The sequence below is a fragment of the Roseibium sp. MMSF_3544 genome (genome assembly GCF_030732845.1).
Taxonomy (GTDB): Bacteria; Pseudomonadota; Alphaproteobacteria; order Rhizobiales; family Stappiaceae; genus Roseibium.
This window is the reverse complement of sequence record NZ_JASHKA010000001.1, coordinates 171760-228769: the sequence shown is the minus strand read 5'-3', so window position 1 is coordinate 228769 and position 57010 is coordinate 171760. Positions and strand designations below refer to the sequence as shown.

Here is a 57010-nt window from a genome sequence, read left to right as displayed (position 1 = left end):
CCTGGGCCAGATGAACGGGTATCCCGTCAATGCCCTGATCGGCATTCGTCCGGAGCACCTTGCACCTGCCGCAGGCGGTCATTTTGGCGCACGCCTGGAAACTGCGGAATTTCTCGGCTCCGAAACGGTGCTCGGCCTGCGCACCGAGCGCGGAAAAGAAATCCTGGCGATTGCGCCGGGCGATTATCCGGTGCCGGCACCCGGAAGCGAAGTCCGCCTTGGTGTTTCACCGGAGCGCCTGCATCTCTTCGACAGGCAATCGGGCAAACGCCTTAATGCGGAGCATGCGCGATGAGACGCCTGCCCCTCGCCGCCCGTGATGCCCTAACGAATACCTGGCTGGTTGGACCGGCAACGCTCGCCATGCTGATGTTCATTTTCCTGCCGGTTCTGATTGTCGCGGTCCTGTCCTTTACCGACTACCAGTTCGGCGCGCGAAGCTTTGGCTGGATCGGCCTGGAAAACTACGAAAAGCTTTTTGGATCCGCATTGGGCCGGCGGGCCATAACTAACACACTGCTTTATGTCGCCATTGTCATTCCTGCCGCCGTTGGCCTGGGCCTTTTGGTCGCTCTCGGTCTGCACAGGATGATGGACTGGGCGCCGCAGCTGTCGAACGTGCTTCGCTCGGTCTATTTCCTGCCGGTCGCTGCCACATTGGTCGCCATGTCCGTTGCCTGGCAGATGGTGCTGCACCCTTCCCTCGGTGTGGTCAATCAGACGCTGGTCGGCCTTGGCGGCGAGCCGAGAAACTGGCTCAGCGATCGCAGCATCGTGCTTTATACGCTCGCCGTGATCGGCATCTGGCAGACCGTCGGTTACAACATGGTGCTGTTTCTGGCAGGCCTCGTTGCCATTCCGCCGGAACTTTACGACGCCGCAGAAGTTGACGGTGCCGGTGGAAACTGGTCGCGCTTCTGGACCGTGACCTGGCCGATGCTTGGCCCGACCACGCTTTTTGTTCTCGTGATCACGGCCACCAACGCTTTTCGGGTGTTCGAGACAGTCGCAACGCTGACCCAGGGCGGTCCGGCTTTTGCGTCGGATACGCTGGTCTATGCGCTCTATCGCGAGGGCTTCGTCTATTTCAAGGCAGGATATGCCAGCGCGATCACCATGGTGTTCTTTGCCGTCCTGCTGACGCTGACCCTGATGCAGTTCCGGATTGTCGAGCGGAGGGTGCATTACCGATGACCCCGGGACGACTGTTCGGCAGATCACTCTCGCTTGCGTTGCTTCTCATTGGCGCGCTCGCCATTCTGTTGCCCTTCATCTGGATGGTGTCCCTCGCCTTCAAGCCGCAGGACGAGATCTTCACCGCAACGATCCAGCTGCTGCCCTCGCGCATTGAATGGAGCAATTTCACCAAGGCGCTGACCGAAACGGACGTCCCCAGATACCTCCTGAACGGCGTCATCGTCGTTGTTGGCATTCTTGCGTTTCAGATCCTGTTCGCCGTTCCATGCGCCTTTGCCCTCGCGCATCGCCGTTTCGCGGGCCGGACACTGATTTTTGGTCTGGTCCTTGCGGCTCTGCTCGTGCCGTTCCACGTCACCGCCATTCCGATTTTCCTCGGTTTTGCGCAGATCGGTATCCTCAATACCTACTGGGCTCTCATTCTGCCCTTTGTGCCGACAGCCTTCGGAATTTTCCTGTTCCGTCAGTTCCTCGCGCAGGTGCCTTCCGAACTCTTCGATGCGGCCCGAGTCGACGGGCTCAGCGAAACCGCAATTGTCTGGCGCATCGCCTTTCCGCTGGCAATGCCGGCAGCGACCGCCTTCGCCATCTTCTCAATTACGGCGCACTGGAACGACCTGTTCTGGCCTTTGATCGCCACGACGGATTCAGATCTGGCAACGCCGCCGCGCGGCATCCTGTTTTTCCGGGACGAGGAGTCGGGCGACGATGTCGGGCCACTCATGGCCGCGGCCGCCCTGATCACGGCCCCGCTGGTAATCGCCTTTTTGCTCGCGCAACGCAAATTCACCCGAGGTCTCGCAGCCGGAGGCCTGAAGGGATGACCGTCATAACGCACCTTGAGGAGCGCGGATCCAACCGTGCCGAGTTCGATCCATTAGGAGGCATTGAGACTATGAAGACATTGTTTATAGCAGCAGCCTTCGGCCTTGCAGCGACTGCCGCAAGTGCCGAGCAAACCGAAATCCGCGTCCACTATGCCATTCCAACCATCTGGGCGGAAACCCAGGACAAGCTGGCCGCAGCGTTCATGGAGAAGCATCCGGACATCAAGATCGTCATCGACGGCCCCGCCGAGGGCTACGCTGACGGTGTTCAGCGCCTGCTGCGCGAAGCAGTCGCCGGCACAGCCCCGGATGTCGCTTATGTCGGCCTCAATCGCTGGCGTATCCTGGAAGACCGCGGCCTGACCAAGCCGGTTGACGATTTCATCGGCGACAAGGCGGGTGAGATGGGATACACGCCGGCACTCCTGTCGCTCGGCTCTTACGAAGGCAAACAGCACGCACTCGGCACATCGGCCTCGACACTGGTCATGTACGTTAACCCGACCCTGGTCGAGCAGGCCGGCGGCTCCATGGACGACTTCCCCACCACATATGACGGAATTATCGAGCTGGCGGCCAAGATCAATGCCCTCGGTGACAACATCGACGGTGTGTGGATCGGTCGTCATGACTGGCGGTTCCAGTCCCTCCTCGGCGCTCACGGCGGCCGCCCGATGACCGAAGACGAAAGTGACATCACATTCGACAGCGAAGCAGGTCTGAAGGCTGCCGGCCTCTACCAGCGCTTCGTCAAGGAAGCCGGTATGAAGCCCTATGGCCAGAACGAAGCACGCCAGGCGCTTCCGGCCGGAACGCTCGGCATCATGTTTGAGAGCTCTTCCCTGCAGAAGCGTTTCGAGGAAGGTGCCGGCGATGCGTTTGAGCTGACGGTCAAGCCAACCCCGATCGTCGCGGAAGACAAGGAAACCGTCTACTTTCCAACCGGCGGCTCCGCCATCGTCCTGATGACAGACGACGAAGCGAAGCAGAAGGCCGCCTGGGAATACATCGCCTTCGTCACCGGTCCGGACGGTCAGAAAATCATCGTCGAGAACACCGGCTATGCACCCGCCAATGCCAAGGTGATCGAGGACAAGGCCTATCTCGGTGCCTTCTATGACGCCAATCCAAACTCGCTGGTTGCGCATACACAGGTTGCCAATCACGCTGGTCCCTGGTTCGCCTATCCGGGCGCTGAAGGCGTCGCGGTCACCGACCTGATCGCTGCAGCAATGGTCGAAATCGCCGAAGGCGCCGACACTGACGCCACGGTCAAGGACCTTGCCGAGACACTGCGTTTGCAGCTCGGCATGAAGTAATTCAATGACTTTCAAGTCATCGTTGGACGCCCCCGGACTCCGGGGGCGTTTTCGTTTACCCAGATTGTAGTTTTGCGGTGGGGCTCCGTTAAGGAAGTTTCCAGAATCCGGTGGTTCCAGCCGCTCCTTCAGGACTCTCAGGTTGCAATTCCGTGGCACATCGCGTAACTAAATTTATTAAATTGAGAATAAAAATTACGGATTACGCAACATGGGAGCACCTGCGGGTGAAACGAGCTTCGACGTCGCAACTTGGGCAAACAGCGCGATTGAAGCCAGCGGCATGAAAAACACGGAGGTCGCCGACCTCCTGAGTTTGACGCCGGCCTCCGTGTCAAGGATCCGAAAAGGAAAACAGTCGCTCAGCGCTGAACACATGCTGCTTTTGTCCCGGGAACTTAAGACACCGCTTCCCGGCGAGTTGCAGGAAAGCGCAAAGCGAGACCGCAGGAGCCTGGACAAGGACCTTTACTTGAAGGCGCTGGAAAGCGTCGTGGAACAAAATGAGCGCAAGCCGGAAAACGAGCGCATGAACCAGTTCGAAATCCTGGACAGTGTGTTCTTCGTCTATGAAGCTCTCGTCAAACTGAAAAAGTAACAGCAAGTGGCAAAAAACATGAGTGTGCAGGACTTTACGAAGATACAACTTGAGTTTCTTGAGCTGTTTGAAATCGCTGCAAGGTATGACTGCCTGTATCTGCTCGATTTTCACTGCTTCAACATGTTCAACCACGATCAGACAAGTCTTCTGACCGACGCGGAAAGAGCTCAACTTGCCGCGGAAGCGCGCAGCGACATATTCGCTGAAGCGATCCAACGCGGATTTGTGCCGAACCCGGGACCGTTTGGACGGATTGATGAGCAAGAATACCTTTGTTGAGCCGCTTCCGATCTCAAATGTAGAGAGCGGGCTGGCCGGGGAACGAGCACAGTTTTTGCTCGATACCTGGAAGGAAAATCGCGGCGTCATGATCCGGGACAGCCGCATGACCAAGCTCAGCCCCTGGCTGCTGCTGACGCTGCCGGATGCTGAGCCCGGAGACGTGCCCAAGATCACCTTCGCCGGTAACCAGACCACGTTCCGTCGCTTCTTCCCCCATGCTCTCGATCCGGATGCACCGAAGCCGGCCACAAGCTTTTTACCTGAGGCGTACCGTACCGGCGTTGCCGACGGCTATCATTCCGTTTTCAAGGGTGAACCCTGGCTCGACATCCAGCGCACCGGCAACCGTTTAGGAGCCGGCGTTCCCGACATGACCCTTCAGCGGCTTCTGGTCAGGTTCGAGACCCGGGCGGGCATTGTACGGATTTTCTGTCTGATGGAATTGCTCGAGATTCACGAGCAACGCGATCTATCAGATCACACACGTCATCCACACTATTGCCCGCAAAAATCAGATTGGCATCCAGCGTACCAGGCAACGGCTCTTCCCAGGCAAGAGCATTATGGCTGCAGCGGGTAAAACCGCACTCCCGCCAGAACCCGTCCAGAAACGTGTGCCCTTGAATCCAGCCGTAATAAAATCCGGCTCCCCAGTCATGGAGAGCCTCGATCTGTGCAAGCTGGTTCAAGAGCCCGCCGAGCTTGTGCCTGCGCCACGGGCGCGCGACATATGTTCCGCCAAGATAGACTACGTCTCCGGTAATCCGGCGGCCGACGCGCGGTTGCTCCGCTGCCAGCCGCACCTGCCCTCCCTCGGCATTCGGATAACAGCGGTGAAAGTATTTCCGCCAGAAATCCGTCAGGGTCATCGGGTATTCCATTTTGTCGAAGCGGGCACATACCCGCCCCGCCATCTTGCCGTCGCTATCGGTGAGCGCCAGCCAAAAGGCCTGTGACGGGGTGTAGGTGTTGAGCGTCGGTGTGAAATGCCCTTCCAGCGGCGGGAATCCGCTTTCCGCTGCCATTTTCTCCACGACATCGAAATCGGAACCGCGGCGCAAGACGAGATCAAGGTTTTGGAATTCGCGGTCGATCACGCCCCAGGCACGCTTGACCTGCGCCTTGTCCAACTCAAAATCCAGTCTCTGCATGGATCATCCAGCCCGATTACACCAGCCGCAATTTCGAATTGCGCATCACCCAACAACCAATGCAATCGCATAAGTTGCAGAAATGATTGAAAATGTTATCAGAGTCGGACCGGTATTTGACGCACCCTGCACGACGTTAAACAGGATTTTTGATCGAAATTGCAAATTCTGAAAGAAAATCGCCCGCCGACACCAATCCATGAAATTAGTCTTGCCAGGTGTTTGCGAAAATGAACGAGTTAGAACACCACCTGACGAGGCGATTTGGCGTTGGCAAAGAAAGAATGGACCGTTCCATGAAGACACTGTCAGAGCAACTGAGGTTCAGATACGGCGAAGACGTGGACACGACCGGCGTTGAAAACGCTTCAGAATTCCTGGCTTCCTTTATCTCGCGCGGTTCCTGCCGGTCGTTCACAAGTGAACAAGTCGACCCTCAGCTCTGCAGACTGCTGTGCGCCGCCGCCCTGGCCTCACCAACCAAGAGTGACCTTCAACAAAGGGACATCATAATCGTCCGGAACAACGCCAAAAAAGCGAGGTTACTCGAATTGGCAGGTCCCCTGCCGTGGGTTCGTAACGCTCCGAACATCGCCGTTTTCTGCGGAAACAATCGTCGTCAGAGACAACTGCACGAGCTTCGTGGATTGCCTTTTGCCAACGATCACCTCGATGCTTTCTTCAACGCAGCCGTCGATGCGGCGATTGCCTTGTCCGCATTCGTCACCGCTGCCGAAGCGATTGGTCTCGGCTGCTGTCCGATAAGCTCCATCCGCAATGAAGCAACCCTCGTCAGTGATCTTCTGGACTTGCCGGACCATGTGTTTCCTGTTGCGGCGCTGGCATTCGGCTACCCGGTCGCCGAAGCGCCGACCATCAGCATGCGCTTGCCCCTTTCGGTGACCGTCCATGAAGACACTTATTCTGAAGGAGAGCCCTCCGGCACGATTTCCGCTTACGACAAACGCAGGCAAGCGCAGCAGCCTTATTCCACGCAACGCGCAACAGACCGATACGGGAAAGCGGACTTCTACGGCTGGTCAGAAGACAAGTGCCGCCAATATTCCGTGCCCGAACGCGACCAATTCGGCGCCTTCATCCGCGCAAAGGGCTTTAACCTCACTTAGGGAGGTGCACTGCCTTACGTTCGAGAAACAGGCACGCAAAGTTCAAAGATTGGCCTGAAGCACGAACTCGGCGCAGCGAGACCCAAGCATCATGGCCGGCGCGTTGGTGTTTCCGGCGTTGATGTCGGGAACGGCAGACATGTCGCACACGCGAAGACCTTCGATCCCGCGGACACGCAGTCTTCCGTCGAGGACTGCCATCTTGTCACCATCAGCGCCCATGCGGGCAGTTCCTGCCGGATGGTAGTTGGTCTTCACGAACCGTTTGCAATGACTGCGGAGTGCGTCGTCCGAAGTGTCCCCCGGATCGGGTATCGCAACGGTCTTGAGATTCGAGGCGAGCGGGTCGGAGTGGAAGGCGTCAAGAAAGAAACGCTGACCCGCAATCATTTCGTTCATGTCCTCCTCTTCCTTCAGGAGGTTCGGGCAGACAATCGGCATGCTTGACGGGTCTGCGGAGGCAAGCCTGACTTCGCCACGGGACTTTGGCTTCACCACGACGGTCGTGACTGTGACCCCGTACCCGTCCTTCAATTCTGTCTGTGCGTCCCTGTCGAGATAAACGATCGGAACACAAAAGGCCTGGATCGTCGGCGCTGCATTGCGATTGCTCGGGTTGACGAATGCCCCTGCTTCCACGCCTGCAGATGTAACGCGGCCACTGCCGAAGATCTTGAACTGGATGCCGTTCCAGATCATGCGCCAACCCTCGCCCTGCCGGTAATACCCGTGCGCACCGTTTGCATAGGCGGTGATCGGAACTTCCGGGTGATCGATCAGGTTCTGTCCGACACCGGGAAGGTCGTTTTCGACCTTGATGTCGAACTCGCCCAGATGCTTTGCCGGCCCGACACCGGACAGCATCAGGATCTTCGGCGTAACCAGAGCCCCGGCGGCGAGAATGACCTCACCGCTGGCTCGGGCTTCGTGTGTTCCCTCGCGATCCGTATAACGGACGCCAACCGCGTGACCGTTCTCGATGACTACCTTGTCAACCGAAGCTTCAAGCTTGATGGTCAGGCGCGGATCATCCTTGAGCGGCTCCAGGAAGGCATAGGCCGTCGAGCTTCGACGCCCATTCCTGTTGGTGAACTGGTAAAACCCGACGCCGCGCTGCGACGGTCCGTTGAAATCTGCGTTGTAAGGTTCGCCAAGCGCCTGAACGGACTGCACGAACCAGCGGGACATTGTGTCGATGTAGCCGGGGTCGGAGACCTTGACTTCACCATGCGTGCCGTGCAGCTCACCGGCCAGGCGGTTGTTTGCCTCCATGCCCGTAAAATGCGGCAGAACATCCGACCAGCCCCAACCGGGGTTGTCGTTGTTTCCGGAGAGAATTTGGTTCCAGGCATCGTAGTCGTCGGGTCGCCCGCGCATATAGACCTGCGCATTGACGGAAGACCCACCGCCCAGAACATTGCCCTGCGGAATATCGTGCACGCGGCCATCCAGATGCGGCTGGGGGGTCGTCTTGTGATAGCGCATGTATTTCGACCCGTTGATCATCTTGAAAATGCCTGGCGGCATGTCGAGCAACGGATGCCGGTGCGAGTACCCCGCTTCAAGGAGAAGGACGCGCGCGCCGCCTTGCGAAACCAGCCGTGAGGCTGCAACAGCGCCGCCGGATCCGCCGCCGACGACGATATAGTCGAATTCGGTGGTCATTCGTCGCCCCAGTCGAATGTGACCCGGACGAATTCCCAAGCTGCTTTCAGGTGATTTGTGAGCGCCTCCTCCGCAGCGCCCGGATCCCGTTCCAAGATGGCATCCAAAATGGCCTTGTGAGCGATATAGTTCACCTCGTTCCGTTCCGGCGAGCGCAACATGCGGTCCCACTGCGGGGCCAGCCAGGATGTGTAACCTTCGTGTATCGCAGGGAAAATCGGGTTTTTCGGAATGCGGTAAAGCACTCCATGGAAGGCGACATCCGTGCGATAGAATTCCAACGAATCCGGGATCGCCTTCCGGTTTTCCTCCAGCGCTGACTTGAGGTCGACAATGTCGTCCTTGCGTGCAGACGACGCTGCTTCGCGAACCAGCGCGCGCTCGATGAAAACGCGGCTGTCATAGAGGTTCTTGATACCGGACTTTTCCGTCAGCAGATGCTGCACGACATTCCCGCAGGCGTGCAGGACGGTCGCATAGTCCGGCTTGCGCACGATGGGACGAAACCGGGGCCGCGTCTCAACAAGCCCCCGGCTTGACAGCTTTGAGATCGCTTCCCGGATAACAGTCCGGCTGGTCCCAAACTGTTCCATCAACTCACGCTCGGCGGGAAGCGGAGACTCATTCTCCAGCTCGCCCGAGACGATCTTTGCTTCCAGTGCGGCGACGACATTGTCTGCCGCCCGCCCCGTTTCATTGCCGATTTCCATGGAAGGTGCGTTCTCCATCAGCGTTCACAGTTTCATTATTTGGTACGACATAAATAGATACTTGGTAAAGCAAAATTTTCACCTAAATTTTTTCGAAAGAATTTTTTCTGATATTTTTCAATAATTTATCCATCTTCTTGCTACATCAAGTCAGATTCCTATTGACTTTGCGCGTCATTCGCATCTTCATACATCAAAGTTTGGTCATACCAAAAGGCGCTTTCATTCGTGTTTGATTTCACTCTCTCCGACGGCAAGCCTGTCAAGGCCGGGATGTTCATCAACGGCCAATGGGTCATGCGTGAGACCGGTGCGACGATTCAGGTCGAGAACCCGGCGAACGAGGACGTGATAGCTGAAATCGTGGACGGAACTGCAGACGATGCGCTCGAGGCGCTCGCCGTCGCGTCAAAAGCCCAATCTGCCTGGGCAGAACTGCCGGCAATCCAGCGCGGTAATCTGGTCTCGAGGCTCGCAAGTGAAATCGCGGCGAACAAACAGCAACTTGCACGCCTGATCACACTGGAACAGGGCAAACCTGTCAGCCACGCAGCCGACGAGATCGAAGCCAGCATCACGTTTTTGAATTATGCCGCTGAAAATGCGCGGCGGATCGAAGGCGATATCGTCGCGTCCGACAATCCCTCGGAGGAAATCCATATCAGGCGGCATCCCTATGGTGTCGTGGTCGGGCTGACCGCATGGAATTACCCATTTGCCCTTGCCGCCAGAAAGCTCGGCCCTGCCCTTGTCGCCGGCAACGTCTTTGTACTTCTGTCGCACGAAGCAACGCCGCTCTCAGGACTGGCCATCGCCGCGCTTAGCCAGCGGGCCGGGTTCCCGGCAGGTGTTTTCAACGTTCTGACGGGTCGCGGGCGCATCGTTGGAGAGGCATTGGTGAAGAGCCCTCTTTCGCAGCTTGTGACCATGACCGGAAGCACCCGGGCAGGTCGCGAGATCTATGCGTCCGCAGCCGAACACATCAAGGTCGTGCGTCTGGAGCTCGGCGGCAAGGCGCCCTTCATCGTGATGGATGACGCAGACATTGGAACAGCGGTCAAGGCAGCGGTTGCGGCTCGCTACACAAATTGCGGTCAGATCTGCACCTGTAACGAGCGCATGTATCTGCATCGGGCAATCGCTGACGAGTTTCTGGAGAAGTTTGTGGAGGCGTCCTCTTCTCTGACAATCGGTGACCCGCTGCGCGACGTGGACATGGGCCCGAAGGTCAGCCGCATTGAACGGGACAAAGTTGCAGGCGCCATCAGCCGCAGCGTTGATGCCGGTGCAGACGTGCTGTTGAAGGGCGGCATCATGGAAGACGGGCCTTACAGCAAGGGACACTGGCTCGCTCCAACTGTCCTGGAAGTGTCTGACAACGCCAATCCTGTCATACAGGAAGAAATTTTCGGACCGGTCGCAGCAGCCATGCGCGTCGACAGTTTCGAAATGGCGGCAGCCCACGCAAACGACACTTCCTACGGCCTGTCGGCGTATCTTTTTACCAAGAATTACAAACGCTTGGCGCAGGCACCTTATCTCTTGAAATTCGGTGAACTTTATCTGAACCGGTCGAACGGCGAAGCGGTTCAGGGCTTTCACACCGGTTGGGGACTGTCCGGCCTTGGCGGTGAAGACGGCCGCTACGGCTTCGACGGCTACCTACGCAAACAAACAAGTTACCTGAACTGGGGTTAGGACCTCATAATCCGCGGTCTGGAGGAGTTTGGCCGCACCAAAGTGGAGGAAGACATGAAACGCACTCTCTTGCTGGCAACCGCAATTGCAATCGGCGCAATGGCAACAGCTGCGACGGCCGCAGGTTTGCCGCCACTGGAGCAGAAGGACCGCTACAAGGTCGGCTTTGCCCAGATGGAATCCAACAACCCCTGGCGGATCGCGGAAACCAAGTCTTTCCATGACACGGCGGAAAGCTGTGGCTGGGATCTGATTGCAACTGACGCCGCTGGCTCCGCTGCCAAGCAGGTCGCCGATGTCGACAGCATGATCGCCCAGGGAATTGACGTTCTGTTCCTGCCCCCGCGCGAGGAAAAGCCTCTTATTCCGGCAGTGAAGAAAGCAAAGGCGGCCGGCATCCCGACATTCCTTGTCGACCGTTCGGTCGATCCCAATGCGGCGAAGGCCGGTGAAGACTTCGTGGCCTTCCTTGGCTCCGACTTCATTGACCAGGGCAAGCGCGTTGCCGAGTGGACAATCGAAAACTTCAAGGGTGACAAGGGCGTCATCGTTCAACTGGAAGGGACAACCGGCTCGTCTCCGGCCAACGACCGCAAGAAAGGCTTTGACGACCGCATTGCTGAGGACGGCCGTTTTGAAATCGTCGCCTCACAGTCCGGCGACTTCGCCCGCGACCTTGGCCGCCAGGTCATGGAAACGCTCCTGCAGGCCCATCCTGACGTCAATATCGTCTACGCCCACAATGACGAAATGGCCATTGGCGCCATCCAGGCCCTCGAGCTGGCCGGCCGCAAACCTGGTGATGACGTGCTCGTCGTCTCGATCGACGGTACGCGCGATGCGCTTCAGGCCATCATCGACGGCAAGATGGGCGTGACCGTGGAAAGTTCTCCGTTCTTCGGTCCCCTCGCCTGCGAAACCATGAAGCGGTACGCAGCCGGTGAAACCATCGAACCCTGGGTTCAGGTCAAGGACCGTATTTTCACCGCCGACAATGCTGCGGCGCATGTGGACGAAGCCTACTGAACCCCGACTGCCGGAAGGGATCTCCCTACCCTTCCGGCACTTTCCCAACCCGTTCGACAGGAGTGGATATGGCACCGTTGCTCGCCATGTCTGGAATCAAGAAACACTTCGGTGGCGTCCCTGCCTTGCGAAGTGCCTCCCTTGAGGTTGCCCCCGGAGAAGTTCACGCGCTGATCGGCCAGAACGGTGCGGGGAAATCGACCCTCATCAAGATCCTGACCGGTCTCTACCGAAGGGACGAGGGCGACATTCAATTCGCCGGTCAACCGAGCTTCCTGTCCTCACCCGGTGAGGCCCAGAGCGCCGGGATCGCCACGATCTACCAGGAGCTGAACCTGGTTCCACTTCGATCGGTCAGCGAAAACGTCGTCATGGGCCAGGAACCGAGGTCGTTCGGCTTCATGATCAACTGGCCGGAAGCGCACAAACGCACCCGCGACATCCTGTCCCGCTTCGGCATCGAGATTGATGTGACTGCCCCTCTCGGCAGCTACTCGACAGCCATCCAGCAGCTGGTCGCAATCGCACGCGCTGTGTCCATGGACGCCAAACTCGTCATCATGGACGAGCCGACTTCGTCGCTGGACAGCTCTGAAGTCGAAATCCTGTTCGGGGTTGTCCGGGAACTGAAATCCTCCGGCGTCTCCGTTCTTTATGTCTCTCATTTCCTCGACGAACTGTTTCAGATCTGCGACCGGGTCACGATCATGCGAGACGGCCAGACAGTTGGCTGCCGCGAGATCGCCGATACGTCGAAACTCGATCTGATCGCCGCCATGCTCGGCCGCGATGCCGATGAAATTGCCGCGGAGGGTCTCACCGAGCTTGCCGGTGGCAAGAAGGCATACGACGAGATTGTTCTCGATGTCGACAAGGTGGCAACCGGCCCGCGTCTGACGGATTTTTCAATGACCCTTCACAGGGGCGAAATCGTCGGGCTTGGCGGGTTGCTCGGCTCCGGCCGGACGGAAGCTGCCCGCAGCATTTTCGGGCTCGATCACACGACCACCGGCTCGATGCATCTCAACGGCAAGGCATTCAAGCCGTCTGAACCTTCCGAAGCGATCCGCGCAAGGATCGGTTTCCTGACCGAAGACAGAAAGGCCGAAGGCATCGTCCCACACATGTCTGTGCGGGAGAACCTGACCCTCGCCCTGCTGCCCAGTCTTCGCAAGAATGGCCAGATCGACCTTGAGCGTGAAAAGAAACTCGTTTCGGAATTCATCCAAAAACTCGGCATCAAGACATCCCACATGGACCAACCGATCCGCGAGCTTTCCGGGGGAAACCAGCAGAAAGTCCTGCTTGCGCGCTGGTTGGCGACCAGGCCGGATATCCTGATTCTGGACGAACCGACGCGCGGGGTCGACGTCGGCGCGAAACGCGAAATCCAGGCGATCATCCGGAACTTCGTCGACGAGGGCCATGCCGTCATCCTGATCAGCTCCGAATTCGAGGAGCTCGTGGAAGGTGCCAACCGCATCGTCGTGATGCACGAAGGCAAAGCGGTTTCAGAACTGACAAACCCGGGAATTACCGAAAACGCCCTGGTCAAGGCGCTTGCTCACCATGAGGACGCCGCGACATGACCAGCCTCACATCAGAAGGGCCCATGCGCACTGACATCACCACACGCCTGAAGCACCACGGGGGTCTTGTCGCGCTGGCGATTATCCTCCTCTTCAACATCGTTGTGACACCGAATTTCCTGCAGGCTCAGACGCTTGCGGTGAACATTTCACAAGTTGCCACAATCGCAATCGTCGCAATGGGCATGACACTTGTGATCGCAACCGGGGGCATCGATCTGTCCGTCGGCGCAGTCATGGCGCTTTCAGGGGCGCTCGCACCCCTAATCTTCCTATCGGATTTCGGCACCGCCTACCCGGCGCTCGGTCTGATCGCCGCGCTCTTGTTTCCTCTCGTGGCAGCGCTTGTCTGTGGGCTCTTCAACGGGGTGATCGTCGCGGTTTTGAGAGTGCAGCCCATTATCGCGACGCTCATCCTGTTCATTTCCGGACGCGGTATTGCGCAGGTTCTGACCAACGGAAATCTGCAGACCTTTTCAAACCCCGAGTTCAGCTACCTCGGCACGGGCAAGATCCTTGGATTCCCCTTCCAGGGCTGGCTGGCGATTGCCATCGCCTGCCTCCTGTTCTGGCTTGTCAACAGAACGGTTTTCGGCAGGTACCTGCTTGCGATCGGCGGTAACGAAAGGGCAGCCAAACTCGCCGGCGGCCCGGTTCGCAGCGTCAAGATCGGCGCTTATGTGATCTGTTCTGTCCTGTCCGGACTGGCTGGCTTGATCGTCGTCGCCATCAACTCGGCATCGGACGCTGCCCGCAACGGCAACCTGATGGAGCTTGACGCGATCGCCGCCGCTGTCGTCGGGGGCGCTCTCCTGCAAGGCGGCAAGGCTCCAATATTCGGCGCCATTCTCGGTGCGGTCATCATTCAGCTCGTGAAGTACACGCTGCTTGCAAACGGGGTCGAGGACGAAGTCGCCCTCATTGCCAAGGCCGCAATCATCCTGGCTGCCGTTTACATCCAGCAGGCGCGAAAGGAATAACGACGTGCTTGACCAGAACGCCTTTGACCTTCGCAAATACATCTCGCGCAATCCGCAATCCGTTGCGGTGTGGATTGCCCTGTTCGTGCTGATCGGTTTCGGTCTGCTGCGTTACGACAATTTCGGCAGCGCCTACAACATCACCTCGTTCCTGAATTACAACGCCATGTTCATCGCGATTTCGGTCGGCATGTGCTTTGTCATCCTGACTGGTGGGATCGACCTTTCTGTCGGCTCTGTCGCGGCCTTCACGTCTGTCGTCGCGGCCTATCTCAGCCCTTACGGCATCGAGGTGGCAATGCCGCTCGCCATCCTGTCCGGCGTCGGCTTCGGGCTTTTCAATGCGATCTGCATTGTTTACGGCCGGATCCCGCCTTTCATCACAACGCTGGCCACGATGCTCGGCGCCAAGGGCGGCTCGCTGGTGATTTCCGGTGCCCAGACAATCGCAGTCGACTGGGGCTCCAACTTCACTCAGCTCGGCATGGAAAAGGCATTCGGTGTCGTTCCGTGGACCATCGTGATTGTCGGCATCCTGATCGTCGGCCTATGGATCGTTCTGGAAATGACCAGCCTTGGCCGGACGATCCTGGCGGTGGGTGGCGGTGAAGACGCTTCCGTCATGATGGGACTGAAGGTCAATCGGGCGAAGATCTTCGTCTACGCACTATCGGGCGGCTGTGCAGGTCTTGCAGGCGTCTTCCTGGCATCCGGCTTCGGCGCTGGTCAGCCGCTGGAAGGCGTTGGCTGGGAATTGTCAGCAATTGCCTCGGTGGTTGTCGGCGGGACGCTTCTGACCGGCGGAATGGGATCAATCCCCGCCACCGTTGCCGGAGCCCTGCTGCTCGGGCTCGTCTTCAACATCCTCAATTTCGAAAACGGCAAGGGCTGGATCAGCTTCAGCGCCTACTGGCAAATGGTCATCCGTGGGGCCTTCCTCTTTGCTGTGATCCTCTTCCAGACGCGCGTCATGAACCGCCGGTCCACGGTGGAGTTTGCCAAATGACCGCAATCCGGGAGATCCGAACGCAGTTGTTTCAAGTTCCCCTTGCCGAGGTGCTGGTGGACGCGAAGCACGGCGATCACACCCAGTTTGAACTCGTTACCGCGACTATTATCCTGAGCGACGGAACGCAGGGAACGGGCTACACCTACACCGGAGGGAAAGGCGGCCACGCGATTGCCGCCATGATCCACCACGACCTTGCGCCGTTTCTGCTGGGCCAGGACGCAGGTCCGGTCGAGAACCTCTACGAAGGCATGCAGTGGCATATCCACTATGTAGGCCGCGGCGGCATCGCCTCCTTCGCAATTTCAGCACTGGACATCGCGCTGTGGGATATCCGCTGCAAGACGCGCGGATGGCCGCTCTGGAAACTGGCCGGTGGTGCGGACAACCGATGCAAGGCCTATTGCGGCGGTATCGATCTGAATTTTCCGCTGCCGAAGCTTCTGGACAGCGTTCAGGGATACCTCGATCGCGGCTACAACGCCGTGAAGATCAAGATCGGCCAGCCGACGCTCAATGAAGACATCTCCCGGGTCGCGGCCGTCAGGGAACTCATCGGACCTGACGTCACATTCATGGTCGACGCCAACTATTCCCTGTCCGTTGACGAGGCGATCACTGCGGCAAAGGCGTTCGAACCCTTCAATCTTACCTGGTTCGAGGAGCCGACGATCCCGGACAATTACAAAGGCTATGGCGAAATTGCCGATGCGACCGGTTTTCCGCTTGCGATGGGCGAAAACCTGCACACGATCCACGAATTCGAATATGCACTGGACCAGGCCAAGCTCAGCTTCATTCAGCCGGACTCGTCCAATTGCGGCGGGATAACCGGCTTTCTGCAAGTGGCGGAACTGTCGCGGCAACACGGCATCCCGATTTGCAGCCACGGGATGCAGGAACTCCACGTCAGCCTTGTTTCCGCACAGGAGAATGCTGGCTGGATCGAGGTTCATTCCTTCCCGATCGACCAGTACACACAAAGGCCATTGCAGGTGGAGGACCACCTGGCCGTGGCACCGGACACGCCGGGCACAGGCGTTGCCTTCGACTGGGCACGGCTCGAGCCCCACAAAATCCTGACATACTAGAGGCGCAGATGATCAGCCAGGCAGCCGTCTATCGCGGCGACAAAACCTTTACCCTTGAGCAAAAGGACGTGCCGGACCCCGGACCCGGCGAAGTGCAGATAAAGGTCGCCTATTGCGGCATATGCGGCACTGATCTGCATATCTACCTTGGGCATATGGACAAGCGGGTCGGCTTCGAGCGCACCATCGGGCACGAAATGTCGGGAACGATTTCTGCCCTCGGAAGCGGCGTGGACGCTCTGGCGGTCGGTCAGCGGATCGTTGTTCGCCCGCTCGACCATTGTGGCGTGTGCCCTGCCTGCCGCGCGGGCCACGAGCACATCTGTCACAACCTGACATTCATCGGCATCGATTCAGAAGGTGCGTTTCAGGAATACTGGAATGTTCCGGCTCATACGGTTCACGTGCTGCCCGAGGAGCTGGATCTTGCGCATGCAGCACTGATCGAACCGCTTGCCGTCGCCTGCCACGACGTCGAACGCGCCAAGGTCGCACCGGGCGAAGACGTGCTCGTCATTGGCGGTGGGCCGATTGGCCTGCTTGTGGCCCTCGTCGCACGTTATGCAGGCGGCAATGTCACGATCAGCGAGATCAGTGAAAACCGCCTCGCCTATGCCGAACGTCTCGGCTTTTCAACAATCAATCCGAAAACGTCTGACGCTGTCGCGCGGGTCAATCACCTGACCGGGTCCAAGGGTGCTGACGTTGTCTTCGAAGTCTCCGGCAGTCAGCCCGGCGTCGATCTGATGACCGCAGCTGCGGCGACGCGGGGACGCATCGTCATGGTGGCAATCCATGCAAGCAAACCGAATGTGGACATGTTCCAGTTCTTCTGGCGCGAACTGGAACTCTTCGGCGCACGGGTCTATCGCCCTGAAGACTACGATCAGGCCATGCGTCTGCTTGCCGAAGGCGTCGTTGACTGCGGTTCCTTCATCACAGACGTACAACCGCTCAGCGACATTCAGTCGGCGTTCGAGGCACTGACGCAAAATCCGAGCGCAATCAAATCGATGATCAAGATAGCCGGGAACGAAGAATGAGCGTTTTGGACAGCTTCAGCCTTGTGGGAAAATCGGCTCTTGTCACCGGCGCAAAACGCGGTATCGGCAAGGCCATGGCCGTAGCGCTCGCCGAAGCCGGGGCCGATATCATTGCAGTCAGCGCAAGTTTGGAGGCCTCCGGCAGCGACGTCGAAAGAGAGGTGACGGCGCTTGGACGGAATTTCCATGCCTACCGCTGCGATTTCGCCGACCGAGCCGCATTGACGACCTTCGTCAACACCGTGAAGGACAATCACCCCGTCATTGACATCCTGGTCAACAATGCCGGCACCATCAAACGCGCGCCGATACCGGAACATGGCGACGATATCTGGGACGAGGTCATTGAGGTCAATCTGTCTTCTCAATTCGTCCTGACCCGCGAAATCGGCGCCCGCATGGCGGAGAACGGCTCCGGCAAAATCATCTTCACCGCGTCGCTGCTTACGTTCCAGGGCGGAATAACGGTCCCCGGCTACGCCGCATCCAAGGGAGCAATTGGCCAGCTGACGAAGGCGTTTGCGAACGAATGGGCGGCCAAAGGCATCAACGTCAATGCGATCGCGCCAGGTTACATTGCGACCGACAACACAGAGGCGCTGCGGAACGATCCGGTGCGCTCCAAGGCAATTCTTGAACGCATTCCGGCCGCGCGCTGGGGAAAAGCCGAGGATTTCGCAGGCCCGGTCGTTTTCCTTGCCTCAGCTGCCTCGGACTATATGAATGGCTCCATAGTGACGGTCGACGGCGGCTGGATGGGACGATAGCTCCAGTTTTGTTTTGAAGGTCTGCGCGCCGCGTTTCAACCAGGAAGCCGGACGCTGTCCGCTCACTTGACCCCATTCACGTTCAAGAACACCGAATAAAGCGAACTCGTGCCTGCGATGAAAAGGCGATTGAGTTTCGGACCGCCGAAGCAGACATTGCCGACAAATTCCGGAATACGGACCTTGCCGATCAACGCACCGTGCCGGTTGAGGCAGTGCACGCCGTCGGCGGCCGAACTCCAGATGCGGCCGTCCCGGTCAAGGCGGAAGCCGTCGAAAAGTCCATTTGTGCAGACCGCAAAGATACCCCGGTCTTCCAGCGTTTTGCCGTCGCTTCCGACCTTGAACTTTTCGATATGCGCGGGTCCGTCTTCATGATGGGTGATGCCGGTATCGGAAACGAAGAGCCACTCCTCGTCCTCTGAAAACGCCAGCCCGTTGGGCTTGTAGAAGTCACTGGCAACCATCTCTACGGCGCCGGTTTCGGGATCGGCGCGGTAGACATGGCACGCCCCGATTTCGCTTTCAGCGCGGTCGCCCTCGTAGTCCATCAGGATGCCGTAAGAGGGATCGGTAAACCACACGGATCCGTCCGATTTCACTACCACATCGTTCGGAGAATTCAACCGCTTGCCGTTCCAGTGGGACGCAATGACGGAAACCGACCCGTCATGCTCTGTTCTTGTGACGCGGCGGGCGAGATGCTCGCAGGTGACGAGACGACCCTGGTTGTCGACCGTGTTGCCATTGGCGTTGTTCGATCCCACACGAAACTCCGACACGGACCCGTCCGTCTCGTCCCAGCGCATCATGCGATTGTTGGGAATATCCGACCACACGAGATAGCGGCCCGCAGGGAACCAGGCCGGTCCTTCAGACCAGCGCGCGCCCGTCCACAGCCGTTCGACGCGTGCATGGCCGACAAAACAGGCTTCAAACTCCGGTTCAATAACTTCGAACCCGGTTCCTTCCAAAACGCCAAACATCACAATTCCCGCTGTTTTTCGTAAGATCGACCATGGAACTCAGGCCGCTTCATGCCCCAGCCCTGCTGTTCCATCCTGTTGCCCGGATGGGCCGGATCCGGACCCCAGATCGCCTGGTAAGTGTCCACTGCCCGCCCCTGCCGTTGGAGATAGACCGATATTGCCGCCAGAACGGCCCACCACGCAAGCAGCATGAGCCACATCCAGTTGGGTGCATTCGCCGTCCAGATCCCCGTTGTGATGGCACCGACCATAAGTGCAAGGGCCAGATAACCACAGCCTTTGTGCACCCGTTCGAAAAGCAGTCTGTGAGGTGTCATGTCATAGTGATCGCCACGCAGTGAGCCGTCTGCACGCGGGTCGGTCGGACCACCTTTCGACCCTCTGAATAGACCCGACAGCGCCTGGACGGCGGCCAGGACTAGGATGGCGTATCCGAGCATCCGGTGCACGATTGCTTCGCCGGTGTTTTGAGGCGATGCCAGGATCAGGGCGAGTCCTATGGCCGTTAGAAAAAGAACCAGTGTCTGCGTCATCCAGTGGCTTCGCCACCAGAATTTGTTGTCTAGCTCCCGCGGCCAGTCCTGTCCGGGAAGCACCTTGAAGTACCGTGCAATGATGATGGCAAGTGGCGTGAGAATACCCCAACCGAGCACCATGAAGCGGGCGTGCCATGACAGCGCAATACCCACCTCATGTGGCCTGGCCGGATCGAGCGGCGCTATCAGCCACTCCAGGATCATCCCTTGACGGCCCCCGCCGTCATGCCGGTGATGATCTGCTTCGACGCGACAAAGGTGAACAGGATCGGCGGGATCGCCAGAAGCATGCCCGTCGCCATGATGACACCCCAGTTGATGTCATATTCCGTGATCGAGTTGACGATGGTGACGGGCACAGTTCGTGTTGACCGGCCAGATAGGGCATTCGCCAGGAGAAACTCGTTCCAGGCGATGCGGAAGGTGAAAATCGCAGCGGCGGCAAGGCCCGGCTGGATAATCGGCAAGACGACGAGAAAGAAGACCTGAAACGGATTTGCACCGTCCATGCGCGCAGCTTCCTCCAGCTGTATCGGCACCTGCACGATGAAACTTTGAAGGATCCAGATCACAAAGGGCAGGTTCATCGCCGTGTAGATCAGGATGATCCCGGCGTAGGTCTGGTCGAGGCCGTATTGGAAGGTCCAGATCCCGAAGACAGGCACCAGAAGAACCGCCGGCGGAACCATGCGCATCAACAGCGTCGTCATGGAAACGGTACCCCGGCCCATGAATTTGAAGCGGACAAGGGCATAGGCAGCCATGCAGCCGATTGTCAGCGTCAGCCCGGTTGAGACGAGACCGACGATCAGGGAGTTGATAAGCGCGCGGCCGAAGGTCGGGTCGCAATAATCGACGTGGTCGGCCTCGTACCAGAGGAAATTACACAGAACCGTCTCGTAGTTCTTGATGGTCGGCGAGAAGAAGAACGCCGGCACGGACGCATCGTAGACGTCGACATTGGTCTTGAAGGACGTTGCCAGCATCAGGGCGATCGGTCCGACGCTCATCACCACCAGCGCGGCAATCAGGGCGTAGAAGGCCGGGTTCTGTTTTTCGGTTTGTGTGGCCATCAGTCGTCGTCCTTTTCGGCGGCTGCGCGTTGCCGGGCGACGCGTGCTTCCTGCACGCGGCTATAGGCAAACATTCCGATGGTAATGGCCATCAGCATCATCAGGAGAAGGTTGGACATGGCAGCCGCCTCGCCAAGTTCCTGGAATTCCTGCGCCGTACGGAAGATGCGCAGTGCCAGGATTTCCGTGGAGAGGCCGGGGCCGCCATTGGTGAGCACCAGGATCACCTCAAGCACCTTGAAGGCGTCGATCAGCCGAAGCAGAAGCGTCACGATCAAAACCGGCATCATCAGCGGCAGTTTGATCAGGATGATTTTCTGCCATTCACTCGCCCCGTCGATTTCAGCAGCTTCCAGTGCCGAACGCGGCAGGGACTGCATGGCGGCAAGCGCAAGAATGAAAATGAACGGCGTCCACTGCCAGACATCGGCAATCACAATCGCGATGAACGACCAGGTGCTGTCGGAAAGCCAGGGAATGCCCTCGAACCCGAAGCTTTTGAGCGTGCGGTTAAAGATGCCGACGGTCGGGTGATACATGTAGCGCCACATCAGACCGACCACGATGGGTGCAATCATCATCGGCAGGATGAACACCGTCCGCAGCACCGCCATACCCTTGATGTTCCGGTCAAGCAGCAGCGCCAGACCGACACCCAGGAACATTTCCAGCGTCACCACGATTGCGGCAAAGCGGATGGTGACCCAGAAGCTTTCGCGGAAGGCTTCGTCACCCCACAGATTTACATAGTTCCGAAAGCCGATGAACTCGGCCTGACCGATCCGCTGGCTCGGGCTCCAGTCCAGAAAACTCGCGTAAATCATGTATCCGATCGGATAGAGCAACGCGAAGATCAGGATAATTCCGGCCGGTGCCAGAAACATGTATGGGGTCAGCCGGTTGGCCTTGATCGCAACACTCATTGCAGATCGCTTTCGGTCGTGTTGGAAAGAGCCCCGCAGCGGTCGTGCCGCGGGGCAAAGTCAGGCTTACTGGGTCCAGGTGTAGTACCCGGCCTCATCCATGAGCGCCTGGGTGCGCTCGGCAACACCGTCCAGCGACTCCTGAACAGGAGCGTCCTCGGTGATGATCTTGGACAAGGTTGTGCCGAGATCCGCATTGATCTTGCCCCAGACCGGGATGATCGGACGCCAGTCCGGGTCAGCATTCTTGAGTGCTTCACCGAAGGTCGCCATATGCGGGAACTTCTCGTTCACGTCCTCATCGGCATGGGTCGAATAACGGGACGGATTGCCGCCCGCCATGGCGATCAGCTTGTCGGCCTTTTTCGACGTCAGCCACTGCATCAACAGGAACGCAGCATCCTTGTTCTGGGCGTTTTTCGGAATGCCGATCCCGAAGCCGCCGGTTTGGGAACCGGCTCTGACGCCAACCGGATGGGGTGCCCATTCAACAAGTCCGACCACTTTGGACTTGTCAGGATTGTTGACCTGACCGGCAAAGACGGTGGAATCGAGGAACATGGCGGAGTTGCCCTGCAGGAAAGAAGCCCCTGCTTCCGCGAAACCGAAGGTCTTGGAGCCTTCCGCGCCGCAATTGACGATTTTCTTCAGCGCCTCTGCGGCCTGCACACCTTCTGCGTTGTTGACGATCGGTTTCCATTCGTCGTCAAAGATGCGGCCGCCGAGCGGCGCAAGATGCAAAAGGAACGCATGGCTGGCGTGGTGACCGGAGGCCGCCCGTGACGCCAGACCACCCATGCCGGGTTCCAGTTCAGGAATCTGACATGCGAGTTCAAGGAGCTCGTCATAGGACTCCGGCACCTTCAATCCGTGCTTGTCGAAAATATCTTTCCGATAGCCGAGGATGGAGGTCTCGGAGCCGAACGGCAATCCGAAGAGCGAGCCGGTCGGGCCCGGCAGATAGCCCTTTTTGCCACCGGCAACGCCGATATTTGCAACATATCCGTCAATCAGATCCTCAGCATCGTAATTGGGATCCGCCAGTTTCGGGTTCATGAAGAACCGGGCCAGGTTTTCAAGCTGGTCCGCATAAACATAGTCGGCCTTGGAGAAGACCACATAGGCGATCAGATCATAGTCGCCACGGTTCTTGGTCAGTTCAAGGGTCTGGCGTTCGCGCATCTTGAGATACTGAAGCTGGTCAACCTCAACGTTGATACCGGTTTCCTTGGTGAATTCCGGCAGCACTTTCATCACCGCATCAAAGTGCGGATGCGCCGGGAAATTGACGACCAGCGTCTCGCCCGCGAATTCTTCGTACGGATTGGCAAGCGCAGCCGTGGCGCCAAGCGCGAGACCTGCGACAGCACACACCGTCGATTTCAGATAGTTCAGCATTCATTCCTCCCTTAACAGCAAGGTTCAGATCACCTGATGGCAACCTCTGTTTCACGGTCGAACATGTGAATGCCCTCCCTGTTGACCGCAAATCTCAGTGTTTCGCCCAACGCGATGGGCGTTTCAGACTTCAGTTCGACCTCGACCTTCTGGCCGCCGCAGTCGCACAGCAGTACCGACTGCGCACCGATGTATTCAGAGACGATCACCTGGAGATCGATCGACTCATGCTCAGGCGCATCCGGGCTGTAATGGAGATCCGACGGGCGGATCCCGAGCGTCACCCCTTTCGAGGACGCAGACGAAACCGCCGCGGCCTTTTCATCGGGCAACACCAGTTCGAAGCCGTTGCCGCTCACGAACGCCCTGCCGGAAAGATCCTGCACCTCGGCTTCCAGAAAATTCATGGGCGGAGATCCCAGAAATCCGGCAACGAACTTGTTGGCCGGACGCTTGAACAGCTCTTCGGGTGTGCCCTGCTGCTGGATATAGCCGCCATGCATGACCACGATCCGGTCCCCAAGCGTCATCGCCTCGATCTGGTCGTGGGTGACGTAGATCATGTTCTTGCGCACTTTCTGGCGCATCAGCGCGAGTTCGGCGCGCATCTGACCTCGGAGCTTGGCGTCAAGGTTGGACAGGGGTTCATCGAACAAAAACGTGCCCGCGTCCCGCGTCAGGGCACGGCCCATGGCAACACGTTGCCGCTGACCGCCGGAAAGCTCGCCTGGCTTCCGGTGCAGAAAGTTCGTGAGGCCGAGCATGTCGGCAACCTTGCCGACCTTCTCGTCGATTTCCTTTTTCGGCCGGCGCTGCAGGCGCAGCGCAAACGACATGTTTCGGGCAACGTTCATATGCGGATAAAGCGCATAGTCCTGGAACACCATCGCCAGGTCCCTGGCCTTCGGTTCCAGATTGCTCACGGGCCGGTCATCAATGAAGATCTCTCCGTCGCTGACCGACTCCAGACCGGCGATCATGCGCAGCGTCGTGGATTTGCCGCAGCCGGATGGCCCGACGAGAACCGTAAACTCGTTCTCTTCCATTTCCAGATTGATGCCGTGCAGGACTTCAAAGTCACCGTATCGCTTCACCAGATTTTCAAGTCGGATACGCGGCATAGTTCCCCCCGGGCCGTCAAAACTTCATATGTGACCGGTCACAGTTTATATGTTACCGGTCACAATAGCACAAGTGTTATCGATAACAAGTCTTAAATCCCGGATTAATCGACTTGGATATTTTTGGGTGGGTTTGTCAGGTGCTCTGACGGAATTCGACTTCAGAGGGAACGTGAATATGCTGGGGCTGATCGGAGTTGGATGCTCCGGAAAGAAACAGTTGTTTCAGCAGCTTGCCGGTTTCGCATCCGATACGGATGGGATCGACGACCACCGTTGAGAGCTTCGGCACTGCATAACGCGACACTTCAAAATTACCAAAACCGGCGACGGCGATGTCGCCGGGAACATTGTACCCTTCCGAAATCAACCGGCTTTGAACACCGAATGCAGCCACGTCGGAAACACAAAAGACACAATCCGTGTCCGGAAAGTCAGACAGAAGCTGTGTGACCGCTTCCGAGCCGTTGTCGATGGTCAATGGCGGGATGCCGTAGCGGATCATGCGGTGAGCGGACAGTCCCGCGTCGCGCATTGCCTGCAGGAACCCGTTGCGCCGCGAAGCGCCACGTGTCCAGTCGTCCTGCCCTTCCCCAAGAAAGGCAATCCGGCTGTACCCTTTCGCAACGAGCTGCTCCGTCATGCGACGCGCCGCATCGAAATTCGAGAAACCCACCGTGTGTTCGATCGGGTTTTCGGGTGTTTCCCAGATCTCGATGACTGGCACATTTGCCTCCCGCATAAGCCGAACCGTGCGATCGGTGTGGCCGTCATAGGAGAGCACGATCGCCTCGGGACGGCGCCGCAGCATCGTTTCCAGGATCTCCTCTTCGCGCTCTGCCGAATAATCGGTGTGACCAAGAAGAATTTGCAATCCTATTTCTTCGAGTTCCTCGGTAAGCGCCTGAACTGTCAGCGCAAAGTGAAGATTGTTGAGAGACGGAAGCAGTGTTGCCACGAAGCCGGATTTGCGGGTTGTCAGACTGCCCGCCATCTGGTCCGGAACGTAGTTCATCTCGCGAACGACCCGGAGAATATGTTCCCGGGTTTTCAGCGAAACCGGACTGTCCTTTCGCAGGGCCCTTGAAACGGTCATTCGGGAAACGCCGGCTGCCCTGGCGACATCCCGCATGGTAACCGGTCCCCGTTTTGCACCGCTCTTGGTCAATTCCGAACCCTTTGCTCGACAGCCCGTGTAAAATGGCGAAAGCGCCACCGGCGAGGAGTATACCGGCAGCGCCTCCTTTTGCACGCTAGGGTCGGATCACCAGACAATTTCTGCGATCCACCCCGGCGTCCTTACCGCTCAAGGGCACCAACGCCGGAGAAACGGAAAGCTTCCGTCTGCAAGGCATCAAGGTCTTCAGCGCTCAGTTGATCATGGGCAACCGTGATCCGGCCCAGGAAGACCAGCGGCAGCTCATCGCCCCTGTTTTCCAGATCCGCCTTGATCGCTTCAGCGGTCGCCGCTCCGACGTCATCGCCCATGCGCATCGGCGTGGCGTTAAGCTCGCCACGGCGGATGGCGTCGAGTTCCAGCCCCGTGCCACCCCAGCCGGTCGAAAAGACGTCCTTTTCCTTACCTACGGCGACCTGTGCTTCCACGCTGCCCATGGCCATGGCGGTGTTGGCGTTGTGAATGATCGTCGCTTCCGGATAGGCCTGCAGGATCAGACTGGTGCCTTCGTATCCGCCTTCACGCTGGTATTCGCCATAGTGCTCGTAAGCAACTTTCCAGTTGCCCTTTTCCATGACGCAGTCCTTGAAGTCGCCGGATCGTTGATTGTCGGTGATGCCCGGAATACCCCGGTTCATCGCCATGGTGACATCATTGCCGAGCCGCTCCAGCATGTAGTCGCACATCACCAATGCGCCTGCCGCAGACGAAAAGTCGAACCAGACATCCGGCTGGTTTTCCAGATCCTTGAGCGGCGTATGGAAGGCCCAGACGTAAGTCTTGAATTCGTCATTGCCGGCCAGCTTGTCGATGTTGTCGGCCTGAATGGCGAGCTCGGAGGGTCCAAAAATGACGTAGTCATAGATGTCGCCGTCCTGCAGAACCTGGTTGGCATAGGTCGATTGCAGCGAATGCTCGATCTGCCGGCTGGCGAACTCGGTCGTGTTGTACTTGATCCCGAGTTCCTCAAGACGCTTGGTCATAGCCAGATAGTTGCGCGCCCAGAAGTCAGAGGTGTCAGCCGAAGGATAGATCAGTGCGATCTCCACCGGTTTCTCCTGGCTTCCGGAGAACGGCACGCCTTCCGCACCGACAACCGCCTGAAGCGCTTCAAGCTTGCCTTCGGCATTGACCTCGCCCGGCACCCAGTAGTCGCGATCGGCATGACCAGGCAATTCCTTCAGGGGCAGATTGCCCTGAGCCATGGCGCTGGTGCCGGTCAAGAGTAGAAGGCACAACGTCGATTTCAGCAGTTTCATCACAAATTCCTCCCTTTAGATGAAGTCCGCGGTTCGGAAACTCAGCCGCTGGCAACGGGTGCACCGGCAAACAGAGTTCCAATGAGAAGCAGGAGTGCAAGCGCTGCGACCAGGCCGCCTGACAGGCGCAACAGCCGGATGCTTTCCGGTGTCTTCAAGCCCGCAAGGAAGCCCTTGGCACCGTCGCGGTCTTTCTTCTGCAGCCAGGTGTAGAGCGCAACTGACGCCACGATCACCACACCGGAAGCCACCGACTGCCAGAAGAATTCGATCCTGAGCGTCACGAGCGCATTGATCATCATGGACAGCAGCAAAACGCCTGCAAGCGACCCGAGCATCGAGGCCCGTCCACCAAACAACGAGGTTCCACCGACCACGACAGCCGCGATCACATGCAGATTGAAGTAAGGCGCTGACGTTGCCTGAATGGCATTGAGCTTGCCCGTCAGCATGATGCCCGCGAGAGCCGCCGAAGCGCCCATCAGCACATAAGCGTAGATCTTGTAGCGGTCGACCGCGATCCCGGTCATTTCAGCCGCCTCCGGATTGGAGCCGATCGCGACCGTGTAGCGGCCGAAATAGGTCTTCTTCAACAGCCAGTAGCCGAGCGCCATCGTCAGAAGACCGATGACCACCGGAACCGGGATGAAGCCGGGGATCTGGCCTCTGCCGATATCCGTCATGATTTCAGGAAAGCGCGCCAGCACGAGTCCCTTGGCAATCACCAGGGCGAACCCTCGGTAAACCAGGTCCATGGCCAGCGTTCCGATCAGGTCGGGCACCTTGAACTTGGTAATCACCAGACCGTTGATCAGGCCGAACAAGGCACCCAGAACCAGCGCGACCGCGATCGCGACCGGTGCCGAGAAGCCGTATTGCTTGATCAGGAAAGCCATGATGATGGAAGTCAGGGCTGCGACTGACCCGATGGACAGGTCTATGCCACGCTGGGTTATGACGAAAGTCATCGCCATGGCCATGGGCATGTAGAGCGCCGCGTCCAGTAGAATGAGGTTCAGGTTCGACAGGCGGAAATAGCGTGCCGGTTCGGCGACCCCCATGAAGAGCAGGATCGCCAAGATCATGACCATCGGGCCAACGATCGCCAGAAACGGTTCGATCCGGTCTGAAAACTTGGTTGGTCCGTCTGTTTGTGTTGCCGTTGCCATCCCAGCCTCCTATGCCGCTTCTTCCGCGCCCACGATCAGGGCGAGAACGTCCTGCTGCGTGCATTGCGAGATGTGAACCACACCGGCGCACCGGCCGCGCCGCTGCACGTGAACCCGGTCGGCGACCTCGAACACATCGTCCAGGGAATGGGAGATCAGAATGACCGCCAGCCCCTGCTCCTTCAGTGCCTTGATGAGTTTCAGGGTCCGTGCCGTTTCCTGAGGACCGAGCGCTGCGGTCGGCTCGTCCATCACGAGGACCCGGAGGCCCTCGTGATAGACCGCCCGCGCGATGGCCACTGCCTGCCGTTGGCCTCCCGACAGGCTGGAGGTCGGCACATCAAGCGAACGCAGCCGCACACCGAGGCGCTCAAACAGGACGCGCTCGGTTTCCGACCGCATCTTTTTATTGTCGAGCATGGTGATGCCGAGGAAAGAGCGGGTCAGCTCGTTCCCGAGAAACATGTTGGATGCAGGGTCGAGGTGATCGGCGAGCGCAAGCGTCTGGTAGACCGCATCAATGCCCTCGTCGATCGCATCGGAATGGCTGTTCATGACCAGCTTTTTACCGGCAACGAAAATCTCGCCTTCTGTCGGCTGATAAACGCCGGTCAGGATCTTGATCAGCGTCGACTTTCCCGCGCCATTGTCGCCGACGATTGCCAGCACTTCTCCGGCATAGGCATCAAGGTCCACTTGCGTAAGTGCTTTGACGCCACCGAAACGCTTGGAGATGTTGCGCATCGTGACCAGTGGACCGGACTTGTTCTCGTCCAAAGACATGTCGTTTCCCTGAATTTTGGACAAACCTTCCCTGTCCGCGGCGATGCCGCGGCAAAAAGATCTGCAGCTGCCTGAGTTGGTTCTGTCAGCAGGCCGCCCGCGGCTGCGTCAGGCGGCCCGCTCTACGCAATCCTATTTGCCCCAGATGGCGGAATAGGCTTCGCGGTAAGGCGTATCCGGGTCGAACGAATTGCTGTCGCCCATCTTTTCAAGACCTGTCTGCGTGACCAGCGCCGGAGACGTGATGTAACCAGAGCAGGGTTCGCCCTGAACGGCCCGGTTCAGTTCGTCAACGAGCTGCCATCCCTGCAGGTTCAGCGGCTCAGCCACCGTAATGGTCTGGTATCCGCCCGTGCGGATCCGCTGGAAGGCGGCTTCCGAACCGTCCCCTGCCGAGCCCGCCTGCGGGCCGTCGGCCGCGGAAATGCCCGCCGAGGCCAGCGCCGGTCCCATGAAGTCGAAATAAAGGTCGTTGATCGCCAGTGCGTGGGTCCAGCTGTCGCCGTACTTCTGAAGTAGACTCGTGGTCAGCGGCCCCATACGGGTCGAGGTGTCTGCAATCGGCGTGTCGACATATTCGAGCACCTTGCCGCCTGCAGCTTCAACGGTTTCCTTCAGCCGATCAGCTTTGTCGATAGCGATCTGGTAGGTTGAATCGGTGAAGATGATGACACCGATATCCTGCCCGCCGTCCTCGATCGCCCAGTTGGCGGCAACCTCGGAAACCGTCATCGCATCGGTTGAGATGTTTGCGAAAATACCGCCGGGTGCATCACATCCGATTTTCGGGCCGGAATGCCAGGCCACCATTGGAATGTTCGCAGAGACCACACCTTCCAGCGCTGCCTGCTGCTCAACGGCATCAAAGCCGTTGATGACGATCCCGTCCGGCTGCAGCGCAAGCGCCTGTCCGATGGCGCCCGTACGCCCCTGAATGGAGCCGGCGCCGTCCAGGACACGCACTTCCCAGCCGATCTTTTCGGCGGCTTCCTCGACACCGTTGGTCACGCCGAGAATGCCACCATTTTTCAGATCAGCGGCCACCACCACGATGGTCTTGCCATCCGCCGCGGTGGGCCCGGTCGTCGGGCCATCCCAGGCGGTCTCTGCAGAGGCCGGCAGAGCAATGCCTGCGAGCATCGTGGTGGCCAGAACGGCCTTCAGGAAATCACGTTTTTGCATAGTATCCTCCCTTTGCAAAAATCTTACTTTTTCGCAGCGCCTTTGCGGCGTTGCGCATAGCCTGCAATGCCGATTGCAATCAGCAGCGTGACACCGTTGAAGAGCGGCTCGACCCAGAACGAGCCACCGAATTGCTGAATGCCCGAGATACCGACTGCCAGGATGGCCACGCCCACGACGGTGCCCCAGACATTGACCCGTCCGGGCTTGATTGTGGTGGAGCCCAGGAACGCGCCGACCAATGCGGGCAGCAGGAATTCCAGCCCGACACTTGCCTGTCCGATCCTGAGTTTCGAGGCCAGCAGCACGCCTGCGAGCGCGGTCATGGTCCCGGACGCCATGAAAGCGCCGATAACGTATTTGCGTGTCGGAATACCGTTGAGCTGCGCCGCCCTCTGGTTGGCGCCGATCGCATAGAGATAGCGCCCCACTGGCGTGTACTCGAGAATGAGCCACATGCAGACCGTGATCGCGATCAGGTAGTAACCGGTGATCGGAAGCCCGAATACGAAAGTCGTGCTCAGAGCGTAGAAACCATCCGGCAAGACACCGACCATCTGACGGCCGCCTGTGTGCCACAAGGCGATCGCGTAAAGAACCGTGCCGGTGCCGAGCGTTGCAATGAAACTGTCGATCTTGGCAACTTCCACCAGCAGGCCGTTGAAAAAGCCGGTCATGGCGCCGAGCATCAGGACAATCATCACCGCCATCGGCCAGGGGATGCCGAGCAAGGTCTGCAGACTGATCGCCAGGATGTGCCAAAGCACAATGCCGTAGCCGACCGTCAGGTCAATCCGGCCCGCCGCCATCGGGATCATTGCGCCAAGAGACAGCAAGGCGATGATGGCCTTGTCCGAAATGATCGCCCTCAGGTTCAACAGCGTCGGAAACGTCGTCGGCAACAGCACCGAAAACAGGATGATTAGCAAAATGGTCAGGATCACAAGGCCATAGACCGGAAGCAGCCGAAACAGCTTACTGCGGATCGACAGGCCTTCCATTTCCGACTTGGTCGGCTCCAGAGCATTGGATTCAAGTGACTGCATCAGTGTTTCCTCAGGCGGCCGCGACGTTGCTGGCCGACGCGGCCTGGATCAGGTTTTCGGTCGACAATTTCGTTCCCGACAATTCTCCGACAATTTTCCCCTGGCTGAAAACAATTGCCCGGTGGCAAATGGTTGCGACTTCCTCAAAATCCGTCGACACCAGCAAGATGCCGACGCCTTCCAAAAGTGCCTTGTTGAGGAGCGCATAGATTTCCGCCTTGGCACCGACATCGACGCCTGCGGTCGGGTCCTCGCAGATCAGCAGCTTCCGTTTCGTCGCCAGCCATCGCGCGATCACGACCTTCTGCTGATTGCCGCCCGAAAGCGCTTCGATTGCCATGCTCTGGTCGTTGGGGCTCAATGCAACTTCGCGGCCGATCGTTTCCGCCATTTTTGTTTCTGCGTCCGGAGACAGGATCGAGAACAGGCCGCGACCTGTCGCTTCGGGGTTGAGAAACGTGTTTTCACGGATCGTCAGTGGCAATGCGACGGACTCTTCTGTCCGGTCACGCGCCACAAGACCAACGCCGGAATCGAGCGCCGTTTTTGGAGATCTGAGATCCGGCTCGCCAAGACCGGCAAGCTCGACTTTTCCTTCATGCGGCTCAAGACCGTAAAGGGCCCTGGCCAACTCTTCATGTCCTGCCCCGCGCAGGCCGACCAGACCAACCAGCTCATTCCGCCGCAGCGTGAAGTCGACCGGACCAGCCGTCCTCGTCTTCAGATCGGTGACGGTAAGGACCGGCTCTCCGGCCGCTTCGGTCAGCTTGCTGACTTGCCGGGTCTTACGCCCGACGATCATGTGCACGAGCTCTTCAGTGGTGGTGTGCTGGATCGACCGGACACCAACCAGTTCGCCGTCCCGCAGAACCGCGACCCGGTCGGCAATCTGAAAGATTTCATCGAGACGGTGCGAAACATAGATCATGCCGACACCACGATCACGCAACGGCCTGAGGGCTTCGAACAGGCGGGACACTTCGTCCGTCGGCAGCGAAGCCGTCGGCTCGTCCAGCACCAGAAAATCGCAATCAACGGCAAGCGCACGCGCAATGGCAACGAGGGATTTTTCTGTCCGCGACAGGTCTTGAACTCTTGTCGACGGGCTGAAGTCGCATCCGACCTTGGCGAGCGCCTCAAGAGCGAACGTGTCGGCGTCTGGCCATCTGATAAGCCCGAACTTTTTGGAGAAGCCCAGCGCCAATGCCATGTTTTCGGCAACGGTCATCCACTCGATCATGCCCAGGTCCTGGTGGATGAAGGCAACGGCCTGCCGCTGCCCGAAGCCACCGGGCCGGTGCTCATAAGGTTCGCCGTCGATCAGGACACGGCCCGCATCCGGCTTGTGAATGCCACCAAGGATCTTGATCAGGGTGGATTTGCCGGCGCCGTTCTCGCCCAGAAGGGCAACGATCTCTCCCCTGTCGATCGACAGAGAGACGTCGCGCACGGCGTAAGTGCCGCCGAAATGTTTTTGAATGCCGTCAAAGAAAAGACGGTTCTTCAAACTGCCTGGCACGATGATCCTCCCAATCGCCACCTTCTCCGACTTTCCGCCTCGTCCTCAAGACAGAAGTTGAGTTACCGGTAACGTAGGTTTATCATCCGCCTGTCACATTCCGAAGTCAATAAAAAAGTTATCGATAACGTTAAATTTGACGAGACAGAAAATATCTAGCAAAAACAACAAGATAAGCCTATCAGAGGTTGCCCAGGCAGCTGGCGTGTCGAAAATGACCGCGAGCCGGGTTCTGCGTGACGAAGGCGGATACTCCGAAAAGACCCGAGTCAAGGTCATGGCCGAGGTCGAGCGCCTTGGATATCTGCCGAACCGGATTGCAACGGTCTTTGCCGGCGACAAGCGCACGACATTTGTCGGCGTCAGTATCCCTGATCTCGGCAACGAGGTCTTCACGCATGTGCTGGAGGGCATCGACCGCAAACTCGTCAGCTACAACCACCAGACAGTGCTGGGTATGACCCAGCATGCACAGACAGAAGAAGAAACCTGGATCGAAACGGTTCTGTCCTGGAAGCCGGCAGGACTGATCCTGACAGGCCGCGCGCACACGCCGCGCGCCGTTCAACTGCTCAAGAGCGCACACATTCCGCTCGTCGAGATCTGGGACCTGAACTCGAGCCCGATCGACATGTGCGTCGGCCTTAATCACTTTGACAGCGGTTACGATATGGGCCGGTTTTTGGTCTCGAAGGGATACAAGCGTTTCGGCTATGTCGGCACGTCGCACGATGCCGCCAACGCGGCAAACTCGCGTCTCAACGGCTACGCAAAGGCAATCGACGATGGCGGCGGGCGGCTCAGCAAACAGCTTTGCCTGAATGATATTCCAGGATTTTATCCTGGCTACTATGGAACCGAACAGCTTCTATCCTCGGACCCGAGCGTGGAAGTCATCTTTTTTCAGAACGACAACATGGCCGTCGGTGCAGTCCAGTTCTGCGAAGCGCAGAAGATTTCCATCCCCGGGGACATCGGCATTGCAGGCTGGGGCGAATTGCCGATCGCCTCTGTTCTGCCCTACCGGCTCACAACGGTTCAGGTGAACCATTTGCGGATCGGTCAGCTCGCGGCTGAGAACCTGCTTCTGAGGATCACGGGCGACACAGCCAGCCCGGTCAGCGACGTCGGTTTCAATCTCGTTCCAGGAGACACCGTCTGACACATCAGTGTGGGGCGAGGAACCAGATCCAATAGCTGACTTCTTCCAAAACGCCGGTCGTTCGGGCAGTATGTTCAACCACAGAAAATCTAGGTCGTGTTGCCAAGGTCGAGAGTCAGGGGACAGAGCTGGCGGAATTCCGCAAGCTCGCCATTGTCACTTTCCAAGATAGCCTTTGCGACAGCCTCTCCGAGGCGGCGCCCGTCCGTGCTGATCGTCGTCAAACGGGTGTTAATTGTCTGCTCTCGCGACGTGCCGTTAAAACCCATGACCCGGACGTCTTCCGGAACCCGATAGCCTGCGTTCAACAGTGTTCTGAGCCCCCCGATCGCCATGGCATCGTTGAGATAAAAGATACCCTCGACGGACAGTCCGCCTTCGAGCAATTGCCGCGTGAGAATTTCGCCGCTCTCCGCCTGACGCGGCAAGTGCGGCTCCGTAATGACACTCACCTCGACGCCTGCTGCGTTCATGTCCGCCATAAAACTCTCCATCCGTCGCGAGGCGCAGATATCGAGCTGTGTTTCCGCGCCAACATAGGCGACCCTGTTCAACCCGAGCCCCAGGAAGTGAGCTGCGGCAAGCTTCCCGGCCTCGATATGTGACGGACCGACATTCACTTGACCTTGCGGGTCATCGCCGTCCCAGATCTGGATATGAGGCACCTTAAATCGCTTGAGCAGTGCCTGTGTGCGTTTCGTTGAATCGATACCGCCGCTTCGAATGAGAAATGCCGGCCGCAAACTGAGTAGTTCCTGCACCTGGCGTTCCTCTATCTGTGGATCCATCCGGCTTTCGGCAATGAAGATCGAAAGCGATGCCTGATCCAGGAGGCCATGCAGGCTACTTATGATCTCGGCATAGATCGTGTCTGCAATGGAAGGAATCAGAACCGCGACCAGCATGCTCTTTCTTGTGCTGAGCGAACCGGCAAGCCGGTTCGGAACATAGCCAAGCTGGTCGGCTGCCTCGAAAACACGTGTTTTTGTCTCGTCGGAAATTGCGCCGGTTCCGCGCAGGACTTTCGAAACAGTCATCGTGCTGACTTTCGCTAACCTGGCGACGTCCGCAAGCGTGACCATTTCAGTTCCCCCATTTCCCGCCCAAAACAAACGACTTCCAAATAACTGGTGCCGCGCCGTTGACAATCTATCTTGTTATCGATAACACATAAACAAGGTTATCGATAACCTTTTGTTGTTTTCGTGCTTGAACGATCAACTTTCGGGAGGAAACGTTGGTTTTTTGGCGGTGGTTATGGCGCGTCATTGACTGGGCGATGGCGGCATTGCTTCTGGCGATGATCGTGTTGGTCTTCACCAATGTGGTTCTGCGTTATGGATTTTCGTCCGGCCTGAGGCCTTCGGTTGAACTTTCCCGTCTCGGGCTGGTTTGGGTCGTCATGCTTGGAGCCGCCGTCGTTCTGCGCCGCGAAGAGCATCTGGCGGTGACTGAAGTTGCAGAGGCATTTCTGCCACGGCTCGTGCCGTTTCTCCGCCGCCTCGCCTATCTCGTCATTCTGGTATCGGTCCTGATGCTGTTTTGGGGAGCGTTTCGTCAGATGAACGCCAACTGGAACAATATTTCCCAGCTAACAGGCTTGCCGTCCGCGCTTTTTTACCTGGCCGGTGTCGTTTCCGCCGTCCTAATGACGATCATCGCAGCCGTGCGCATTGTCTCGCCTGATGCAATGAAACTTGATGAAGAACAGGAGGAAACCCAGTGACCCTCCTGCTTTTCCTCGGAGTTTTGATCGGCGCGATCCTGCTTGGGCTGCCGGTGGCCTTCGCCCTGCTCCTGGCAGCCATCGCACTGATGCTGCAGCTGAACCTGTTCAGCGCCGATATCCTTGCGCAAGCCTTGATAAACGGCGTCGACAGCTTCCCGCTGCTTGCAATTCCCTTCTTTCTGGTTGCCGGAGAGGTCATGTCGTCGGGCGGCCTGTCCCAACGCATTGTGCGCATGGCGGTGTCCATGATCGGACACAAGAAGGGCGGGCTCGGCTATGTCGCGATCCTGACCGCGATCCTGCTTGCCGGCCTCTCGGGGTCGGCGGTCGCCGATGCAGCCGCACTGGTCGCGATACTTTATCCAATGATGCAAAAGGCAGGTTATCCCGGCGGCCGGTCCGTTGGCCTCCTTGCCTCAGGCGGCATCATTGCACCCGTGATACCGCCATCACTGCCGCTGATCCTGATCGGTGTCGCCGGAAACATCTCAATCAAGAACCTGTTCCTTGGCGGTATCGTTCCCGGCCTCATGATGGGCGGTGCGCTGATGCTTGTCTGGTACCTGCTGATGCGCAACGAAAACCTCGAAACGCTCGAACGCGCGACGGCCGCTGAGCGCATCGCAGCCGTAAAGGACGGCGTGTGGGCCCTTTTGCTGCCGGTCATCATTATCGGCGGCATCAGATTTGGCGTCTTTACCCCCACAGAGGCGGCGGTTGTCGCTGCCGTTTACGCGATTTTCGTCTCGACGGTCATCTACAGGGAAATGACCTTCCAGCGTTTCCTGAAAATTCTTGTCAACGCAGGCCGTTCGACGGCAATGGTGATGTTCCTGGTCGGGTGCGCGATGGTGGCGGCCTGGCTGATCACGGTCGCTCAATTGCCGCAACAACTCGCCGCGCTGCTCGGACCGCTCGTGGAAAATCCGCGCTTGCTGATGGCAGTGATCATGGTGCTCGTCCTGTGTGTCGGCATGGTGATGGACCTCTCGCCAACCATTCTGATCCTGGTTCCCCTGCTCATGCCCGTGGTGAAGCTGGCGAATATCGATCCGGTCTATTTCGGCCTGATGTTCGTCATCAACTGCTCTATCGGGCTGATCACCCCACCGGTTGGAACCGTCCTGAATGTCGTCTGCGGTGTCGGCCGCGTGCCCATGTCTTCGGCGGTGAAAGGCTCCTGGCCATTCATCGCGGCCTACCTGGTGCTTCTGGCGCTCTTCGTCGCGTTCCCGAGCATCATCACAGTTCCGATGAAATGGTTCATCGGTTGAGAAGGGAGGAATTCTCAATGAAATATCAATTGAAGCAGATTGGTCTGGCAACACTTGTCACCCTGGGCATGGCGACGTCATCAATCGCGGAAGTCACGCTGAAGTTCGCCCACGCGGCGCCTGAGACCGATCTCCAGCAGGATTTCGCGAAATTCTTCCAGGAGCAGGTCGATGCGCGAACCAACGGCGAGGTCAAGGTTCAGATATTTCCGCAAGGCCAGCTTGGCAACGATGCAACGATGATCGACGGCGCTCGGTCCGGCATCATCGATGTCGTTATGGTCGGTCTCAACAACTTTTCAGGCCTGATGCCGGAATCGGCCGCCTTCACGCTTCCCTTCATGTTTCCAACACGCGAGACGGCCTATTCGGTTCTGGATGGGGAAGTCGGTCAGGGCGTCCTGACACAATTCGAGGATCACGGTCTGAAGGGACTCGGCTTTCCGGAAAACGGCTACCGTAACATGACCAACAACAACGGTCCGATCCGCACTCCGGACGACGTCAAAGGTCTGCGAATGCGCGTCAACAATTCCAAAGCCCTCAATGACATGTTCAACGCACTGGATGCCAATCCGCAGCAGATCCCGGTGGCAGAACTCTATACGGCCCTTGAAACTGGGGTCGTCGACAGCCAGGACCACCCGATCGGTGTTACTCTGTCCTTCAAATTCTACGAAGTGCAGGATTACCTGAGCATGACGCAGCATGCTTACTCGCCACTGGCGGTCGCAATGAACCTCAACAAATTCAATAATCTGACAGAAGACCAGCAAAAGACCGTGCTTGAAGTCGCCGCCGAAGCGGTTGCCATGCAGCGCGAGTTGAGCATCGCCAAGGAAGACGAAATGATCGCGTCTCTCGAAGAGTCCGGCATGAAGGTCAATCGCGATGTCGACGGAGCAGCGTTCCAGGAAAAGGTCAAACCAGTCTGGGAGGCATTCATCGCGCAGAATGGCGACACCCTGGTGAAAGCCATTCTTGAAGCTTCGCAAAACTAAAGCAAAGCACTAGTTACTGGAGGCTCCAACGCTCAGTTGCGGCCCAATCTTCAAGCGGATTGGGCCGTTTTCCTTGCCCCGGTCGCTCCTGAGAAGCGAAACGATCAGTTCACCGGTCTTGCGGCCGATTTCGGCTGGATGCGGATCGATTGTCGTGAGCGTCGGCACGCAAACGGACGAAATGTCATAAGCGCCGAAACCCGCAACGGCGATGTCGTCCGGAACCTTGACCCCTTTGCGTGCGCATTCCGTGAGCGCTCCGAATGCCGACAGGTCCGAAACACAAATCACGGCCTGGGTGTCCGGATAGTCGCCCAGCAGCCGGGACATGGCATCCGCGCCTTCGCGCATCGAAATGGGCGGTTCACCGGCACCGATCAGGCGTTCCGGTGAGAGGCCCTCTTCTTCCATCGCCCGGATGAACCCGCGGCGACGGTCCGCGCCCCGCGTGTCACCATCCGTGTCGCCGCCAATGAAGGCAATGCGCTTTCGGCCGGACCCCACCAGATGGCGCACAAGATCGTGCATGGTTTCGGCGTTGGAAAAGCCGACGACATGATCAATCGGGTCTTCAGGCAGATCCCAGGTCTCGACGACCGGGATATTGGCGCGCTCCAGAAGTTGCCGGGTCCTTTGTGTATGACGGCCCCCCGTCAGGACGATTGCTTCCGGGCGCCGCCTCAGAAACTGCTCAACGATGCCTTCTTCTTCATGAATGTCGTAGTTGCTATAGCCGAGCAGGACCTGCAGATCCGCATCCTTGAGCACTTCCGACAAGGCACCAACCGTGTCGGCGAAGTTGGCATTGTTCAGGGATGGAATGGCGACCGCGACGAATCCGGTCCGCTGGGACCGAAACGTTGCCGCGTTGCTGTCAAAAACATACCCGAGATCTTCGGCAATCTTCAGGATTCGTTTCCTGGTCTCTTCGCCGACCGAGGCATGCTGCTTGAACGCGCGGCTGACGGTCATGACGGAAACGCCCGCCTTCTGCGCAACATCCTTCATCGTCACTGTGCGCTGCATTCATCCTCCGCCCGGGTTTCCTGCCTATTGATAGGCAAAATGAACCCGTTACTGCAATCGCATCGGCTGGCTCAGGGAAAAGAGACACAGGTTTCAACAAAAATGGCCAGCCAACCCCGCATCACGCCTTTCCGGCGTACGCATTCGCCTCCGTCACATGGTGATGGATCTTTCCATCAAAATACTCTGTGACGATCTCGCCGGTGACTTCCCGGGATCTGTTTCGCGCATCGCTTTTGAGCGCACCCGTCATGGTTTCGCGATCGGGATAACTGATTGCGAGAATAAGCGGGTATTCCGGCGCGCCCTCGTCCCGTTCCTCGCCAAACATGACGCGGACATCGCTGTTGCCGGGAAACTGGCGCCACAACGGCACCAGCCGCTCCGTAACAGCAGCGCGAAACGCACCGGTCTTGCCTGCTTTGACACTGCCTTCGAACAGAGCGAAACGCGTGATCATTTGAATTGCTCCTTGTTCGGGCCCTTGAAAAACTCCATCAGGGCCGCTTCATCCTCGCCGCCGAGTCCAGCCGCTGTCAGCATGCGGTGGACCTCCGCGCAAAGCGCAGTGAGCGGCATCGCGGTGTTACTGCGCCTTGCCAGATCCAAGGCTCCGTTGAGATCCTTCACCATGTTGTCGATCCGCCCGGTGCGCCGGTAATCTCGCGCGACGTAGCGCGGCATGTATTCCTGAAGAAGCGCACTGTCTGCACGCCCTCCCTTCAACGCCGTTGGGATCTTGGCGGCATCGACGCCTGCATCCAGCGCAAGCTGTGTCGCCTCGGCAACCGCCAGAAACCCAAGTCCGCACAAAACCTGGTTGATCAGCTTTGTTGTCTGCCCAGCCCCCACCGGACCCATATGGGTGTAATTGGAACTCACGTGTTTCAGCACATTGTGGGCGTCCGCAACGTCGCCGGCAGCACCGCCGGCCATCAGCGTCAACTCACCGATCAGGGCTTTGGGGGCTCCGCCTGAAAGCGGGCTATCAACCCAGCGCAGTCCGGCATCTTCTGCCTTTTTCGCAAGGTCCTTGGTCGCATCCGGGTCGATGGACGACATGTCGATGATCAGGGTTCCAGGTCTTGCTCCCGCGGCGACCCCGTTCTCCCCAAAGACGGCAAGCTCAACGATCCTGGGTGAATTCAGGCTGGTGATGACATAGTCCGATCGGCCTGCTGCTTCGGCGGCTGAAGCTGCGGCCTCCGCCCCCTTTTTGACAAGGGCGTCAACTTTTTCGGTATCCAGGTCGAACACACAAAGCTGATTGCCGGTTTCCGCAAGGCGGGTCCCGATGGCGCCGCCCATGGCCCCTGCTCCGATAAGGGCTACTTTTTCACTCATTGCTGCTTCCTTCGAATTCCGGCGATCAATGCTTCAACCACCTCGTCGGGTGTTTGATCGATCGAGGCTTTGACGGACAATTCATCGGGTCCGGGCGGCTCGAGCGTGTCCAACTGGCTGTCGAGAAGCGCGACCGGCATGAAGTGTCCGTCACGATGTTTCATGCGTTCGCTCAAAAGCTCGCGCGTTCCCTCAAGATAAAGGAAGGTCACGGGCCTCCCGGCCATTTCCGTGATTTTTTGCCTGTAGGCGCGCTTAAGCGCGGAACACGCGATCACGGTCGGACCGTCTGATTGCCCAAGCTGTCTGCCGACCTTGTCGAGCCAGGGGGCACGATCGTTGTCGTCGAGCGGTTCGCCGCGGCTCATCTTGGCAATGTTCTCAGCCGGATGCAGATCGTCACCGTCAAAAAACCGGCCCCCGATCGCCCTCGCGAACCCTTTTCCGATCTCGCTTTTCCCGCACCCGGAAACCCCCATGACGATATAGGCAACCATCACAGGCACGCCGAAATGCCGCCGTCCACAAAGACGGTGGTTCCGTTCACGAAGGACGAGGCATCGGAGGAAAGAAAAATGCAGGTTCCGACGAGTTCCTCAACGTTGCCCCACCGGCCCGCCGGGGTGCGTTTTTCAAGCCAGGCGCTGAACTCAGGATCATTGACGAGAGCGGCATTGAGCGGCGTGTCGAAGTAACCCGGCGCAAGGCCGTTGCACTGAAGGCCGTGTTTCGCCCAGTCGGTCGCCATGCCTTTCGTGAGGTTTGCCACGGCCCCTTTGGTCATCGTGTAGGGCGCAATTCCTGGCCGCGCGAGCGCTGTCTGAACGGAGCAGATGTTGACGATCTTGCCACGACCGCGCCCGATCATATGCCGCGCCACTGCCTGACCGACATGGAACACGGACGCTATGTTGGTCTGAAGCAATCGTTCGAAGGCATCTGCCGGAAAATCCTCAAGCGGCGTGCGATGCTGCATGCCGGCGTTGTTCACAAGAATGTCGATTGCGCCGGTTTCTGTCTCGAACCCATCAACCGCAAGCCGGGCGCCGTCGTGGTTGGTTACGTCGAAGGCCAACTCGTGAATGCTATGGCCCTCAGAGCGCAGTTTGGCGGCCGCCTCGCCCAGCTTTGCCTGATCGCGGCCGTTCAAAATGATCTCCGCACCCGCCTGCGCCAAACCGCGAGCGAGTGCAAACCCGATCCCCTGGGAAGACCCGGTGATCAGGGCCCGTCTGCCGGACAGGTCGAACAAAGCAAGGCTCATCGGAAATCCTTTTCAACGAAACATTTGACACTTTCATCTGTTATGTTATCGATAACATAACTTGTCAACCCGAGAGATCCAAAATGACCAAACCCGACATTCTCCAGGTCGGTCCCTACCCTGATTGGGATCAGCTGCCGTTGGAAGAAGCCTTCCACATGCATAAGTGTTTTGAGGCGCCGGATCAGTCAGAATTTCTCCGCGCTGTCGGAAAAACAATCAAAGGCATCGCGACACGGGGCGAACTCGGAGCCACAAGGTCGATGATCGAGGCCTGTCCGAACCTTGAGATCATCTCCGTCTACGGTGTCGGTTTCGACGCGGTTGATCTTGACGCCTGCCGGGACCACGGTGTGCGTGTCACAAACACGCCCGACGTTCTGACAAACGACGTGGCGGACCTCGGCGTTGCAATGATGCTGGTACAGTCCCGAGGGATGATCGGCGGCGAAAGCTGGGTGCGGGATGGCAGCTGGCAGGCACAGGGCCTTTATCCCCTCAAAAGCAGGGTCTGGGGCAAAAAGGCCGGCGTGCTTGGCCTCGGCCGGATCGGGTTTGAAGTTGCCAAGCGTCTTGCAGGCTTCGACCTGGACATCTCCTACACGGATGTTTCGCCTAAAGACTACGCACCCGACTGGAATTACGTCGCTGATCCGGTCGAACTGGCTCGGCAGTCTGATTTCCTCTTTGTCACGCTGGCGGCTTCGGCCGCCACCCGGCATATCGTCAACAGGCAAGTGATCGAGGCCGTCGGCCCGGGGGGCATGATCATCAACATCAGCCGCGCGTCGAACATTGACGAAGAGGCTCTGCTGGACGCGCTTGAAAGCAAGCGCCTGGGATCAGCTGCCCTCGACGTCTTCGAGGGCGAGCCCGCGCTCAACCAACGCTTTCTTGAACTCGACAACGTGCTGCTGCAACCCCATCACGCGTCGGGCACTGTGGAAACACGAAAAGCCATGGGCAAGCTCGTCCGGGACAATCTGACAGCCCATTTTGCAGGCAAGGACCTGCTCACTCCCGTCTTGTGAGGCCAACATGAAGTCCATCGTTATTCACGCCGCCAAGGATCTGCGCATTGAGGACCGTGACGTGGCAGAGCCGGGTCCGGGTGAGGTTCAGATCAAACTGGCAACCGGCGGCATCTGCGGATCCGACCTTCACTATTTCAATCATGGTGGCTTTGGTCCGGTAAGGCTCAAGGAACCGATGATTTTGGGCCATGAAGTGTCCGGCCACATCACCGCGCTCGGCGAAGGCGTAACCGGTCTCTCGATCGGCCAACTCGTTGCCGTTTCACCGTCGCGGCCCTGTGGGAACTGCCGCTATTGCCATGAGGGCCGCTACAACCAGTGCCTCAACATGCGATTTTACGGAAGCGCAATGCCTTTTCCGCACATCCAGGGAGCCTTCCGGCAAGTTCTGGTCGCCGATGCCGCACAATGCGCACCGGCAGACGGGCTGACGCCCGGCGAAGCCGCCATGGCTGAACCGCTGGCCGTCTGCCTGCACGCAACCCGTCGCGCCGGCGGAATGATGGGTAAATCGGTTCTGGTCACAGGCTGCGGTCCGATCGGTATCCTTTGTATCCTGGCGGCACGCAGAGCCGGTGCGGACCTGGTTGTCGCAACCGACCTGAGCGAGTTTACGCTGTCAAAGGCCCGCGAAGCTGGAGCGGACGTGACGTTGAATATGTCGAAAGATGCAGAGGCACTTGATCGCTTCACGCCGGAAAAAGGGACCTTCGATATCCTTTACGAATGTTCCGGCGCAGCGCCGGCGCTGTCTGCCGGGATCTCGGCCATGCGTCCGGGAGGGACAATCCTCCAGCTTGGCCTCGGCGGCGACATGAACCTGCCGATGATGGCAATCACAGCCAAGGAACTCTCCCTCAAAGGATCATTCCGGTTTCATGCTGAGTTTTTCACGGCCGTAAGCCTGATGCAAAAGGGCCTCGTCGACGTAAAACCATTCATCACCCAGACGTTTCCATTGAAGGAGTCCCTTGCCGCATTTGAGATGGCCGGTAACCGCAATCAGGCAGTGAAAGCCCAGATCGAATTCGCGTGACGACAACGGAAGTTCGCAAGCAGGTCTCAGCCGCCTTCCCCAAGCGCGGCGAGCCCTGCCTTCGCGACCTCGATATCCTGGTCTCCGGATCCTGAGCCAACCCCGATGCCGCCCAGGAGGACACCTTCATGAACGATTGGAAGACCGCCTGGCAGCCCGGTGACCTTGCCGTCGGAAGCAAAACCGATGGGCGTTCGCACCGCCTCCGGGATGGCCGTCGTCTCAACCCCGGTGGATGCGGCGGTGAGCGCTTTTGCAAGCGCGCTTTTCCGGCTTAGAAACTTGGCACCGGTCATGCGTATTTCGGCAACAACGTCACCTCCTGCATCAACAATGACGATGCACTGAGGTTGCCCTATTTCTTCCGCCCGCGAAACTGCGGCCGTCAGCATGAACAGTGCACCACGATGCGTCAGCCGTTTGGTATCTTGTACAAATTGCATATGGAACACCCGTAAACGCTAATTGTTATCGATAACGTATCGTCTTGAAGCATACCCTGCAAGGGCTTGAGACCGTCAATTCGCAGCCGGTTCCCCTGCCAGCGAGATCTGTCTCTTGCGCGTGAACGCAATGCGACCGCTGCCAATCAGAAACAGCGAGCAACACTCGTTTCGACAAAACAACCGGAGTAGAAGCCCGGCAAAACTTAGGCTGCCAGATAGAGCATTCCTGGTACCCAAAAACATAACAGTGTGAAAGCACCGGCAGTGTTGAAGTTTGGCTTGAAAGAAGAATTCGCAACTGATTTTATTGCGTGTGCGGGGACCTTCCAAATCTTGGAGACGATAGTGAGACTTGTCTGGTACCCTGCCCTCTTTGTGACTGCATTGCTGTTGACGGGAACGCTCTACACGGTCAATCAGCACGCCTCTCGGCTTGACAGGCTAGAGGCGATCAATGCGAGCCAATCCGATGCGTTTGTCAAAGCAGCAGCAAAGCTATGTGGACAGCAGATCGACGATATCGATTTGCTCGACGTCCGTGCCAATCTTGACCCGGAACTATATATTGCCCGTCTGCGCGGGATCTTCCTTCTGTTCACATTGAAGAACCACGGCCTGGATGCCGGAGGATCATTTTGTGAGAAAGAGTTGGAGATCCTGGCCGGTGCTTTAGGGCAGTAGTTGCCTCTCTAATACCCCTCTGCATGACGCTCGTACAGGACAGGGCATCGGCAAACAAGCTGCATAAGCCCCGCCCTTATGCGTTTTCTGTACTTCGCGCGGGCCCTGATCAGCTGGGCCAGCGCGACCTGTTTGCAGATGGCAGATCTTGGCGAAGATGGCACACTATGCGAGGTTAGTGCGCTTTCTCCACAGTAACAGAAGCGGTCCTTTGGACCGTATTGCCGGTCTTGGGTTTCAGATGGAGCCAGGCAACTTCTCCACTGGCAAACTGCAGCCTTCCCCGGCGGGACAGGACAGGAGGATGATGATCGCCGACGACCAGGATCTGTGTATCTTCAAGGTCAGGATTCGATGCGATTTCCCTGACCCGATGCATGACGTCTATCCACATTTCAGTCATGGTGCACACATCCCAGTTGTCGAATGGCCCGCCGGCTTCACAGTCCAGGCGTGGTGTCGCAAGATTTCTTTCAAGTGGCAAATGCGTATTCAGGGTCAGCCAATAGGCAAATCTTGGGCTCTCTTCGCGATTGGTCAGCCAGTTCTCCACCACATTTGCGACTTCCAAATCGCATAACCCGTCGAACGTCAGTCCACAGGTCTTTCCGGACGTAATCGTTGGATCTTCCTTCAGCTGTTCTGCAAAGAAGAGGTTTTGGAACCCAATGTGAGGAAACCAGTCGTCCCGATCAAAAAACTCGCCGGTAAACGCATGAAACGCCGCGGTTTCATAGCCCATCGCAGCAAACCTGGCTGGCAGACAATCATAGTTGGTATCCTTGAGGTAATCCGTGTAGTCACCCCAGCGGCCACACAGTTCTCGGGATTCTGCTGATGTCGTGGAACCGAAATATGGGCTTGTTCCTGTCCTGATTTCAAAGCCGGCTTCAACTTCAGGTGTTTTGAAAACATCCCAAAGCAGGGATTGATGTTCTGGATCCGCGAACGCTCCCATGCCCTCAACCATGACCACCAAAACGTTCTCTCCCGGTTCAGACCGTGCAGATGGTGAAAGATCCGTTTGGTTGATCGCGGACGAAAACTCGGTCTGGTCCCACTGGTACCTCACCAGAACTTTCTGCGATGACATGCTGAGGAGATACACATCCAGTCCAAGAACCACACCACATAGGAGGGTAACAGGAAGAAGACTTACTTTCTTGAAGGTCTGCCTGTTTCGAGCCAATTCAAAAACGTAAAGCCCGACACAAACAAGAACAGAGACGGCCAGCAAAATGTAACTGGCAAATGAAAACACATCGAGACTGGTGGAGTATTTGATCGAATCTATGACCAGTGCAGGTGAGAGACGATATATCTCTGAGACTACCAACACGACATCCAGAAACGCGATCAACCCTGCCAGTAGGACAAGAACAAAGACGTTTATGTGCATGCTTATGACAGCAAGCAAAAAGTAGAGCAAAATGACCAGTAACCTCGGCACACATACGTAGTACGCAAGCACAAAAAACGGGATACTCGGAAGGACGTTTGCGACAAAGGCGAAATAGAGCGCGTCTTTTGAGAAAACTCTCCTTACGCTATTTTGCGCCAATGCAAATGAATACCTAGTTTTAGAATCTGTCGTTAGACGGTGCTGATCAATCGAATTAAACATTCCCGGACACCCTATCCTTGTGGATGTCCCCCACACATGCTTAAAGTTACATAGAAAAATTGCTGAAGTTTTAAGAGTGAGACGTCTCGGGAGATAAGTTCACCGGCCCTACAGACAAATACTCTCTATCACTATTTCCAAATATGCTCTTCTAGGGAGCTCTAAGCATGGAATCCTGTAACCAAGTCAATTCAGATACTCTTCTTCTCCGAGCATTGACTTATGTGCTCAAACTTAAAGCACCGAGACACTCAATGCGAGGCACTATGTGAATATTCGATATGAAAAATGCGGTCAGCAGGTTCACACAAAACCATGCTGACCGCAGTTGTCTCGGCTGCCGAGTGTGCACTTGCCGAGCAAATTTGCTAAGGGTCCAAATCAAGTTTTAGGAGCGAAGCCTCGCTGTGTTTCGCTCAGTTGTGTGCCCAGGGGAGAACAGCGTCACGCTAAGAAACAATATCCGCATTACAACTGCTTCAGGCCCACCGCCACCCCAGCGGAACGACGTCTCGTTTGTACCGGAAAAAGGAAAGTTGGTGTTAGGCACATAGCGAAGACCGTTCGGCTTCACTTTCATCGGTTTTAGCCGGAAACAGCAGGATTTTGCGATCCAATACGCAATGCGCGCAATTGAAGGCAGCGTCAGAAACACCACATTCATCATTCCCATTCCGCCGCATCTGACCAAAACGTTGACCGCATTGAAAGAAGTGCGTTCAAACCAGAGCTTTCTCTGGCCGGAACCGGCGGTTCTAATAAAACTAGAGAGTAATTCTCAGCAGCGTGTCAACGACAAGAGCGTTGAGTGGAGAAGCCAGCGAGCTTTATGCTTTCACACGCTTGCCTCTGAAGAGTGAAAAATCTACGCCGGTGAATTTAGGCACTGCATGTTCTCAGCACTTGGAGGCATCACTTGTGCAGCCAACTTCACTCACGAAACGTGGACGCCGTACCTGGTCCGCACTCAAGGTAAAGCTACCCATGATGCGATTTGTGAGAAAGGGTGTGTACTTAGCTCGTGTCGACACAAAAATCACGGATTCACCCTCGCCTATATCGGGCAGATCGAGGCTGTCCACGTCCGATTGCGTGATGACCGCGTCATCATCGTTACTGCGGCTCCAGACCAGCTCCGGATCATCATCCCCATCGGCGTCGAACACGTTGCGTATGCTCGATATGACAACCGTAAATTCCGAGTCTACCGCGTACTTGCCTGCGATCGCTTCACCAATTGCGACGAGTTCGTCGAAGTCGGCGTCATCGATGGCTTCCCTGTCCCGGGTCGCCAGATCAACAAGCACGGAATTGACTTTCGTCATCGCTTTGTCGCCGCGAAAGCCGTCGTAAAACGAAACCACGTTGATGAAGATCAGAACAAGAAACGGAAGCACCACGGCGAATTCAACAGCAGCAACCGCCTCATTGTCCGTGACCAGCTTGCTTAGCAGAATGTTTCCGGGTTTTTTCATATCAGAAGGGCTCGTTCAGGAAGGCCGTTGAGGAAACCAGCTGATAGCGGCGCGTACCGGTTTTCGTCAGGTTCAGGCCCAGGCCAAGCCCGGGCGTGATCAGATTGACCGTTACGCAGACGCGCATGAAGACAATGCTGTTCGCTGCACCCGGGTTGAATGTGACTGCCGGACTGAGCGCCAAAGAGGAATCCCTGCAAGCCGCATCGCCCTCCGGCAGCGACGACAGCGAACTGATTTCTGTCAGTTCGACGGTGATCTCATTTTCGCAATTCCGAATGACCGAACCCGTTTCTGCGCAGACGGCTTTTTCGATATCCTCTTGCGAGTAGGTTCCATCCTCAACACCTTTCGAAACGGTCCCCGTATACACCTCTTTCGAAATCACGCTGACCGCGTTGTCGACCATTGCCATGCGTGTGAACAGGAGCCCGGCCTCGAAAAGTGAAAAAATCATCGCGAAAAAAACCGGTGCAATGAACGCGAACTCAATCGCTGTCACACCGTTTCTGTCTCGCAGCAGCCGTTTCAGGCCGCAGCCGCTGAGGAGTGTTTTCATCGCGCGCCTCATCAACCCGAAATCCGGAGATTGTTGATCGATGCCGCGATACCGTTGAACGCGCTGGAGAGATCAAACCCCTCGACGTGGTAATAGTCGCTGAGAGACTTGGCGCAATATTTCATGAGGGTATCCTCACTCGATCCGCTCGTGATCTGGTACCCGACGGTGTAGACGTAAATGCTCTGGGTCTTCATCACATCGCACAGGCTTTTGAAATACGCAGTCGCATTCGTCTTGCTGACAATTGTCTGTCGCGTGGAGGAATTGCTTATGTGCGGCTTTTCGCTGCTGGTTGGATCTCTCGGCCGGGTCTGATCCGTAATGCCGCCGTCGGTCATGATCACCGCGATTTTCATGATGTCCTCATCATCAAAGGCTGCCGGCCGGTCCGCGAAGTCGCCGCCCAGCACACCTCTCATGTTTGGAGACAACGCTTTGGCGCCCCACAGGGTGCCGATATCCATTCCCGTCCCGTCCGAAAGCGTCATTTCGTCAATCCGGGCCTTCAGGACATCCGCCTTGTTGGAATTGAAAATCGATTCGGTGTTCGACCTCGGGCACCAGTCGTTCATTGCGCCATATCGCGTGAAGTTGGGGACTTGCGGCCGCGATTTTTCCGGAATGTCGTCAAGGTCGAAATCGTCATCGATGTATTCGATGCAAGTGTTTCCGTGCGTGAACAGGAAGGACTTGGAGGGCACTTCCGCACCGACCGTGTATGTTGCTGAATCTGGATCAGTCACCGCCGAGCTCGCTTCAACCGCATAGCGTTTGTAAAGCGTGTCGCCCAAATTCACTGTCCCACCGAAAAGGACCAGATTGATGGACGTGTGACTGTCCCGTCCGTCACCGAGCATCAGGTCGATAAACTCCTTGGAGGCAGTTATGAGGTCGGCAAGTTTGGCACCCCTCATCGAAGACGAGATGTCCAGGACCAGGGAGATCTCGATTTCGGTCTGCGACTGGACGGCGGTCGATATGGCCGTCACGGTCTGCGTGTCCCGACCGATCAACGACAGGAACGGTGTCTTGAGAGTTACCTCGGCCGTGATCTCGACTTCCTTTGAATTCAGGGCGTTGGTGACTTCGACGGTCGTGTAGCTGAGCGTGTTCCAGGCCGCCCCGTCGGGTTTGTTGGCCGCCATATAGTCGTCGACGACGTCTGACATGTCGCCGCTGTTTGACAGCGATGCGGCGGCCAGGGTCGCGGAATCCAGCATGACCTGCAGGCGTTCCTGCGTTGACGTCATTCGAATGACGTCGACGCTGCCGCAGGCCACAACAATAAGCGGTACTGCGCACAGCGCGGTAAAGATTGCGAAGTTACCGGAATCGTCGTTTCGCAACCGCGCGAATTGCGGGAGCAACCAGGATAGCAGGGGCATCTCACCTCACCAAAGCAAGTTGATCAAGTGCAGAAGAAGACCCCATTCAACGTCTGCGAGCTTACGCTATAATCAAATAACGCAGCAGGAAGTAATAATGAAACAGAAAGACAGATTCTAATTAATAAAAAATGAAGTATCAAAAATAAATATTCAAATATACAACAAAAATAGCGGCGATACCTTTAAAAGATATCACCGCATACTTTTGGAAGCCAAGAAATTTACATGATCTCGAAGACGATAGCACCATTCAGGTGTGACCGTTATGCATTTTGCGCAACTTTTTTAGCGGATGCTGCGTTGCATCGGTTCCTGTTACGGCAAAGTCTTAACGGCACACCGACAGAACAGTCCTGAAAAACTACTCCGTCTCCGGTCTCGGAACGGACTTGAATGGTGTTGTCATCTCAGCGGGATAGGTTCAAATCCACGCTAAACCCGGGCGGAAGGCAGGGCGCCGCGAACAACTAATGTCTTTGCGGGACCACTACGTGGCGGCGCGCTCCGCGGCCCGCCACGACTTGGGATAGTGTCACACAGTCACGCTGTTGACCGCCACGTCCACTTCCACAGTGTCCATAATCAAACGCACTGTATCGCCCATTGACTGGGAATCGATCTCGACCGTCGCGGCCGCCTGCCAGCCTTCTGGGCCCGCAGCACCGTCCGGGTCAACTTCCAGCAGCACATCGCCGTCGGCCTCTCGCGTCGCGCGCGCGTATTCGTCCACATTGGAACCAGGTCCAAAGGCATCGTCCAGAAGCTGTCCAAGATCGATGCGATCGCCTTCTTCGAAATTGTAGTCGAGGATCAGGTTGGCACCGGCAAGTGACTCCAGTACAAAATTGTCTGCAGCGTCTGTCGTTCCTGTCTGCAGGTTCGGCTCGGATTCCCAAAAACGGGTATCGTAGATCGATCCGGTGCTGCCATCGTCGCGGGTGAATGAGCCTTCACGGTCAATGATGTTGTCATTCACATCTTCCCAGGACCCGTCATACTTGCTGTCCTGATCCTCGTAAAAGCTGTCGATGTCGATCGAGGAGATACCAAGGTCTTCCAGGGTCTTCAGTTCCCCATCATCCGTGACACCATCACCATTTTCGTCCACCCACACGCGCAGCTTTTGGTAGGCTTCATCATTCGCATCGATGACACCGTCACCGTTGCTGTCCATCCAGGTCATCGCCTCATGCGCGCCTGCGAAGTATCTGCCAATATCGTCAATGCCGTTGCTGCCTCCCTGAAAGTGTTCACCGACAACTTCCGAGGCATCGTCGATGATCCCATTGCCATTCAGGTCCATCACGAGAAGGCCGTCGCCCGCGCCCATCCAGCCGACCTCTTCCGTGGTACCGTCCAGATCCATGTCGAACTGGACCGAATTGTCCATTTCGATCCCGTTATCGTCCAGATCAAGAACAAGCCCGCCCCGGAAAATTGTCAGGACGTTGGTGATGATGACCTCGCCTTCTTCGGTAACTTCATAGTCGAACTTTATGGTCCGGGCGCTGTCGTCGTCGTCATGCGGCGTCTCGCCCTCCTCATCATAGAAGGCAATGCCGTTGTCGGTATGATCGACGACCGGTTCCCGCGCCTCCTCTTCGTCCTCAGGCGGTCCAATCTGCATGCCAAACCGATACCCCTCACCACCACCGCCATCGCCTTCCGCATCATCCTCGTCGGTGTTGTTTTCGACACCGCCTCCAGCTTCGTTATCAGGGCGGTTTTCTCGCTTGTCGAAATTCGAAAAGTTGAAATCAATCCGAATTTCCCCACTCTCCGGTAGGTCGCCAAGGTCGCCCAGGTTCAAAAACATCTGCCGGCCGTCCGGGCCGTCCAAAGCGTAATCGCCTTCATCCGCCTCAGGGCTTTCGTTGACGCCTTCACTCAGTGCCTCGACCAGGGAAAAATCAACTGGCTCGCCATTGATCCACACAATGAGGTTTTCGAATTCGATGATGTCTCGATAGTGGGTCGGAACCCAGCCACCGTGATTTGGCTGATCCAGCCAAAGAAGAAGGTCGTTGCTCCCGGGCAAGTCACCAACCGGCTCTTCGTCCACGGGGTCTTCGTCTATCGGGTCGTCATCTATCGGGTCATCTGGATCTTCATTCACCGGATCCTCGAGCCCGTTGTTCAGGGCAGCGAGACCCGTTTCCTCATCGCCGTCACCATCCAGTCCTGGCAGGAGGTCTTCTTCTGGAAGCAGATCCTCTGTCTGGAGCGCACTCGGTCCAAGCAAGTCGAGGATGCTGAGCCCAGGTCCAAGATCAGCTATGCCCGGATCTTCAAACGACGGTCCTGAGCCGTCCACCTCATCGAGACGGGTGTCGAGCGTAACCGGCTGGCCGGCAGCCGTCTGTATCTCAGGCACGACTGCAATTCCGGCAATCTCCACGAACTGCACCAGCGAAAGCACGGCCTCACCCTCACCTGAGACCAGAACGGCCGGCGCTGTCCCCTTGCCAGCAAAGAAACCATTGATAAGGACGCTGGCGCCGTTCTCGAAAATCATCTGGAGATCGCCATCAACGCGGAAAAACGAAATCGGCTCGTTCTGCACCGGGCGCAGATCGACAAGCTGCCCGTCAGCAACGGCAAGACCGAGGAACTCTGCCGCTTCGGGCATATTGATCACCAGACTGCCGGACGCAGATGCGGCGGGATCGGCTTGTTGGGGAGCGGCTTGCGTGGCCATGAGTGCTTCTCCTCAAGTTCGAGAAACGGCCTGCCCTGTGTTTTCGCGCACTGCCCAGCGAAAACACGATCTCCGGAATGGCCAGGCAGTTTCCTGGACAATCCGCGCCCCAGGGCACCGTCAGAATTGTGTTCAATGTCCGGACTGGCTCAGGCCGCGCATTCCGCCGTTCCCGTCGCCCGCAAAGAGCTTGGGATCGCAGGAAGCATGACCAGGTCAGTCTTTTTCTGTGTTGAGGGAAATTATGACAGCAGCTCCAGGTGCGCCGTTATGACCATTGAGAAGAAATCACCCGGCCGGAGTTCCGTCTAAATAGGCTAAAAACAACAAAAAATTTTAATGATTACGCAGTTTGCGCAAGCGTTAAAGTTAACGCGCACAGCAACTGCTGTCCTATTTCAAAACTCGCAGGCAGTCGCAAAAAAGGTTAATGCTTCAAGAGGTTGCGATCCGTTGAGCGTCCTTATGGCACCACATGTGCCGCTATGAGTTTTCTAAGGCGTTAACGATTTGTCTCACAGGATCATGCCGAACGCTCGCAGGTTTTGTTGGCATGTGGCTTTCCCCGCCGCTCTGCGCAACCTTTGCCTGACCTGGGACCCACTCGTTTCCAGAGTCACTTTGTTTGAATGAGGCGCGCGCGGCTCCTTAAGGCCGCACAGGTCAGCTGTTGCGTGGTGGAGTGCGGAACAGCAGTTCAGGAGCACGCACCTGCTGCGAGAAACGGTAGAAGAATCGTCAAACACTCACCTCCCCGAATCCCGTCCTCCCCAATGCTTGGCCGCAATCACGAGAGAGAACGAATGTAGACACCCAACGAAGGTTGAGAATTGCGCAAAACGCATAATGAAAGCGTGACGGCGCAGTATACGGGCATCAAATACCTTAACGGTGCGCCGCTCATCGCTGCGCCACTCGGCAACAAACCACTCCAATTCCATGACTTTGGCGTCTTCTGTTTTCCAATTTCCGCAAGAAATTCATGACAAATGCGCACCGCACAAACTCTTCGCGTATGCATCGAATACCACCGCACCTTGCGCAAACAGCATAACCCTCAATCACAGGTTGGGATACCAATAAAGATGCGCAGACAGGCTGTGGGGTGTTGGCGCGCGCAGCAGACCTTCAGTTGAAAAGCGCAAATCCATCGAGAGGTTCGCCCTGCGAGCGCTGGGTCGGCTTGTGTTTTGAAACCGCCTTGATCAAGGCATGGGTCGGCCCGGATGCCTCTTAAATACTTGCCAGACAGAAGGCAGAGACCCCATGAAAAACCTAAAGACCCTCGCATTCTCCACCCTCTTCGCACTTGCAAGTGTGACCGGCGCGAGCGCTTCAGACAATATCAGCTTCCCGGTACCCACTGGCGTTCCCCAGGCAAAGGGCGGCTTCAAGAACTCCGCGGGCGTTGTCGTCACCTCGGTGGAGGTTAATCAGCAGTCGCAAAACGGCTGCGATCAGGACGACCAGACGCATAGCGCCAATGTGGATGACGGCGACGGCTTCTATATCTACTACAACCCGACATGCGACTACGAGTTCCACGTCAAGATCAAGGACTGCCCGAACCAGGAGCTGCACATGTCCGCATCCGACATCCAGTCGGGTCAGACAGAAGCGCATTTGAAGGGCACCTGTGCCGATCCCAAACTCAGCCGTGAAGTGCCGTAACCATAGCCCAGTGACAAACGGGCGCAGCGAGCTTCGCTGACAGGCCGAACCCGCAAAGGCCGACCTCCCCTTCGCGGTCTCCGTTTTTTCGGAAAAGGCATATTTCCCCGCAGTTTGCAGCCCTGCGCCCGCCGGCTGATTGGAGCCGAAGCACTTTTCAGACCCGCAACACGTCTTTGAAGGAAAACTCGCGGATGAGAACACTGGTACTGGCCTTGAGCCTATTTCTGGCGGCCCTCTGCTCGTCAGCTCTCGCCGATGGCAAAAAGCATGTCACGCTGCACATTGTCAACAAGACGCACTACGACTTCATCAACGGCAATGCCGAGCACAAGCAGGTGAATGTCAACAGCGTTCAATCAACGGTTCCCAAAGGACAGACCGGCCTCGTCAAGTTTCATTTCGATGAGGATACGTTTTCCGACGTAAAAATGTACGTGACCTATACCCTCGCGTCCGACGACGGCAACACGGTGGAAGTCAAATACCACGTTACCAAGAGCGGGTTCGACTGCAGCATGGAAGCACCGGCGAACGTTGCCACCAGCCACGATGATTGCAGCGACCCGGATGTCCACTACGAGTTTGACAGCAATCCCAGCTAGCGCCTGGACATCACAAAGAATGCGCCAAATTCCAGGCCTGACGAAAGCTTCTGAGAGGATCCTGAACCGGGTTCGAAAATTGTCGCGCCGGCGGAACGACCGTCTGCGCGCACCCATTTTTTTTGGTCTCTTCCTGCTGCTAGGTTCGTGCGGCGGCAATCTCGTGACCGATAGCGGCATCTACTACAATCGCGGCCTGGAACACTCCTACAACGATCTTCTGCTTGCCAATGTCATTCGCTCCGCAAAAGGCCTGCCAACCTATTTTTCGGCTGTAGGTGACTATTCCGCCAACACGGATTTTTCGCTCAGCAATGACTTCTCTTTCGGCGGCGAGCTCGGCGAACTCTTTCTCGGCGAACTAGACCTTAGCGCCAGCACCGACAGAGACCTGGGCAGAAATGCAAATGTCTCTTCACTTGAGTCGGAACGTTTCGTCCAGGCGATGTTGACACCGCTCAGCCCCAAGCTGTTTCTACTGCTCGCCGAAGGGCGCTCACGCCAGCGCCTCGATCTCATCTCTGTTCTCGCGATCAAATGGATCCTGATCCCGGAGGCAACCGTTGTTCGCATCAGGCGTTCAGCTTTGAAAGCGTGCAGTCAGGAAGCCAATACCTATTCCAGAGAGCTGCGTGCCCTTTGTTCCCATTATCCGCAAACCGTTGCAGAGGCCGCCTGCGCGGGCCCGCTAAGCGCAGACAGCCAGGAAACCGTCCTGCTGCGCAGCGACCCGACCAACCACTGTTCCCATGTCAGGTTCAGGCACTTGATGGAAGCAATCACGATCCTGCAGCCCGCTCTTTTGCGGAACAGTGCTCCGGGCGCCATCACACTGATTGCACAGGAGCAGATTCATCAGGAGGCGACAGCCAGCGCCGCGGCGTCTCCGCCAGCTGCTGGCGGTGGAAAGAAATCGGCGGCAAAACCGTCCCGCAAGGAGGCATCCTCCGCAACGTTGCTTTTCGGCGAAGGCAGCGATTACGCACTTCGTTCGCCGAATGAGATCTTGCAGTATCTCGGAGGGGCCATCAAATCGATGCATGCCCATGGCTCAGGACCCAGGCTTGTCGGGCCTGACGGCCGGAAGATTCCGGTGTTCGAGGTTCTGTCAGGGCCCTTTGGCCTCGGCAGCGCAATAGAAGTGACGGTCGACGGTGAAGTGTTCGGCATCCGCACGCACAGGCTCAAAGAAAACCCAAGCAGCTTTACGCTTCAATCGCTTGCCATTCTCAAGGACATTATCAGCATCAACACGTCGCAGAACGTACTGCCGAAAAATCCGACGGTGTTCTTGCGGTAACGCACCGACCGGCGCCAATGCCCTCTGTTTTTTGCAAGGGTAAAAACCGGACCACTGGCATCGCGAAAAACTCGTAGCTCAGGTCAGGTGCACCCCAGCCTCAACCAGTCACCTGAGACTGCTTTCGTATTTCTGACGCGTTTCAGAGGGCAATTCACCAAACTGCTTGCGGTAGTAGTCGCTGAATCGGCTCCAGTCCCAAAAGCCTGTTTCCGCGGCGATGTCGCCAATGCTCTCGTTCAACCTGGACTGGTCGCGCAGGTGATGGCGCGCCTGGTGCAGTCTCAGGAGTCTTGAGTAAGCGAGCGGACCAAGTCGCACATGTTTTGCAAACGCCTGTTCAACTGACCGTTTTGAGCCCGCCAAAAGCGGCAGGTTCAAACTGCCTGTTTGCTCTGCAATGACCTGATTGATCAGCCGGTGGCGTTCTCGTTTGAAACGCTCATAGGCCGGGCCAATCTGATACTGGGTTATTGACTGGTGCTTGATCCATTCCATGGAGAAGGAATTTGCGACGCTGAAAATCATGTTCTCATCGACTGTCTGAAGCCGATTGCTCGCAGCAGCGCCACCAGCACTTTCCAAAGCCATAAAGGCGTCGGCCTTCAACCTGTCAGATAGCCACTGGGACTGGATACATTGGCCAACCGTACTGAGCGACCTGAACCAATCGGCGACCTGTGGAACAAGCGCGAGACTTTGAAGGAGTGCATCGGCCTCAACGGTTATGATCAACAAGGTACATCTGGGCGGCGTCACACAAAAATTCTCACCATTCGGCGGCACGACGAGAATATGTTCGTTGGTGTAGCTTCGACCTCTGACGAGCGACGGTAACTCATCCATCAAGAGCGAGATTGAAAAGCTGTTCGATCTCAGATGGTACTCCTTTTCGATCGATTGGCTGCAGTATTCCATATGGATGGCGGATCTACCCAATGGCGCAGAAAACAAGGCTCCGTCAAAGCGACCGCGTGTTAATTGCCGGTAATGCAATTCGATGTTTTTGTAGAGGGCTGCCTGTTGATCGAAATCGCGATGCGTCGCTCGAAAGAAAACACTGCTTGAACGACTGAAGCTCTCTGACGGTATCCAGTTTGAACTCATCTAATGTCCCCCTCAAGCACTTTCCGGGTTACGCCGGGTTCAGTGCCTGGCCTCCGGCATGCGCTGGTATAGCGCCGCCTGTCAGCATTCAAACGTTCGCAACTGCTGCATGTCGACAGTTGCACCACCTCGCGGTTTGCTAGCCAAATCTGGCTCTGGTTTCAGACGGCAACTCGCCAAACTGCCGGCGATAGTACGTTGTGAACCTGCTCCAATCCCAGAAGCCTTCTTCCGCCGCGATATCTCCGATGCTCTCGTTCTCCAAGCTCGCATCAAGCAACTTTTGTCTGGCATTATGCAGTCTGACGACCCTCGCGTAGCTCAGC

General features: G+C 57.3%; 56 protein-coding genes (2 of these 56 running past the window's edge). 25 read left to right on the top strand and 31 right to left on the bottom strand.

The window, feature by feature from the left end:
- From RBB47_RS01050 to RBB47_RS01025, 6 genes are all read left to right on the top strand, one after another.
- Positions 1-295, top strand: the 3' portion of a protein-coding gene (locus RBB47_RS01050) for an ABC transporter ATP-binding protein (RefSeq protein ID WP_305983858.1). 803 nt of this gene lie to the left of the window's left edge; only the last 295 of its 1098 coding nucleotides appear in the window; its start codon lies beyond the left edge, outside the window; its stop codon occupies positions 293-295.
- A complete protein-coding gene (locus RBB47_RS01045; protein ID WP_305983857.1) occupies positions 292-1194 on the top strand; it encodes a carbohydrate ABC transporter permease in 903 nt (300 codons plus the stop codon). The genes RBB47_RS01050 and RBB47_RS01045 overlap by 4 nt, the downstream gene beginning before the upstream one ends.
- Positions 1191-2021 carry a carbohydrate ABC transporter permease gene (locus RBB47_RS01040; RefSeq protein WP_305983856.1) on the top strand — a complete coding sequence of 277 codons (831 nt, stop codon included), beginning with the start codon at positions 1191-1193 and terminating at the stop codon, positions 2019-2021. Before RBB47_RS01045 ends, RBB47_RS01040 begins: the two co-directional genes overlap by 4 nt.
- 71 nt (positions 2022-2092) lie before the next feature.
- Positions 2093-3343, top strand: coding sequence for an extracellular solute-binding protein (locus RBB47_RS01035; protein WP_305983855.1), 1251 nt, complete (start codon positions 2093-2095; stop codon positions 3341-3343).
- A 211-nt stretch (positions 3344-3554) separates the two neighbouring features.
- Positions 3555-3941, top strand: a complete 387-nt coding sequence (locus RBB47_RS01030; RefSeq protein WP_305983854.1) for a helix-turn-helix transcriptional regulator — start codon at positions 3555-3557, stop codon at positions 3939-3941.
- A gap of 18 nt (positions 3942-3959) precedes the next feature.
- Positions 3960-4223, top strand: a complete 264-nt coding sequence (locus RBB47_RS01025; RefSeq protein WP_305983853.1) for a hypothetical protein — start codon at positions 3960-3962, stop codon at positions 4221-4223.
- A gap of 13 nt (positions 4224-4236) precedes the next feature.
- Here the strand turns inward: RBB47_RS01025 and RBB47_RS01020 are convergent, their stop codons facing one another.
- Positions 4237-4443, bottom strand: coding sequence for a hypothetical protein (locus RBB47_RS01020; protein ID WP_305983852.1), 207 nt, complete (start codon positions 4441-4443; stop codon positions 4237-4239).
- Positions 4444-4618: 175 nt separating this feature from the next.
- A complete protein-coding gene (locus tag RBB47_RS01015) occupies positions 4619-5377 on the bottom strand; it encodes a hypothetical protein (RefSeq protein ID WP_305983851.1) in 759 nt (252 codons plus the stop codon).
- 296 nt (positions 5378-5673) lie between these two features.
- Between RBB47_RS01015 and RBB47_RS01010 the strand changes: the two genes are divergently transcribed.
- On the top strand, positions 5674-6504 hold the full coding sequence (locus RBB47_RS01010) for a nitroreductase family protein (protein ID WP_305983850.1): 831 nt from the start codon (positions 5674-5676) through the stop codon (positions 6502-6504).
- A gap of 42 nt (positions 6505-6546) precedes the next feature.
- Here the strand turns inward: RBB47_RS01010 and RBB47_RS01005 are convergent, their stop codons facing one another.
- Both RBB47_RS01005 and RBB47_RS01000 read right to left on the bottom strand, forming a co-directional pair.
- Complete coding sequence (locus RBB47_RS01005; RefSeq protein WP_305983849.1) at positions 6547-8169, bottom strand: GMC family oxidoreductase; 1623 nt, start codon at positions 8167-8169, stop codon at positions 6547-6549.
- Positions 8166-8879, bottom strand: a complete 714-nt coding sequence (locus tag RBB47_RS01000) for an FCD domain-containing protein (RefSeq protein WP_305983848.1) — start codon at positions 8877-8879, stop codon at positions 8166-8168. Before RBB47_RS01000 ends, RBB47_RS01005 begins: the two co-directional genes overlap by 4 nt.
- Positions 8880-9107: 228 nt before the next feature.
- Between RBB47_RS01000 and RBB47_RS00995 the strand changes: the two genes are divergently transcribed.
- The 8 genes from RBB47_RS00995 to RBB47_RS00960 all read left to right on the top strand — a co-directional run bounded on the left by RBB47_RS00995 (position 9108) and on the right by RBB47_RS00960 (position 18082).
- Entirely contained in the window at positions 9108-10577 is a 1470-nt protein-coding gene (locus RBB47_RS00995; protein ID WP_305983847.1) for an aldehyde dehydrogenase family protein, read from the top strand.
- A 54-nt stretch (positions 10578-10631) separates the two neighbouring features.
- Complete coding sequence (locus tag RBB47_RS00990) at positions 10632-11603, top strand: ABC transporter substrate-binding protein (RefSeq protein ID WP_305983846.1); 972 nt, start codon at positions 10632-10634, stop codon at positions 11601-11603.
- Between the two features lie 68 nt (positions 11604-11671).
- Positions 11672-13192 carry a sugar ABC transporter ATP-binding protein gene (locus RBB47_RS00985; protein WP_305983845.1) on the top strand — a complete coding sequence of 507 codons (1521 nt, stop codon included), beginning with the start codon at positions 11672-11674 and terminating at the stop codon, positions 13190-13192.
- Entirely contained in the window at positions 13189-14172 is a 984-nt protein-coding gene (locus RBB47_RS00980) for an ABC transporter permease (protein WP_371932721.1), read from the top strand. The genes RBB47_RS00985 and RBB47_RS00980 overlap by 4 nt, the downstream gene beginning before the upstream one ends.
- Before the next feature lie 4 nt (positions 14173-14176).
- Complete coding sequence (locus tag RBB47_RS00975; RefSeq protein WP_305983844.1) at positions 14177-15178, top strand: ABC transporter permease; 1002 nt, start codon at positions 14177-14179, stop codon at positions 15176-15178.
- Positions 15175-16272 carry a mandelate racemase/muconate lactonizing enzyme family protein gene (locus RBB47_RS00970; RefSeq protein WP_305983843.1) on the top strand — a complete coding sequence of 366 codons (1098 nt, stop codon included), beginning with the start codon at positions 15175-15177 and terminating at the stop codon, positions 16270-16272. The genes RBB47_RS00975 and RBB47_RS00970 overlap by 4 nt, the downstream gene beginning before the upstream one ends.
- A gap of 8 nt (positions 16273-16280) precedes the next feature.
- Entirely contained in the window at positions 16281-17315 is a 1035-nt protein-coding gene (locus RBB47_RS00965; protein WP_305983842.1) for a zinc-binding dehydrogenase, read from the top strand.
- A complete protein-coding gene (locus tag RBB47_RS00960) occupies positions 17312-18082 on the top strand; it encodes an SDR family oxidoreductase (protein ID WP_305983841.1) in 771 nt (256 codons plus the stop codon). The genes RBB47_RS00965 and RBB47_RS00960 overlap by 4 nt, the downstream gene beginning before the upstream one ends.
- Positions 18083-18144: 62 nt before the next feature.
- Here the strand turns inward: RBB47_RS00960 and RBB47_RS00955 are convergent, their stop codons facing one another.
- From RBB47_RS00955 to RBB47_RS00895, 13 genes are all read right to left on the bottom strand, one after another.
- Positions 18145-19068 carry an SMP-30/gluconolactonase/LRE family protein gene (locus tag RBB47_RS00955; RefSeq protein ID WP_305983840.1) on the bottom strand — a complete coding sequence of 308 codons (924 nt, stop codon included), beginning with the start codon at positions 19066-19068 and terminating at the stop codon, positions 18145-18147.
- Complete coding sequence (locus tag RBB47_RS00950) at positions 19068-19811, bottom strand: cytochrome b561 domain-containing protein (protein ID WP_305983839.1); 744 nt, start codon at positions 19809-19811, stop codon at positions 19068-19070. The genes RBB47_RS00955 and RBB47_RS00950 overlap by 1 nt, the downstream gene beginning before the upstream one ends.
- On the bottom strand, positions 19808-20680 hold the full coding sequence (locus tag RBB47_RS00945; protein ID WP_305983838.1) for a carbohydrate ABC transporter permease: 873 nt from the start codon (positions 20678-20680) through the stop codon (positions 19808-19810). The genes RBB47_RS00950 and RBB47_RS00945 overlap by 4 nt, the downstream gene beginning before the upstream one ends.
- Entirely contained in the window at positions 20680-21603 is a 924-nt protein-coding gene (locus tag RBB47_RS00940; RefSeq protein WP_305983837.1) for a carbohydrate ABC transporter permease, read from the bottom strand. The genes RBB47_RS00945 and RBB47_RS00940 overlap by 1 nt, the downstream gene beginning before the upstream one ends.
- A 66-nt stretch (positions 21604-21669) precedes the next feature.
- On the bottom strand, positions 21670-23001 hold the full coding sequence (locus RBB47_RS00935) for an extracellular solute-binding protein (protein WP_305983836.1): 1332 nt from the start codon (positions 22999-23001) through the stop codon (positions 21670-21672).
- A gap of 29 nt (positions 23002-23030) precedes the next feature.
- Complete coding sequence (locus RBB47_RS00930; protein WP_305983835.1) at positions 23031-24122, bottom strand: ABC transporter ATP-binding protein; 1092 nt, start codon at positions 24120-24122, stop codon at positions 23031-23033.
- A gap of 136 nt (positions 24123-24258) precedes the next feature.
- Positions 24259-25254, bottom strand: coding sequence for a LacI family DNA-binding transcriptional regulator (locus RBB47_RS00925; protein WP_305983834.1), 996 nt, complete (start codon positions 25252-25254; stop codon positions 24259-24261).
- A gap of 167 nt (positions 25255-25421) precedes the next feature.
- Positions 25422-26558, bottom strand: coding sequence for a substrate-binding domain-containing protein (locus tag RBB47_RS00920; protein ID WP_305983833.1), 1137 nt, complete (start codon positions 26556-26558; stop codon positions 25422-25424).
- Between the two features lie 41 nt (positions 26559-26599).
- A complete protein-coding gene (locus RBB47_RS00915) occupies positions 26600-27727 on the bottom strand; it encodes an ABC transporter permease (RefSeq protein ID WP_305983832.1) in 1128 nt (375 codons plus the stop codon).
- Positions 27728-27736: 9 nt separating this feature from the next.
- Entirely contained in the window at positions 27737-28510 is a 774-nt protein-coding gene (locus RBB47_RS00910) for an ATP-binding cassette domain-containing protein (protein WP_305983831.1), read from the bottom strand.
- Positions 28511-28642: 132 nt separating this feature from the next.
- Positions 28643-29692 carry a substrate-binding domain-containing protein gene (locus RBB47_RS00905; protein ID WP_305983830.1) on the bottom strand — a complete coding sequence of 350 codons (1050 nt, stop codon included), beginning with the start codon at positions 29690-29692 and terminating at the stop codon, positions 28643-28645.
- Between the two features lie 23 nt (positions 29693-29715).
- Positions 29716-30738, bottom strand: a complete 1023-nt coding sequence (locus RBB47_RS00900; RefSeq protein WP_305983829.1) for an ABC transporter permease — start codon at positions 30736-30738, stop codon at positions 29716-29718.
- 10 nt (positions 30739-30748) lie between these two features.
- Positions 30749-32257, bottom strand: a complete 1509-nt coding sequence (locus RBB47_RS00895) for a sugar ABC transporter ATP-binding protein (RefSeq protein ID WP_371932720.1) — start codon at positions 32255-32257, stop codon at positions 30749-30751.
- A 136-nt stretch (positions 32258-32393) separates the two neighbouring features.
- Here RBB47_RS00895 and RBB47_RS00890 point away from each other — a divergent pair, with 136 nt between their 5' ends.
- The gene (locus RBB47_RS00890) at positions 32394-33419 is read left to right on the top strand and encodes a LacI family DNA-binding transcriptional regulator (protein ID WP_305983828.1); all 1026 of its coding nucleotides are present in this window, start codon (positions 32394-32396) and stop codon (positions 33417-33419) included.
- 89 nt (positions 33420-33508) lie between these two features.
- Here the strand turns inward: RBB47_RS00890 and RBB47_RS00885 are convergent, their stop codons facing one another.
- Positions 33509-34501, bottom strand: coding sequence for a LacI family DNA-binding transcriptional regulator (locus RBB47_RS00885; protein WP_305983827.1), 993 nt, complete (start codon positions 34499-34501; stop codon positions 33509-33511).
- Positions 34502-34656: 155 nt separating this feature from the next.
- Here RBB47_RS00885 and RBB47_RS00880 point away from each other — a divergent pair, with 155 nt between their 5' ends.
- Genes RBB47_RS00880 through RBB47_RS00870 form a run of 3 tightly spaced genes read left to right on the top strand, consistent with a single transcriptional unit; the run spans position 34657 to position 37423 of the window.
- Positions 34657-35145 carry a TRAP transporter small permease gene (locus RBB47_RS00880; protein WP_305983826.1) on the top strand — a complete coding sequence of 163 codons (489 nt, stop codon included), beginning with the start codon at positions 34657-34659 and terminating at the stop codon, positions 35143-35145.
- A complete protein-coding gene (locus RBB47_RS00875) occupies positions 35142-36422 on the top strand; it encodes a TRAP transporter large permease subunit (protein ID WP_305983825.1) in 1281 nt (426 codons plus the stop codon). The genes RBB47_RS00880 and RBB47_RS00875 overlap by 4 nt, the downstream gene beginning before the upstream one ends.
- 17 nt (positions 36423-36439) lie before the next feature.
- Positions 36440-37423: a DctP family TRAP transporter solute-binding subunit gene (locus RBB47_RS00870; RefSeq protein WP_305983824.1), complete on the top strand. Its 984-nt coding sequence runs from the start codon at positions 36440-36442 to the stop codon at positions 37421-37423.
- Between the two features lie 9 nt (positions 37424-37432).
- On the opposite strand, the gene RBB47_RS00865 is transcribed toward RBB47_RS00870, so the two are convergent.
- The 5 genes from RBB47_RS00865 to RBB47_RS00845 form a co-directional block, all read right to left on the bottom strand.
- Complete coding sequence (locus RBB47_RS00865) at positions 37433-38449, bottom strand: LacI family DNA-binding transcriptional regulator (RefSeq protein ID WP_305983823.1); 1017 nt, start codon at positions 38447-38449, stop codon at positions 37433-37435.
- Between the two features lie 121 nt (positions 38450-38570).
- Positions 38571-38909, bottom strand: a complete 339-nt coding sequence (locus tag RBB47_RS00860) for a hypothetical protein (RefSeq protein ID WP_305983822.1) — start codon at positions 38907-38909, stop codon at positions 38571-38573.
- Positions 38906-39793, bottom strand: coding sequence for an NAD(P)-dependent oxidoreductase (locus RBB47_RS00855; protein WP_305983821.1), 888 nt, complete (start codon positions 39791-39793; stop codon positions 38906-38908). The genes RBB47_RS00860 and RBB47_RS00855 overlap by 4 nt, the downstream gene beginning before the upstream one ends.
- Positions 39790-40290, bottom strand: coding sequence for a gluconokinase (locus tag RBB47_RS00850; RefSeq protein ID WP_305983820.1), 501 nt, complete (start codon positions 40288-40290; stop codon positions 39790-39792). The genes RBB47_RS00855 and RBB47_RS00850 overlap by 4 nt, the downstream gene beginning before the upstream one ends.
- Positions 40290-41057, bottom strand: a complete 768-nt coding sequence (locus RBB47_RS00845; protein ID WP_305983819.1) for an SDR family oxidoreductase — start codon at positions 41055-41057, stop codon at positions 40290-40292. Before RBB47_RS00845 ends, RBB47_RS00850 begins: the two co-directional genes overlap by 1 nt.
- An 83-nt stretch (positions 41058-41140) precedes the next feature.
- Here RBB47_RS00845 and RBB47_RS00840 point away from each other — a divergent pair, with 83 nt between their 5' ends.
- Positions 41141-42088, top strand: a complete 948-nt coding sequence (locus tag RBB47_RS00840) for a 2-hydroxyacid dehydrogenase (RefSeq protein ID WP_305983818.1) — start codon at positions 41141-41143, stop codon at positions 42086-42088.
- A gap of 7 nt (positions 42089-42095) precedes the next feature.
- Positions 42096-43127: an L-idonate 5-dehydrogenase gene (locus RBB47_RS00835; RefSeq protein ID WP_305983817.1), complete on the top strand. Its 1032-nt coding sequence runs from the start codon at positions 42096-42098 to the stop codon at positions 43125-43127.
- 26 nt (positions 43128-43153) lie between these two features.
- Here RBB47_RS00835 and RBB47_RS00830 read toward each other — a convergent pair whose 3' ends face one another.
- Entirely contained in the window at positions 43154-43570 is a 417-nt protein-coding gene (locus RBB47_RS00830; RefSeq protein WP_305983816.1) for a heme-binding protein, read from the bottom strand.
- Positions 43571-43852: 282 nt separating this feature from the next.
- On the opposite strand from RBB47_RS00830, the gene RBB47_RS00825 reads away from it, so the two are divergent.
- The gene (locus RBB47_RS00825) at positions 43853-44254 is read left to right on the top strand and encodes a hypothetical protein (RefSeq protein ID WP_305983815.1); all 402 of its coding nucleotides are present in this window, start codon (positions 43853-43855) and stop codon (positions 44252-44254) included.
- 175 nt (positions 44255-44429) lie between these two features.
- Here RBB47_RS00825 and RBB47_RS00820 read toward each other — a convergent pair whose 3' ends face one another.
- The 5 genes from RBB47_RS00820 to RBB47_RS00800 form a co-directional block, all read right to left on the bottom strand.
- A complete protein-coding gene (locus tag RBB47_RS00820) occupies positions 44430-45878 on the bottom strand; it encodes a sulfatase-like hydrolase/transferase (protein WP_305983814.1) in 1449 nt (482 codons plus the stop codon).
- A gap of 896 nt (positions 45879-46774) precedes the next feature.
- Entirely contained in the window at positions 46775-47353 is a 579-nt protein-coding gene (locus RBB47_RS00815) for a hypothetical protein (protein WP_305983813.1), read from the bottom strand.
- A gap of 1 nt (position 47354) precedes the next feature.
- Positions 47355-47912 (bottom strand): TadE/TadG family type IV pilus assembly protein, encoded by a 558-nt coding sequence (locus RBB47_RS00810; RefSeq protein ID WP_305983812.1) that lies wholly within the window; start codon positions 47910-47912, stop codon positions 47355-47357.
- Between the two features lie 11 nt (positions 47913-47923).
- Positions 47924-49300, bottom strand: coding sequence for a pilus assembly protein (locus RBB47_RS00805; protein ID WP_305983811.1), 1377 nt, complete (start codon positions 49298-49300; stop codon positions 47924-47926).
- 535 nt (positions 49301-49835) lie between these two features.
- Positions 49836-52001 carry a type I secretion C-terminal target domain-containing protein gene (locus RBB47_RS00800; protein WP_305983810.1) on the bottom strand — a complete coding sequence of 722 codons (2166 nt, stop codon included), beginning with the start codon at positions 51999-52001 and terminating at the stop codon, positions 49836-49838.
- A 1266-nt stretch (positions 52002-53267) separates the two neighbouring features.
- Between RBB47_RS00800 and RBB47_RS00795 the strand changes: the two genes are divergently transcribed.
- From RBB47_RS00795 to RBB47_RS00785, 3 genes are all read left to right on the top strand, one after another.
- On the top strand, positions 53268-53672 hold the full coding sequence (locus tag RBB47_RS00795) for a hypothetical protein (protein WP_305983809.1): 405 nt from the start codon (positions 53268-53270) through the stop codon (positions 53670-53672).
- Positions 53673-53866: 194 nt separating this feature from the next.
- Positions 53867-54277, top strand: coding sequence for a hypothetical protein (locus tag RBB47_RS00790; protein WP_305983808.1), 411 nt, complete (start codon positions 53867-53869; stop codon positions 54275-54277).
- Between the two features lie 19 nt (positions 54278-54296).
- Positions 54297-55577, top strand: a complete 1281-nt coding sequence (locus RBB47_RS00785; RefSeq protein ID WP_305983807.1) for a hypothetical protein — start codon at positions 54297-54299, stop codon at positions 55575-55577.
- A 108-nt stretch (positions 55578-55685) separates the two neighbouring features.
- Here the strand turns inward: RBB47_RS00785 and RBB47_RS00780 are convergent, their stop codons facing one another.
- Positions 55686-56495: a helix-turn-helix domain-containing protein gene (locus RBB47_RS00780; protein WP_305983806.1), complete on the bottom strand. Its 810-nt coding sequence runs from the start codon at positions 56493-56495 to the stop codon at positions 55686-55688.
- A 328-nt stretch (positions 56496-56823) separates the two neighbouring features.
- On the bottom strand, positions 56824-57010 hold the 3' portion of the coding sequence (locus tag RBB47_RS00775) for a helix-turn-helix domain-containing protein (RefSeq protein WP_305983805.1). Its footprint extends 803 nt past the window's final position; only the last 187 of its 990 coding nucleotides appear in the window; its start codon lies off the right edge, out of view; the stop codon is at positions 56824-56826.

Bases quoted from the DNA above. Each gene is read 5' to 3' on its own strand.
- RBB47_RS01045 (WP_305983857.1), top strand. From the start codon at position 292: ATGAGACGCCTGCCCCTCGCCGCCCGTGATGCCCTAACGAATACCTGG.
- RBB47_RS01040 (WP_305983856.1), top strand. From the start codon at position 1,191: ATGACCCCGGGACGACTGTTCGGCAGATCACTCTCGCTTGCGTTGCTT.
- RBB47_RS01035 (WP_305983855.1), top strand. From the start codon at position 2,093: ATGAAGACATTGTTTATAGCAGCAGCCTTCGGCCTTGCAGCGACTGCC.
- RBB47_RS01030 (WP_305983854.1), top strand. From the start codon at position 3,555: ATGGGAGCACCTGCGGGTGAAACGAGCTTCGACGTCGCAACTTGGGCA.
- RBB47_RS01025 (WP_305983853.1), top strand. From the start codon at position 3,960: ATGAGTGTGCAGGACTTTACGAAGATACAACTTGAGTTTCTTGAGCTG.
- RBB47_RS01020 (WP_305983852.1), bottom strand. From the start codon at position 4,443: ATGGGGGAAGAAGCGACGGAACGTGGTCTGGTTACCGGCGAAGGTGAT.
- RBB47_RS01015 (WP_305983851.1), bottom strand. From the start codon at position 5,377: ATGCAGAGACTGGATTTTGAGTTGGACAAGGCGCAGGTCAAGCGTGCC.
- RBB47_RS01010 (WP_305983850.1), top strand. From the start codon at position 5,674: ATGAAGACACTGTCAGAGCAACTGAGGTTCAGATACGGCGAAGACGTG.
- RBB47_RS01005 (WP_305983849.1), bottom strand. From the start codon at position 8,169: ATGACCACCGAATTCGACTATATCGTCGTCGGCGGCGGATCCGGCGGC.
- RBB47_RS01000 (WP_305983848.1), bottom strand. From the start codon at position 8,879: ATGGAAATCGGCAATGAAACGGGGCGGGCGGCAGACAATGTCGTCGCC.
- RBB47_RS00990 (WP_305983846.1), top strand. From the start codon at position 10,632: ATGAAACGCACTCTCTTGCTGGCAACCGCAATTGCAATCGGCGCAATG.
- RBB47_RS00985 (WP_305983845.1), top strand. From the start codon at position 11,672: ATGGCACCGTTGCTCGCCATGTCTGGAATCAAGAAACACTTCGGTGGC.
- RBB47_RS00980 (WP_371932721.1), top strand. From the start codon at position 13,189: ATGACCAGCCTCACATCAGAAGGGCCCATGCGCACTGACATCACCACA.
- RBB47_RS00970 (WP_305983843.1), top strand. From the start codon at position 15,175: ATGACCGCAATCCGGGAGATCCGAACGCAGTTGTTTCAAGTTCCCCTT.
- RBB47_RS00965 (WP_305983842.1), top strand. From the start codon at position 16,281: ATGATCAGCCAGGCAGCCGTCTATCGCGGCGACAAAACCTTTACCCTT.
- RBB47_RS00960 (WP_305983841.1), top strand. From the start codon at position 17,312: ATGAGCGTTTTGGACAGCTTCAGCCTTGTGGGAAAATCGGCTCTTGTC.
- RBB47_RS00955 (WP_305983840.1), bottom strand. From the start codon at position 19,068: ATGTTTGGCGTTTTGGAAGGAACCGGGTTCGAAGTTATTGAACCGGAG.
- RBB47_RS00950 (WP_305983839.1), bottom strand. From the start codon at position 19,811: ATGATCCTGGAGTGGCTGATAGCGCCGCTCGATCCGGCCAGGCCACAT.
- RBB47_RS00945 (WP_305983838.1), bottom strand. From the start codon at position 20,680: ATGGCCACACAAACCGAAAAACAGAACCCGGCCTTCTACGCCCTGATT.
- RBB47_RS00940 (WP_305983837.1), bottom strand. From the start codon at position 21,603: ATGAGTGTTGCGATCAAGGCCAACCGGCTGACCCCATACATGTTTCTG.
- RBB47_RS00935 (WP_305983836.1), bottom strand. From the start codon at position 23,001: ATGCTGAACTATCTGAAATCGACGGTGTGTGCTGTCGCAGGTCTCGCG.
- RBB47_RS00930 (WP_305983835.1), bottom strand. From the start codon at position 24,122: ATGCCGCGTATCCGACTTGAAAATCTGGTGAAGCGATACGGTGACTTT.
- RBB47_RS00925 (WP_305983834.1), bottom strand. From the start codon at position 25,254: ATGCGGGATGTCGCCAGGGCAGCCGGCGTTTCCCGAATGACCGTTTCA.
- RBB47_RS00920 (WP_305983833.1), bottom strand. From the start codon at position 26,558: ATGAAACTGCTGAAATCGACGTTGTGCCTTCTACTCTTGACCGGCACC.
- RBB47_RS00915 (WP_305983832.1), bottom strand. From the start codon at position 27,727: ATGGCAACGGCAACACAAACAGACGGACCAACCAAGTTTTCAGACCGG.
- RBB47_RS00910 (WP_305983831.1), bottom strand. From the start codon at position 28,510: ATGTCTTTGGACGAGAACAAGTCCGGTCCACTGGTCACGATGCGCAAC.
- RBB47_RS00905 (WP_305983830.1), bottom strand. From the start codon at position 29,692: ATGCAAAAACGTGATTTCCTGAAGGCCGTTCTGGCCACCACGATGCTC.
- RBB47_RS00900 (WP_305983829.1), bottom strand. From the start codon at position 30,738: ATGCAGTCACTTGAATCCAATGCTCTGGAGCCGACCAAGTCGGAAATG.
- RBB47_RS00885 (WP_305983827.1), bottom strand. From the start codon at position 34,501: ATGGTCACGCTTGCGGACGTCGCCAGGTTAGCGAAAGTCAGCACGATG.
- RBB47_RS00870 (WP_305983824.1), top strand. From the start codon at position 36,440: ATGAAATATCAATTGAAGCAGATTGGTCTGGCAACACTTGTCACCCTG.
- RBB47_RS00865 (WP_305983823.1), bottom strand. From the start codon at position 38,449: ATGCAGCGCACAGTGACGATGAAGGATGTTGCGCAGAAGGCGGGCGTT.
- RBB47_RS00860 (WP_305983822.1), bottom strand. From the start codon at position 38,909: ATGATCACGCGTTTCGCTCTGTTCGAAGGCAGTGTCAAAGCAGGCAAG.
- RBB47_RS00855 (WP_305983821.1), bottom strand. From the start codon at position 39,793: ATGAGTGAAAAAGTAGCCCTTATCGGAGCAGGGGCCATGGGCGGCGCC.
- RBB47_RS00850 (WP_305983820.1), bottom strand. From the start codon at position 40,290: ATGGTTGCCTATATCGTCATGGGGGTTTCCGGGTGCGGGAAAAGCGAG.
- RBB47_RS00845 (WP_305983819.1), bottom strand. From the start codon at position 41,057: ATGAGCCTTGCTTTGTTCGACCTGTCCGGCAGACGGGCCCTGATCACC.
- RBB47_RS00840 (WP_305983818.1), top strand. From the start codon at position 41,141: ATGACCAAACCCGACATTCTCCAGGTCGGTCCCTACCCTGATTGGGAT.
- RBB47_RS00835 (WP_305983817.1), top strand. From the start codon at position 42,096: ATGAAGTCCATCGTTATTCACGCCGCCAAGGATCTGCGCATTGAGGAC.
- RBB47_RS00830 (WP_305983816.1), bottom strand. From the start codon at position 43,570: ATGCAATTTGTACAAGATACCAAACGGCTGACGCATCGTGGTGCACTG.
- RBB47_RS00820 (WP_305983814.1), bottom strand. From the start codon at position 45,878: ATGTTTAATTCGATTGATCAGCACCGTCTAACGACAGATTCTAAAACT.
- RBB47_RS00815 (WP_305983813.1), bottom strand. From the start codon at position 47,353: ATGAAAAAACCCGGAAACATTCTGCTAAGCAAGCTGGTCACGGACAAT.
- RBB47_RS00810 (WP_305983812.1), bottom strand. From the start codon at position 47,912: ATGAAAACACTCCTCAGCGGCTGCGGCCTGAAACGGCTGCTGCGAGAC.
- RBB47_RS00805 (WP_305983811.1), bottom strand. From the start codon at position 49,300: ATGCCCCTGCTATCCTGGTTGCTCCCGCAATTCGCGCGGTTGCGAAAC.
- RBB47_RS00800 (WP_305983810.1), bottom strand. From the start codon at position 52,001: ATGGCCACGCAAGCCGCTCCCCAACAAGCCGATCCCGCCGCATCTGCG.
- RBB47_RS00795 (WP_305983809.1), top strand. From the start codon at position 53,268: ATGAAAAACCTAAAGACCCTCGCATTCTCCACCCTCTTCGCACTTGCA.
- RBB47_RS00790 (WP_305983808.1), top strand. From the start codon at position 53,867: ATGAGAACACTGGTACTGGCCTTGAGCCTATTTCTGGCGGCCCTCTGC.
- RBB47_RS00785 (WP_305983807.1), top strand. From the start codon at position 54,297: ATGCGCCAAATTCCAGGCCTGACGAAAGCTTCTGAGAGGATCCTGAAC.
- RBB47_RS00780 (WP_305983806.1), bottom strand. From the start codon at position 56,495: ATGGAATACTGCAGCCAATCGATCGAAAAGGAGTACCATCTGAGATCG.